Source organism: Mycobacterium sp. NGS64, assembly GCF_059812245.1.
Genome location: NZ_JCALCI010000001.1, coordinates 1,622,936 through 1,678,207, shown reverse-complemented (window position 1 = coordinate 1,678,207; position 55,272 = coordinate 1,622,936). Strand labels below are relative to the sequence as shown.

Below are 55,272 nucleotides of genomic sequence, written 5' to 3'. Positions count from 1 at the left end.
GGTCGATGAGTCACGCCAAATCCGCTGCAGTGGATTGACATCCGCGAATGATCCCGCGCCATGCGCCGACAACAAAATCTCGATCGCACGCGTGATCGACTCCGCGACATAGCCGGTGTCGGATCGCACCCGGGCGCGAGTCAGGAAGTCCGGGTATTCGCCCCGGGCGGCCGCCTCGTCGATATCGCTGGCAGCGCGATACGCATGCAGCTGGGCAGTGTCGATCAGCCTCGCCGCTTCGGCGATCTGCAACTGGAAGGCGACTGAATCCTGTTGGGTTTCATAAAAGGTGTAGGAAATGGGCTTCTTGGCTGCCTTGCTGATCACATATTGCAGCGCGGCCCTGCCCATGCCCAACTGGGGACCCACGAGCACCAACGCGACAACGGGGACGAAGGCCGACCGGTATAAGGGCTCCGTGCCGGTGTGCTCCGACGGATACTCGCCGCGAATCGCATTGGGCACCCGCAGGATGCGGTGCTCGGGCACGAATACATTCTCAGCGCTGACGGCGTTGCTACCGGTGGACTTCATGCCTGCGACGAACCACACGTCCTCCAGCTGCAGCTCCGAGCGAGGGATCAGCGCGAGCCCCTGGTCAACGACCTCGCCGGCCTCGTCGGTGATCGGGATGCCCAGCACCGACCAGTCCGAATGCCACGATCCCGAGTTGTAATACCACTTTCCGCTGACCCTCCATCCCCCGTCGGTCTTTTGAGATTCCGACGTCGGCGCCAGCACTCCAGAGACCTTCGCATTGGGATTGGCGCCGAAGACTTCGTCCTGCGCCTGGGCACTGAACAGGCTGGTCATCCAGTTACAGACATTGATCAAAGTGACGATCCACGCGGTTCCGCCATCGGCTTCGGCGACGGCGGCGCAAACGTCGAGCATGGTACGCATCGAGGTCTCATATCCGCCGTAGCGCTTCGGTATGGTCAGCCGGAACAACCCCGCCTGGGCCAGGGCCTCGATGCTTTCTTCTGTGACCCGTCGGTCCTGTTCGCCGGCCACCGCGTTCTTCGACAGCAGCGGCTGAAGTTCCTTGACGCGCGCCACTAGCTCGGCGGCGTGGGGCGTCGCGGTACCGCCATCAAGCGAAGGCTGAACGGTTGTCATCGCGTTTACTCCTCGGTGTAGGGATGCCCTATTCAGCGGGCACAAGCGGCGATGTGATCGGTGATCGGCGTGCGGGGCCGCTGTTGGAACTGCGAATGTGTGCCAAATGTGCGGTGGCCGTAGATCAAAGGCGGTTCGGGGGACGATGAGGCGTGGTGCACCATTCCGATGAGCAGCACGTGATCGCCGGCCTCCACCGATTGATGGAGATCGCAAGCCGCCCAACCGACTGCGCCGTCCAAACGCGGCAACCCATCTGCCATCGACCAGCGCACTTGGTTGAATCGGTCCACTCCCCTTTTGGCGAAGACGACGGCGAGCTCGTCCTGGGCGCGCCCGAGTACGTTAACCCCGAACCGATGGCTTCCGAGGATGCGCGCCAACAACGCGGAGCCGCAATCCAGTGCAATCGATACCAGCGGTGGCCGGAGCGACACCGATGCCAGCGAACTCACGGTTGCGCCGTGCGCCCCGTCGTGATCGGCGGTCGTCACGATCGCTACGGGGGCACAGACCCCCGCCATCAAGTCGCGAAAGTGCCGATCGGGTACCACTGCGGCCTTCCCACAAAATTCACCATGCTGAATTGCTTCCTTGCAGTCTGCGAGCCCGCCCATGCGCCTGTCAATAGATTCGTGGTTATTCATCATGCTGATTTTGCGGAAGGTCCTGCTAGCGGGATCACAGGCACCGCATGACAACGGCCCTCCATCGCGGAACGCACCCGATAAAGCAACGGGGCGAGGGGTGCGGCGAAGATGGGCATCGGACATGATCAACCGTTGAGGTAGGTGCCGTTCGGGGTGACGAGAAAGCGGAACATGCCGCGGTAGCAGTAGGTGCTGGTGTCCGCCATTGTGGCGCAGGTCGTCTCATTCCAGTTGAGATAGCTGCGGGGCGGCAGGACCTGCTGCGCTTGCGCACGGGGAAACCCGATCGCGATCGCCGGATCATGATGAACCCTGGTATCCCCGTTGAACCAGCCGATGTGGTCAGTTCCAGGCGGAGTGTCGGGAAGAGGACCGGCGCAGCCAAAGCTTCCGCGGAGCCAGATCCCACAGTTGAGCCCGGTAGGGGTCAGGAAATACACCCCGTAAAGGCCGGGCAGGAAATACTGGGCGGGGTCAAGGCGAGTGTAGGCCGCCAGGACGAGGCTGTCCTTCGGATAGGGATTGGGCGCGATCGTCGCGTCAACCGGATCGGCATGTGATCGGGGCGCGCTCAGCAGCGCCAGCGCGATGGTCGACAGGGTGGCCAACCACCGAGACGAAACTTCCTTACGCACAATCACTCCCCACCGGTTTGCGGGAAATTTCGGTGTGGCGTGCTGCCGTAGCAGGTCGCATCGCCGACATCGAGGGTGCTTTCGCATAGCAGCTTGTCTCCGAGGTAGATGCGCACCGTGACGTACTTGTACGGCCAGCGATAGGGCCGCCAGTCGGCGCGAATTTCAGCGCCATCTTTCGTCGGACTGACCGCGTCTCGCACCGCGGCGGTGAGCCGCCAGGGCAGTGAAACGTGCTGTAATGCTTTGCGTTCGGACCGGTCGTTGTATTCGACGTTTGCGGCAGGCACGTCGTCCTGGTCCGAGACAATCTCATAGATAACGGTGTCCTCCGCGTGAGCGACCGGGGCAGACAGCAGGGCGACGATTGCGGTGGTCAGCGCCACCGCCACAACCCAACTCCGGTTCAGGTATCGCGACGACCGCATCTAGGGCCCCACCAAGACGACTGCGGACAGGAACCAACTGCCGACGTTGGTGTTCGGTAACGTGCTCGTCCCATATGCCGTGTAGGAGCAGTCCGGGAGTTCTTTGTAGCCGGTGATCAAGATGGCCTTGATCGCGTCGGCCTCGGTTTGGCCGGCACCCTGCAACAACTTTGCCTTGCCGGCGTTGAGGCCGAGGTCTTTCAAGATCGGGAGCGGGTCCGAAACCGGAATGACCCGCGCGTTGTGATCGAGATAGGTGTCCGTTGAGCGGGCGGCGATCGCGGCCGTTTGGTCGGCAAGCGCCTCGGGCCGCAACGCTCCACACGGGGAGCCCTGACGTGCCTGCATCACCGCATCCCTGAGACTGCCCGCGAAGTCGGCGGCGGCCAAAGGCAATCCAACTGCGCTGGCAGCCAGCACCGTTGCGGCGATAATCACCGCAGCGGTGCAGCGGTAGCCGCGGCGCATTGCAAGGCGGCCGGAGGGGCGCACGCCGCTTCGGGGTGGGACATTACGCATCGCGGTGATCCTTCAATCGCACACGTGCGAACGGTGGATCTCGCTGGCCAACCTCTTCACCCGTAGGTAGGAAGGTCCGGTGAACCAATCGGGCTGATGGGCCTTGATGCCGTTGCTCACATTAGAGAGCTCCTGCCATAAGCCGTAGAAGGCCTCGCCCTGATAGAGGGGAAAATAGTTGTCACCGGCGAAGTCTTGACGTTGGGTGAGCGCCTGGGCGCGGGGGCCGAGAAAGTTCACCGACTGGTCTATGTTGCCGGTGACGATGTCGACCTGTTGCTGAAGGCTCTTCGCGGTGTAGTCCCAGTCCGTCCCATTGGCGCTGATCCGGTTGAATTGAACCCGCTCGATTTGGTCATTGATGATCTGGTACTGAGCGGTGTACCACTGGCACATTTCGGCTTCCGCCCCGGTGTCTGCCGGAGTGACCTGGTTCCTGGTCTGGTCGTACGGGAAGGGAAACTTCGGCGCCCAGTTCGTCGGGTGCACGACGATCGGGGGCAGCGGGCGGATCAGTTGATCGTTACTTGGTGGGTCCGATGGCTCGGCGCTCGCCTCGGGAGCAACGGCGGCGGTCGCCATGAGGGACGCGATCAGTACGGCCGCCAAACCGACTCCACGCCAACGCGAGTGGCAATGACGCATGGTGCACCTCATTCCCCGGATGTCCCGAGCTATCTTTGGCCGGTCAGCGCGCCGATTCCGCCGACGTCGGTGATCTGCCAGTTCTTATTGCTGTCCAGAGTGAGGCTGTATGTTGCCGTGGACATCAGCGGATCTGGGGCCTGCACCGTCTTGGTTTGAACGCTCACGAAACAGTCGACGACGTAGATACCCGCCGTGTTCGAACGAACCTTGGCGATTAGCGGTCGCGTGTTCGAGGTCCACTGCAACGGGACCAGGATCTGTTGCATGGAGTCGGCTGCCTTGCTTAATTTTTCGTTCAACTCGGGGCTGGTTCCGGCCACCAGTTTGGCTTTCCACCCGTTGAGGTCCTGGAAATTCATCGACGCTGCGTTGACGGCGTAGTCCAGGGCCAGCTTCTCGGCGTGCGCGTAGTTGTCCGCCCTGCGGGCCTGCGCGTCGAGTTCGCGCCGCGCGTCGATGTACAGCCAGACGAACGTGGCGAGCGCGCCCACCAGCGCGGTAATCAGCGCGCCGTATAGCAGGCCGCGCGCGCTGACCGATATCGACAGGCGCCGTTGTGCGCGTTCGCCACGCTGTTTCCGTTTATCGGCGGCCGGCTCATCGGCCGGATCAGCACCGTCTTCATCGTCGGTGGCATCGGTCGTCTCAGCGGCGGGAGCATCGGGTTCTATCTTCTGCGGGTCGCCCTCATGGCCTGGATCCGGTTTCGCCACAGCATGATCCGTTGGCTCGGTCGCGGCCGACTTCAGTTTCACGCCGTTGTTGTTGTTATCGCTCATGGATTGCCCCTTTCTTGTTTGCCCCGCGCATGTCGCGCCCCGTTCCTATCAGCGCGCGCCCGGGCCTGTGAGACTGGGGGGATCGCCCGTCGGAGGTACACCGGCCGGGGGATTTTCGGGTGCGCGGGCATCGGGGATGGTGACATGGAGCGTGACGGCGCCCTCTTCCGGCACCGAGGCCAATGCGTTGCGAAGTATCTGGGCGGTATCCAGATTCATCAACGCCCCCGATATGTCGTTCAGGTAAGGCAGCATCGACTGCATCAGCACCTTGACATCTCCCCCGGAATGATCGAGGAAATGCTCGAGCCGGCCGACCAGGTGCGAGAGGTTGTGCAACGTCTGCGGTGCACCGCGGTCGTGCAGCACCACCGCCGCATCGTTGAGTGCGGCGAAGTCGTGTCCCATCTTGGTGAGCCACGGTGTGTTGAAGGCGATTACGGGCCCGACCCAATGCGCGTTGCGCAATAGCACTTGGAAGTTGTCAAGCAGGTCGCGTCCCTTGCCATGCATGGTTGCCGCGGTGTTTCTGAGCAGCGTGGCCGTGCGCGACAAATTGGGCAGCACCGCGGTGGGACTTGGCAAGGCGGCATCGGTTTCGTCAACGATGCGTTCCAGCGCTGGGGGGTCGAACTGGTTGAGTACCCGGACCACCGTCGTCGCCAGGTCGGAGATCGACGGGGGTTGAGTTATCGCCTCGGTGGCAAGCCGCTGGCCATCCTGCAGCGTCGGCCCGCCTTCGCTGCGCGGGACGAACTCGACATAGGCTTCACCAAGAGCGGATAGGTTTTCCAGGCGAATATCGCTGTCCATCGGAATTTTGTAGTGGCTGTCGATGTAGAAATTGACCGTGGCACCCGCGAGCGAGGTGGTGATGCCCGTGACCGCGCCGATCGGGACGCCCCGCAATTGCACACTCGACCCGACCACCAGGCCGCTGATATCGTGCACCGCCATGGATACGCTCGTACGCTGAGGCGCGGGTGTCAGACTCACGCCCATCGACCTGAAGTAGCCGAGAGCGAACACAACCATGACCGCGAACGCGGCAAACGATAGGGCGCCTTTGACTTTCATGGCATCGCACCAAGGATCCGCAGGACGTCGTGCACGTTGCCGGACAGCTCTCGGCCGTCGGGCCCGACGATGGACGTGATGTTTATGGCCGGGTACTTATCCTGCGGCAGGTAGTAATCCGTGAAGAGCTTTCGCCATTCGTGAACCTCGCTTTCGAACGCCCACTTGGATTTCTGGACCGCTCCGGCGGCGTCGGCCATCGAATTCAGCAGCGGGACGATCCAAAATCCGCCCGAGTAGATGGTGCCCACGCTCGGGTATGCGGTGCCTGTGTATTGGTAGAGGTCATACGCATGCTTCCAACCGCTCATGCCTTGCGCGCTGAACCAGGTCTTCAGCATGGGCGTCCGGTTATGCAGGACTTGGGCCGTCTGCGCCGTTCCGTTCAGCAAGAGGTCGACGTTGTCGATGTTGTTCGATAGGCCGGAGATGTCGGCGGCAAACTGCGAAGCGATCTTGCGGATGTCTGCCGGGGGTGGGGTTACCCGGTTGATGCCGATGATCGTGTTCTGGATGCGTTGCAGGGATCCGCTGCCCGCGAAATCGGCCAGATGAGCGATGGTGTCTTCGAGCTGTGGTGGAGATGCGGTGTGTGTCAAGGGGATCCGTGAGCCCGGCGCTAAGGCGGGCGCCGCGGGGCCTCCCTCGGGCGGGCGTCCCAGCGCCACGTAGATATCGCCCAGGACGGTAGCCTGCTGCAAGCTGGCGCGGATATTGGACGGCACCGACACGGCGGAGTCGATTCGCGTCGTGACGTCCACGTGGTTGGCTGCCACAGCGACGCCGGTGACGATGCCCACGGTGATGCCGTCCAGCGTCACCTTCGCGCGGGCCGGCAGGTTGAGGACGTTGTCGAACTCCATCACCAGGACGTAGCCGTCCTGGAATGAATTGCCCGGCGCCGGAAGGGCATTCACGTCGATCGACGCGCACGACGAGACCACGGCAGCGGTGGCGATCGTGATCGCAAGGGATCTGGCGCGGCGTATCATCGCTTGGCCGCCTGAGTCAACACGTACTGCAGCAGCGCCACGTCCACCGCGTACGGCTTTCCGCCCACGTCTGTGCAACTGCCGGGAGTTGCGGCGTTTAGCGTTGCGCACGTGATCAGCCCGTCGACGGGGGTGGCGATGCGATACAGCGGCGGCCGGTACCTGATCGTGAAGAACTGCTTGTCATTGGCATGGCGTTCCAGCCAGTTGAGCAGGACGGGGTACGGCTTCATCAGACTGGCAAACAACGTGGCGTGCGCGCCGATTTTGCGAAGCGCCCATTCGGCGTCGTTGAGCACGGTCTGGATCTCGTCACCGAGTTCGACTTCGATGTCCGACGCCGCACCGACCAGCGGTATCACGCCTTGAAAAACTGGGGTGGCCAACGCCTTTTCGACGTCTTCGGTGGTCTTGTAGGTCGTGAGCATGCTGTACTTCAGCGGCCCGCTGATTTCCCTGAGCGTTGACGTCAGCGTTGCGAGGTTGATGATGATGGACCGGATATCGGCGACCGCACGATCGGGGGCGTCCAGGACTGCCGACGAGGTGGTCAGCAGTTGACTTAGCCCTGGCCCGTTGCCTCGAAGCGCCTTGTCGAGGCCGGTGACAACGTCGCCGATGTTCGTCGAGCCCTCGGGGTTGATGGCGTTCAGGAAGCTGGTCGCTGAACCGATGATGTCGGAGAGGCTTTTGGGCGTCACAGATCTCGACAGCGGAATGCAGTCCTTGCCCGACAATTGGCGACCGGACGTGTAGTTGCCGACGAGTTCCAACGCCCGGTCCGCCAGCAGCGAGGGGGATCGGGTTACCGCTCTGACATCGGCCGGCAGCGGACGGCTTTTGTCGACTTTGAAATCGACACGGACGTCACGCAGGGCTGGGGTGATGGCGCTGACTTCCCCGATCTTGTAACCCATTTGGGTGACGGGATTGCCGACATAGAGGCCGATGCTGTCGGGCATGATGGCGCAGTAGCCGACGTATTGCTCCTGCCGAAACGGCGTCCATGAGCCGCACACCAGGGCCACCGCGGCGGCGCAGATCAATACCGCGCCCGTTCGGAGCACGCGATGCGCGCGTGACGTCCTCGCTAACATGACGCCCCCGGCATCGGTATGCACAGGTCGGTGGCCAACAGTTCCGGCCGGTCCTGCTGCACGTCGAGGATCCGCTCGAAGTGGTGCTGCAGATCCCGCAGGCCCCGCACGATCACGCCGTTGTGGTCGATCCAGATCCGGCCCTTGGCCAAGAAGTTGCGGACCTTCTCGAGGAACTGCGCTCGGTGCTTGTCATAAAAGAGCCCGATCGGTTTGAGCGCGTCGATCGCGACGCCGATCCCCCACAGGGCGCCACCGAATCCCTTGCTGTAGAGCTCCAAGATGGACTGAATGATGGCCACCTTCTCGACCAGCGTTTTGAATTCTTGGCGGAACTCGCTCAGCCGCTGGATGTATTCGTCGCTGAGGTTCAGGATGGAAGTGATCTGACCGCGCTGCCGGTCGATCGTCGACATGATGGAATTACCGGCGTCAATTATTGCGGTCAGCGCATCCAAGTTGTCGCCACGCAGGCCCGTTTGTAATTCATTGAGGGATTCGTTGAGGGGCTTGGCGCTCAGGTTGTCGGTCACCTTCGTCACGTCGTTGAGCGTGCGAATCAGGCTGTAAGGCATGGTCACCCGTTCCAGCGGAATGGCGTCGGCGCCCAGCGGACGATCACCCAGGGAAATGAGGTTGACGTAGTAGCCACCGACGACGGTGAGCATACGGACCTCGATCGCGGACTTGTTCCCGACAAACGCGCTGTCATCGACGCGTGCCCGCACCCGCACGCGGTCGGCCTCCAGCAAGACATCTTTGACCTTGCCCACGGAGATGCCCGCGATCCGGACCTGGTCTCCCGGCACGACCGAAGCCGCGTCGTCGGTGTAGAAGGTAATGGTCTTCTGACCGGGCGGGCTGACATAGAGCAAGCCGGCCACGACCGCCACCACCGTCACCAGCGCCAGCGCGCCGGCGCCCCAAACCATCGGGTTGCGTAGCAGTTTCACCGGTTGCATAAGACCACCCGTTGCCCGTTGAGCAGGACATCCATCGTCATGGGCAGCTGCGCGCGACCCCGAGCGCAAGGCTGCGGCTCCCCCGCTTCGGCCGGCGGGGGGATGTTTTCCCACATCACCGGAATCAGTTTGAACGCGTCGAGGGTTCTGTCGACGTTGTTGAATGCCGTGTCCAGCGCCCTGTCGATGTCGTCGTCCGGCTTGAATCCGAGATTGGTCAGCAAGCGCAGCAGCGGCTCGACGAAATCAGGTCCGTAGAGCTGGGATTTACGGAATTCGTCCAACACCGTCAGCGCGCTGTCGATGGGGGTGTTCAGTCCGTTGATTATCTTGGTGAAGTCCTCCGCGTGCCCCGACATGACCTCGGAAACCTCGGAGAGGTTGCGCATTAATGTGGCCACGACCTGCTGGCGGTCGGCGAGAAACTGGGTGAGCTTGTGGATACTGTCCAGCACCGGGGCGAAGCCGCTTCCATCGCCGGACAAGAAGTTGGCGGCGTTCGCGGCGAATGCGTTGAGTTGCTCTGGATTCAGCGTGGCGAGCACGGGTTGCAGGCCGTTGAAGAGTCGCGTGACGTCAAACGACGGCTGCGTCATCGCGGTCGGCACGGACGTCACCAGGCTGGCCGGTAGGTAGTCCTCGGAGGGGTTGAGCACATCGAGGTAGCGCGAGCCGGTGAGCGTCTGGTACTTGACCGCGATCCGGGTGTTGGACACGACACCGTATTTCTTGTCGAGCGTGAAGTCTACGGACGCAACGCTTTGTCCTTGCTGTCGTTGCAGCGCCGTGGCAAGCACCCGCCCTGCGAGGACGCCGCGAACACGCACGTCAGCTCCCTCGTGCAGGCCGGATATGTCGGTGAATTTCGCGTTGTACGACCGGGTTTGCATCTTGAGGGGTTGCGAGATGCCACTTAGCAGTAGGACGAGGAGAACGGCTGCGGCGGCGGCGCTGATTGTCAGTCGTAGCAATGCCGCCCTGGAGCTCATTGCGGGCCTCCCATCGCGGCGAGTGGAGCGGCCACACCGGGCAGGTTATCGAGGACAATCTTGACCTGGAGGGCGCGCTGGTCACCGTTACCGGCGAACAGCTTCTGCAGCCGGGTACGCAGTTGCACAAGCGTGTTAGCGAAGTCGTCCGGTCTGACCAGGGCGGGCACCGGGTCGGTGAGGGCTTTGACGCCGTCGATCGCCGGCAGCAGGTCGTCGACGTAGTTGGACTCGAGCCGCCCGAAGCCACCGAAGAGTTCGGTGGATCCGACACGGTATGCCTCCTGCACGCCGTTGCGCCACTGTTCATCGTTGTAGCGACGCGGTACGGCGGTGAACTCCTCGCCGGAACCGAGGAGCGCATCGGTGAACGTGGGAAATGCGACGCTGACCCCGGTCGTGGTTGCCAGCAGGCGTTCGGTGGAGACGGTCTGGATGTCGGCGACGGCATGCGTGGCGATGAGCACCGTTTCGAGGAGCGGGGTTAGCCCATCGGTGTATTGAACGATGCGATCGATGACAGATATCAGCCTGGGGGTCAGGGCGCTCACGGACACCTGGCCGAGTCGGGACAAAACCGCCTGCAGCGTCGAGTTCTGGGGCACCGTAGTGATCTGCATGCCGTTGCGCAGTTGTTGTCCACCCGAACCGGCGGCGAGGGTAATGCCCGTCACACCAAAGTAATTGATGGGCCGAAACTCGATTTTCATGGTGTCGGTCAGTCCGGCCACCGGGTCCTTCTGCAGGTCGCTCAGCAGCCGAACACCACCGCCGGGCAAGCTCGATATGGTCTTGACGACGCCCACCTGGACGCCATGCATCACTATCGCGGTGCCGTCACGCACGCCTTGGCCGACATAGGGAGTATCGATAGCGACCGAGATTCTTGCGGGCGTTTCGGACGCGGATGGATGCCAGACGACGACGAAACCGACTGCGATGGCGGATAATACGACTACGACACCAGCGATCGTCAACTTCCGATCCTGCGACTCCTGCGAGCCTCTGAGCAACATGAGCGCACCTAGCCCCGGAAGACGAACTGTGGTTGAAGGCCCCAGAGGGCCACGGTGAGCGTGAAATCCAGCACCATGATCGTGACCAGGCTTGCGCGTACGGCGCGGCCCGACGCCTTGCCGACACCGACCGGCCCGCCCGAGGTGAAATATCCGTAATAGCAATGGATCAAGGTCACCGCGATGCAGAAGACAGCGGCCTTAATCACCGAATACGCAAGATCCGTCGGTGTCAGGAACATCGCCAGATAGTGGCTATACGTGCCGGCGGGTTGGTTATAGAGCGCCGTGATGAACACGTTCTGCACGAGGAACGCGGCGACCAGGGTCAGCAGGTACCCCGGGATCACCACCAACAGGCCGCCGATGAGGCGGGTCCCGACCACGAATGGGATCGGCCGCAGGCCAAGCGCTTCCACGGCGTCGATCTCTTCGGAAATTCGCATTGCGCCGATTTCGGCGGTCATCCGACAGCCGGCCTGCGAGGTGAAGGCGATACCGGCGACGAGCGGACCGATCTCGCGGACGGTGCCGACGCCGCCGATGATGCCCGCCAACGCGCCGAATCCGATGAGGTCCAGAATTGCGAAGCCCTCGATCGCCACCGAGGCGCCGACGGCGATGCCGAGCAGGATCAACACGCTGATGGTGCCGCCGTCGACGATGATGGAGCCGCGGCCCCAGGCGAGACTGTTCATCGCCTGCAAGGTTTGGCGGTGGTATCGGCGAACCGTCAGCGGCAGGTACCACATCGTCAGGCAGATGAAAAGCAACCACTGCCCGGCTTCCATGAGGGGGCGCTGGATGGGCCGCATGGACGACAATCGCGCCGGGAGCAACGCTGATGGGGTGGCCATCAGGCGACCACCGTCGGGAAGAACATCACTTCGAGCTGGGTGATGGCGAGGTTCGCGATAACGATGCAGATGACGTTGAGCACGACCGAGGAGCTCACCGCGTCGGCGACACCGCGCGGTCCACGCGTCGCCTCCATGCCACGGAGCGACGAAACTATGGCGACGATCGCGGCGAACACGACGGTCTTGGCCATGGCAAACCAGACATCCGTCTTTTGCGCGAATAGGCCAAACGACTGCCAAAAGCTTCCGGGTGTCACATCGCTGAGGGTGACCGCAAGGATGTAGGAGGCCGTTGTGCCCGATACCAGGATGACCACGATCAGGATCGGCGCGATTGCCACCAAGGCCAAGAAACGCGGGACCACCAGTCGGCGGACGGGATTGATTCCCATCACCCGGAGCGCGTCGAGCTCCTCGCGAATCGCGCGCGCACCGAAGTCGGAGGCGATGGCAGAAGCCGCCGCGCCGCCCATTAACAATCCGGCGGTGATCGGTGCGCCCTGGCGAACAACGCCGGCGCCGCTTGCTGCGCCAAGAAGTGAGCTTGCGCCGACCTGATTGACCAGCCCCGAGGAGACGACCGACACCATCGCGCCGAACGGGATGGCCATGAGGACTGCCGGTATCGCGGTGACGGTGAGCAGCAACCATGCCTGCACCAAGAATTCGCCGGCAGGCAGCCTCAGGGTGATGGTGTCGAGGACCGAGTAGCGCAGCACGGCCACGCCCAGTGCCGCACCGCGTCCAATCGTGGCGAGCGACCGCGCGGGAATCGAGCGGACCCGGGATGTCGCTTTGCCGACCGACGCAAAGCGCGCGGCCGTCGATCTTTGCGCCCTGCCTGCTGTCACTGCGTCCAAGACGTCGGCAGCCGACTGTTCGCGCGCCGGCCTGTCGCTGATGTCGGTCGCCATCACCGGTCCCCGACTCCGAAACATTCCCAGCGCCCCTCCGGCCCTGCTGACCACCCGTCGGAAAGACCGAAAACACTTGCCGCAAGACATGTTTCATCTTGCCTTCCGGCAGGTGTGGTGGCCGCATTGCCATCCCGGGTGAACATTTGCATGATCTAGGCGACCGCGCCGGCAAGACAAGCGAGCGCGGCCAACGCCACAGCCGTGCGCGCCAAATGAAAGCGGCGCCAGGTGACCCGCAACTGGTCAACCCCATCGGGTGCTTCACCCTCGGAAAGGCGGCGAAATTTCGAATTGATCGGCTCTGCGATAAGGATGGAGGCCATCATGATGACGCCGATGAGCCCCGTGCCGACCCAGGCGAGCGCCGCCGCACGTCCACTACTGTTGAGTGCGAAAACCACCGCGCTCACCCCTGCGAGAGCGCCGAGGATCGGCATCAAGGGATCGAGCCGATACAACGATCGGCGAAAGTCGACGACGTATTGATCCACGGGCATCCGCCGCCATAGGTTGAGTCGCTCGACGGCGACGATCAGGATCCCGCCGCCGAACAGCCCGGCGAACAAGGCCATCAGCCACGCGCTGGCATGCATGATCGTCATGACCTTGCGCTCCCGTCACCATCGGCAGGCGTCATCGCCCGCAGCTTGGTTTCATATGGCGAAAGCGCCGCAACGTGTTTGCCATCTGCCGTGAACGTAACGATCTTGCGCCACAGCAACCGCACGCGATTGTCGTTCCACAGCGCCTCGACCGGGTCGATCCGAATGAAGGTCTGGTGGTGGGCCGTGCCCTTGTCGAAGGTGTCGTAAAGCGACAAGTCCTTCATCCATTCGAATTGCTCGCGGCTGACCTCGACCGCGCGTTGGATCTCCGCGGGATCGGTTACGAAGGTGGCGCGCCCCTCGACCTGAATGGCGCGCAGCTGCCCTCGGCCGTAAAAGCCGTCCGGCGGAATCGCCGCGATCGTGTAACTGACCCGGGCGTCCCGAGCGATCGCCTCGTGTTTGCGTGAATAGGTGAAGGTGTGCAAGTACACGATGAGGCCGTCGGACGCGAAGTGCATCATCGACACCGCGGGCCCGCCGTTCGGGCCAACGACCGCGAGCGAGCCGAGTTCTTCGGTCCGCAGCAGCTCGGCTATGTCGTTTTCGACCTGCTCCAGGTCAGGTTCAGCGATCGGCATCGGGGCCGGCCTCCTTATCGTGTGCTTTGAGCATGGGAATCAAGGTGTTGTCGACGAAGTCGATTTGTCGCGCCTCGTCGAAGCCGTCGGATTGGAGCAAGAAGCGCACCATCATCTGCCCGATCGCGGTCTCGTAGAGGGCGGTGGCCAGCCGCGGATCATGTAATTCGCCCCGGCCGATGGCGCGCTGAATGACATCGCGGCAGTCACGACGACGGGGTTCGACCGCCGTAGCGCGGACCGCGGTCGCGATCGCCGGGTCTTTTTGCGCGGCAGCGAGCAGGCTGGCGAAGGCGCCGGGGTCCTCGATGCTCGCAACCTTCGCGAACAGCGCAGTAAGTGCCAACAGATCCTCGCGCAGGCTGGTGGCGCCCGCGGGCAGTTCCGGATGCCGCACGGAAGCTGAGACCAGGGCTGCGCACACCAGCGCGGACTTGTCTGGCCAGCGCCGGTAGATCGTCGTCTTACTCGATCGGGCCAGCGCGGCGACCGCATCGATGGTCAGTTGGTCGTATCCAACGTCCCCGAGCAACCGCAGCGTGGCGTCCAATATCGCCGCCGCTCGGCTGGCGCCTCGACTGTTTGCCGTCCGGTCGGAACCTGTGTCCTGGGTCATAGCGTACGGTATCGTATCGATGTGTGGTCATAAGCACAACCAGTTTTCGAGTAGTTATAACCAGAAAGAGTACGGATCCGTATTGCATCTAGGGTTCGAAGAACATCCTCAATCGAGGGTGGCATTGTGCTGAGCAAGTGCTCTCAACGCGCCCTGTGGATCTTGAACGGCGATGGCGTCGATCAGGCGGACATGCAGCCGGTAACGCTCGTGGAGCGACTCGGGCAACGGCTGTTCGGCGGCCGGCACGACCGCCAACGTATGGGCCTCGATGATGTCGAGCAGGCCGACGTAGATCGAGCTCAGCATCGCGTTGGGACTCAAGGCGGCGATACGCGCATGCAGCGCGCAATTCGCGTGCAGAAAAGCGATGCCGTCCCCACTCTGCGCGGCGGCGGCCATGTCAGCGAGTCGTTCGTGAAGCACCGCGATATCCGCGGCATCGGCGTGCCATACCGCGTCCTCGATCAGCAGGGCATCGAGCGCGTTGCGGATACGCACGGCGTCGGCGACCGATGCGTCATGCGAGTCCAACGCCAACATGACATTGCCCAGCCGCACCATGGGCGCCGGCTCGCACGCGAACAGTCCTCCCCCGGGTCCAGGGCGAATGGCGACCAGACCTCGGGCTTGCAGCAGCCGGATCGCTTCATTGAGGGTCCCGACCGACACGCCGCATTGGACACGCAGCTCCTCTTTGGTACCGAGGCGCCCGCCGGGCCCGACGGTTTTGATGCTCGCCGCGATTTTCTGGGCGGCGAGTTCCGAGCGGCTGGTGACCCGTTTCTTGCCGGTCACACCGCGCCACTCGCTGCGTCGAAGCGCGGGCGCCTCCGCTTGGCCTTGCTCGCGCTCGCCAGCGCTCATGACCACCTCCGGAATTCAGCATGACGATTATGCCGAATTGTCTTGACATCGGGTGTGACCGTCCGCACACTAATTCATCATGATGAATACGGATTCTGCGCTGCGCGAGGTCGGCGTGCGGGGTGCCACCCGATCGCAGGCACGGTCCGAAGGCGGTCCGCCTCGATGGATCGATGAAGACGACGTCGTCGGACTGGTGTCGTTGCGCGAGGTCATCGCGGCAATCAAGGGTGCGTACCTGCGCGCCGCGGCCGGCGAAGTCGTGCCGATGCCCAAAACGTTTGCCTCCTGGACCGGCGGGAGCATGCACGCCATCGGGGCGATCGCGGTAGAAAGCGGGCTGGCGGTTTCGAAGACCTGGGCACACACCCCGGGTGGGGCTACTCCCCTGCTGGCCGCGTGGGACGCGGGTACCGGCGAGTTGCTCGCGGTGATCCAGGCGTTCGCGCTGGGTCAATTGCGCACCAGCGCGATCACCGGAACGGCCACGTCGATCTTGGCCGCCGACCGCTGCGAGCGGCTCGCGGTAATCGGCTCGGGCAAGCAGGCAGAGGGGCAGATCGCGGCCGTTGCCGCGGTCCGCGAAATCCAGGACATCGCCGTCTACAGCCCGACGGCCGAACACCGAACCTCTTTCGCGGCCAGGATCGCCGAGCGCTCCGGCATCGCCGCGCGCGCGGCGACATCGGTCGCGGAAGCGGTGGATCAGGCCGATGTCATCGTGACGGTGACGCGCGCGACGGAGCCATTCATCAGCCCGTCGATGCTCGCCGAGCGCGTCCACATCAATGCCGTCGGCGCCATCACGCCGGAACGCGCCGAGCTGGAGGCGGCGGTTGTGGCGCGGGCTCGACGGATCGTCGCCGACGACGTGGCGGCCGCGCGCCAACTCTCGCCACGCGAGCTATCGGCAACGAACGCGGCCCATGTGGTGTCGCTCGGATCGGCGCTCGCCGCGGACGAGCGGCTCGATGGCGACGGCGTGACGATCTTCAAAGCTCTTGGCACCGGCATTTCCGACCTCGCGGTGGCCGAGATGGTGCTCGAGCGAGCGCTCGCGGCCGGTGTCGGGCGGCCACTGACTGTTTCATCCCGGACCAAGCCCAAGTTGTGGAGTAATTAATGTCATTGTTCGTCGATGTAACCGATCGTGCCGCTCCGGCCTCGCTGGACTTCTGGGACCCCGTGCTCATCACGAGGGCTGAGATCGACGCGGAGGTTGACCGGCTCAGCCAGGCCCCGCGGCCGAAGAACGGGCGACGCGAGTCGCTGATCGTTCACCCGAAGGCGACCGCGCCGGGCAACGGTCTCGCGCCCGGAATCCGGGTGACGTTGTCGGTGCTGCTGCCCGGGGAAAGCACGGAGCCGATCCGGCACAACGCGACGCAGGTCTCGTTCTGCATCGCCGGCGGCGGAACCGCCATCGTGGGCGACAAGAAGTTCAGCTTCGGGCAATTCGACGTGTGGAATCACCCGTCGTGGACCACGTATCGCCACATCAATGACACCGACGCCGCCCAGGTGCGGTTGAGCTACTCCAACGCGGCACTGCTGGACCAACTCGGCGTGTATCTGGTGGAGGAGGATCCGTCGGATGAGCCCGCCGCCGCGGCACAGGAAGCAGAGGAGTCCGGCGAGGGCAAAGAGAACCCGTTCGGCGTTTTCCAGCTGACGGACGAAGGCGCGTGGCTGATGCCCTACGAAAAGCTGATCGACCCGCCCAACGTCGAAAGCCCCGCGCTGTACTGGCCATGGCAACGCGTCAAGGACAATCTCGACAAGCTGACCGCACTGGGACCCGAGTATCGAGGCCGCCGACTCTACTTGCTGTACAACCCCGCAACCGGGCGCACCAACGGCACCACACCGAACTTTTTCGCGACGATCACCGTTAGACCCCCGAAGATCGTCGACCGTCCGCACCGCCACGTGTCGGCCGCCATCAACTATTACTTCCACGGCCGCGGCCACAGCCTTGTTGCCGGCAAGCGCTATGACTGGGAAGCCGGTGACCTGATGTTGTCGGCGCCCGGCTGGGCTGTGCATCATCACGCCAGCGGTCCCGACGAACATGTGCACGAGCTCACGATCCAGGACCAGCCCTTCCATATCGCGCTCGAATCGCTTTTGTGGCAAGAGGATCTGAAGCGTCCCGCCCGAGTGCTGGGAGTCGAGTCGGGTTTCGTGACGAATCGGTCTGCGAAATGATCGCGCTGGCGCCCGACGAGTTGCGCGGTTCTTATCCGCCGCTTGTCACCCCGTTCGCCGATGGTCGCGTGGATCTCAAGACCTACGAGCAGTTGGTGGACTTCCAGATTCAGTCAGGAAGTCATGGGATCGTCGTGGCCGGCACCAGCGGTGAACCGGCGTTGCTGACGGTGGCCGAGCGAAAGCAACTGGCGGTCACGGCGATCGGCGCCGCGGCCGGGCGGTTGCCGGTGATGGTTGCCACCGGGGCCCCGTCGTTGGCGGAGACCGTCGAGCTGACCCGACACGCCGAGGACATCGACGCCGCCGCGGTGTTGGTGGTGACGCCGGCATTCACGCGTCCCCCGCAACGGGGTCTGATCGACTTCTATGAGGTCGTCTGCCGCAACACCAGCAAGCCCGTGCTGCTGTATCACATACCCGTGCGCTCGGCCGTGTCCGTGACCGTCGACACCGTCGAGGCGATTGCTGAGAGGTGCGACAACTTCGTCGGCGCAAAACACGCATCCACCGATCTGGCTTGGGTCACCGACGTTTTGCTGCGCGTAGGCCCGCAGTTCCGCATCTTTGTCGGGCTCGAGGAGGTCAGCCTCCCAATGCTCGCCGTCGGCGCCGCCGGCATGGTGAACGCGGTCGCCAACGTCTTCCCGGCGCCGATCGCCGCCCTCTATCAAGCCGTCCAAGACGAGAAGCTCGCCGAGGCACAGCGATTGCATCAAGCGCTGTGGCAGCTCAACCAATCGGTGTTCTTTGACACCAACCCGATTCCGGTGAAGTACATGATGCGCCAGCGCGGACTGATTCCCAGCAACGAAGAGCGTCTGCCCATGGCGCCCGCCACGCCCGAAGTCGAACGGCGCTGCGATGCGGTCCTGGCCGCTGCGGCCAACCTCTAGCACGGAACCGCCCAACGAAGGGAGATCGACATGACGCAGACCGTGACAGGAGCGGCATCCGCACCCGAAAGGGCGCGGCGAATTCCCCCGCCGTCGGGCAGACGGGAACCCTTGAAGGTAAACATCTTTGACTTCATGACCGGGGCGGCATCCCAACTGCTGCCGCTGTTCCCATACCATGACGCCGGCGCGATAGTGCCTACCGGCTCAATCATGAGAGGCGATCCGAACGATAGCGCGTTCGGCCACTTCTTCCACTACAACACCGTCGAGGAAGTTGCGATCACGTTCGGATCCAACCAGGCCATGCTGCAGACCGGTCAGATCTTCGTCACCCAGCAACTGCATGGCGTGAACTCGTTCCTGCGCAATTCGGCCGACCCTGAAGCTTTTATCTTGATCACCGTTACCCAGCACCAAGCTGAAGAGGGAGATCAAGCCGAGGCAATCCTGTTCCGCTGCCAGAAATGTTCCGAGCAACTGGTGCGGTTCGACTACAACGCAAGCCCCAAAGGGGTCGAGGGTCATGACCCCACCCAGTGGGACGGCAGCCCGGACGACGAGGTGCAGATGTTCCCCACCATCTGGGGCAGCAATCGCGCGGCCCTCGCCTACGAGCCGGAACAGGCGCGCACCTGCCGCAAATGTGGGCATGTCAGTCCGCCCCATCCACACCACAAGTGGGGCTGGAATCGCTACGTTGCGCAGGTCCGCACGGCCGACTCGGCCAAGCGGGCCTTGCGAACAGCCGCTGCGTCCGCGCGTGAAACCGAGGCGGTGTGATCATGGATCGACGACGAATGCTGCACACGTTCAAAGCGGCTCAAGAAATCGGCAACTACGAAGAAGTGCCGGTGCTGCCGGCGAAGGTGGACCCGCAGCTGTTCATGTCCCGCAACACCGTCCCCCAGCCGTTCTATCTCATCTGTGAGAAAGACACCGTTGTGGTGCAGATGGCGGGCACCGCCGAGATGTATCTCAAGGACTCCTCGGTCAACCGATTCGCGATGGACGTCGGAGACCACGTTTACGTGCCGGCCGGCACCCCGCACCGCATCGTGCCGTCGGAAGAGAGCGTCCAGCTGCGCTACAAAGCGCGCACCGCTGGGCTTGAAGGCATCGCATGGTACTGCCCGGGCTGCGACCGTGAACTACACCGCTGCGAGTGGGACACCGCCGAAACGATCTCGCAGGACGTCTATTTCGACGGCTGCCTCGCGTTCAACAACGACGAGACACTCCGCCGCTGCAGCGGTTGCGGTGCCCAGCATCCACGCATCGACATGGAACCCTTCGCAGCCTGGAAGCCGCTCGCGGAGCAGTTGCGCGCCGAACTGCAGACCCAATAACTCGACGGTCGTAAACCATCTAGCGAAAGGCCGACTTATGCCCACTTACCTGACCACTCACCTGGCCCCCGGCCTGTCTGCTGACGAAATCGCGGGCAACGCACCAGATGTCGCCGAGTCGAAGTACGCCACATTTCAAAATCTGTACGTCGACATGTACAGCGGCTTCCTTGTGACGATCTACCAAGCCGACAGCCGGGAAGACCTCGAACGGGAATTCGAGCGAGTGGGTTTCCCGTTCGACGAGATCCGGGAGATCCAGTTCGCCCTCGACGCAGCAGGCCTGCAGGCAATGGTCGAAGGCCTTCCGACTTCATGACACCTGCTCGGCCATCTAACCACCGCTCAAACGAACCCGCGCTCGACCGCCGAATCACCTTGACGCTGCAGGGTGATTGGGGCCAAGCCAACCTGCACCGCATCTGCGGGTGGCTGGCCCAGGAAGTCGGCGACCGCTGCGAGCGGGGTTCAGAATTTTTCATCCGTTCCGGACGTGGCGGCGCCGACGCGATTCACGCCGTCCTGTCCGGCCAAGTCGACGTGGCGCTCATGACCCCGACGGCCGCGATGGGGATGGTCGGCTCCGACGCCGGACCGCTGGCCGTCGAACGCGCCGAGCGGCTGCGAGCGCTGGGCACCTTGCCCCAGCGAGACCGCCTCGTCACCTGCGTGGACGCCGAGCTCGGCGTGTCGTCGATGGAAGAGCTCGCCGCACGCATGCCGCAGTTGCGCATCGCGACCAGCCCCGACGATGGCGTCAACCTGGTCGGTCTGGCAGCGCACCACCAACTGCGTGCGGTCGGGATCGAACCTGCAGCGCTGGACGCCGCCGGCGGTTCGTTCGTGTATGACGAGAGGCCGTTTCCAGCGATCGCCGCGTTTCGCGATGGCGATGCCAATGTGCTTGTCCACGAAGCGATCATGATGCCCGCCTGGCAGCGTGTCACCGACCGCAGATCGGTGGTCTACCTCGACGCGGCCCCGCCGGTCATCCAGGCCTTCGATGCCTGGCGCTGGCCGACGGCGATCGTCCCACAAGGCTACCTGCCGGGCCTCGAGCGCGACCTGACCGCACTGGAGTTCTCCGACTTTCTGCTGCTGTGCACGGATGCACTGCCCGACGACATCGCGGCATTGATCGCCTGGTGCATGGTCGCAACCCGCGACGCGCTCGAGGTGCAATATCGCCACATTCCACCGGAACGCAGCCCGCTGACCTACCCGCTGGAGCCGCAGGCGATCGCCGCCGCGCCGATCGCGCTCCATCCGGCGGCCGCCAACGCGTATGCGGCCTTTACCGAAGATCAACGCCCGAACCGGGCGCTGATCTGGGACTAGACCCACCAATACCGTTGGAGAAAGGAACGTTCGCCCCATGACTGCCGCCGCCGGAGAATTGACCGCCGATTGGTTGACGGTGAGCACCGCCGACGGCCCTATGCGGCTTTACCGCGTGGGGCCCTGTCCCGATGAAGCCGTGGAACCGGCCGCGGCGGTCGTCGTGCTGCAGGAGGCCTTCGGCGTCAACGATCACATCCAGGACGTCACCCGTCGGCTCGCGGCGCAGGGATACGTGGCTGTGGCGCCCGACCTGTTCCACCGTTCGGGAATCGACTCCGTGGAATACGCCGACCGCGACACGGCGATGCGACTGATCGGCGAGCTCGGAGCCGAACCGATCGTCACCGACGTCGGCGCCGTCCTTACGAACTTAGCGGAACACGAAGGGATCCCAGCCGATAGGACGGCGATCGTCGGCTTCTGCTTCGGGGGCCGGGCCGCGTTCACCGCGGCCACGGCGCTCCCGGTGGCAGCGACGGTTGTCTTCTATGGACCGGGCATCGCCGGTGGGCCGCACGCCACTCTAGAGAAGGCGGCCAACATCAAGGGGCCGGTGTTGATGTTCGCCGGTGACGCCGATCCGACGATACCGGCGGAGGACCTGTCGACCATCCAAGCCGCAGCTCAGCGCCACGATTTGGACCTTCGGCTGGTCGTTTTCACCGGGGCGGGGCACGCCTTTCATTGCGACGCGCGACCGGCCCAGTATGTGGCCGACGCGGCCCACAAGGCCTGGGTCAACACCACTGAATTCCTGGCCGAGACCCTCAGAGCGCAGCCGTGAGGAGCTCGGCCCCTGCCGCCGTCGATGCCGACGTGCTGATCATTGGCGCCGGTCCCAGCGGCCTGTTCGCCGCGTACTACGCAGGGCTGCGCGGGCTCAGCGTGGTGTTGCTGGATTCGCTGGAACAGCCCGGCGGACAGCTCATGGCGCTCTACCCGGACAAACCCATCTATGACGTCGCCGGCCTTCCCGAGGTGATGGGGTCCGCGTTGGCAGCGTCGCTGACGACGCAGGCCGAGTTTGCGAAGCCCACCTGGCTCCTGGGTGAACAATCGGTGGAACTCGTTGCGGCGCCGCAGGATTGCGGCGAGTCTGATGCCGCCGCGCGCCAATTCACGGTTGTCACCGACAAGGGGCGTCGGATCAGCGTCGGCGGTATCATCATCGCCGCCGGCATCGGCAGCTTCCAAACCCGCCGGCTGAACTGCGTCGACGACTACCTGGACCGCGGTGTGCAGTACGCCCTGCGCAACGTCGCCTCCTATGTCGATGTCGACGTCGTGATCGTCGGCGGGGGTGACAGCGCGGTCGACTGGGCCAACATGCTGTGCCCTGTCGCCAGGTCCGTGACGTTGATCCATCGCCGACGCACCCTGACCGCACATCCCAGGTCGGTCAACCAACTTCAGGAAAGCGGCGCCAGGGTGATCTTGGACAGCGAGGTAGTTGCCGCCCATGGCGAACACTGGATCGAAGCCATCACCATTCGTACGGGCGACGGTAGGGAAACGATTAAGACCCAAGCGGTGATTGCGGCATTGGGCCACATCGCCAACCTGGGACCAATGCTCAAATGGGGCCTCAGGATCGAAAGCCGCCAGATTGTCGTCGATTCCACCATGGCCACGAACATCCCAGGGGTCTTCGCGGTTGGCGACGTCACCGCCTACCCGGGCAAGGTCCGCATCATGGCCGTGGGATTCGGCGAAGCTGCGACCGCGGTGAACAACCTTGCGGCTCAGCTTGATCCGGGGCAACCGATCTTCCCTGGCCATTCGACCGAGTTGATGGCTCCCGCCACGGCGAGGGAGAGGTGATCCCATGACATATGTGATCGGTCCCACCTGTATCGAAGAGCTCAACGGCTCGTGCGTTGACGCATGCCCGGTGGACTGTATCTATGAAGGTGAACGGCGCCGGTACATCCAACCCGAGGAGTGCATCGAGTGCGGGGCGTGCCTACCTGTCTGCCCGGTTGATGCGATCACGAGCGGCCCGAACTCGGCGCCGGAGTGGATGGAAGACAATGCGCGATTCTTCGATACAGCTCTTCCCGGCCGCTCCGAGCCGCTGGGTTCGCCGGGCGGCTCGTCTTCGGTCGGCAAGATCGGCGTCGACACCGAGCTGACCTCAAACACATCGGCACCAGCTAGCCCCGCCTAAGGAGGAAATTGCATGACAGACATTGATTCTGGAACAAAAGCGTCGGACACAGACGGAAACGAACGGCGACTTGCCGGAGTCCCCTTGATCGGATTCGAAAAGTTGGATCCCGCCGTGAGACAACGGCTTCAACCCAAGTTCGATCGCCTCGGCTATCTCGGCGACTTTTTCCAGGTGACCGCCCACCAACCGGAATCGCTGGCCGCGTTCATCGATTACACCGACGCCACCAAGCGCGCCCTGCCCGACGATCTCGCCGAGCTCGTCGCGCTGACGGTCGCCACCGCGACTGGAAACGAATACGAACGCCACCAACACGAGCGGCTGTCGGTAAAGCTTGGCCTCGGTAAGGAGTGGGTCGCCGCCGTGGAGCTGCTCGATCCTGACCACGCCGATCTCGCGCCGGCGCAACGGGATACGCAACGATGGGTGCTGGCGGTGCTCAAGGACCATGGGCGGGGCAGCCGCACCGAGTTGGACGCGCTCGTACGAGGACTGGGCCCCAAGGACGCCGTAGCGGTCGCATTGATGTGCGGTCGCTACGTTGCACACGCAACCATCGCGAACAGCTTTGGCATTCAGCCACCGGTTCGCTCGATTTTCGCTACCGGCGATAGCTGACGCGAAAGCGGCAATCGATGCTGAGCGGTGGTGAGCAGGATATCCGTCCGCTGGCGCGGTCCGGACATAACCGACGCGACATCACCGCTGTGGCCATAGTGTCCAGCAGCAGCGGCGTCGCCGGCCACGGGCCGGAGTTGCTGTTGCAGTCCGACGGGAATTCGCCGGCCCTGGATGCACGGATGGTGGCGAGGTTCATGGCATGGCTTTACGGTTGAGACGAAGCGGTCTTAGCCATCGTTGTGGACAACTCTTGGGTCACGAGAAGAGCCCGCTGCAGTGGGGCGAGTCTCGCGACAGTGGCATGAACGACTCCCTTGAGCAGTCCGGAGCGATACGTCCCATCACCGTCAAAAACCCGACGCCCTTGGCGACCGCTTCATCGACGCGGCGCCCGGGCCGGAGGCACGGTACGAGCAAGCCGAAGCAATCTCCCTAGCTTTCATCGCCGTCCTTCAGGCGCGGCCGCCCCGCCAGATCGGCGTGCTCATCCTGCTCGACGGGCGGGCGCCCACCTCGTGGCCCGCTTCTGCGCGAGACTGCTCCGCGCGGGTCGCAGGATCGACTTGTGCCGACGCGCGCCAATGGTCAGCCGGCGTTCGGCGTATCTGCGCAGCGGCGCCGGCGTGCGCCACGGGGCCGGCCTCTATGTCCTCGACTTCACCGGCGACCGGATCGGCGCCATGACCGCTTTGAGAGCAGCGTGCTCCCATTGTTTGCGCTGCCGCGTTCACTGCCGGGGCCGTAAGGCGTGACAACTACACGCTGGGACGGCCGGTAGCCAGCACCGCCTCGGCGATCGCGTCGGCCAGCGGCTCGATCTCGCGCGCGCCCAAATCGGCGACGGTGACCCGGATCCCGGGTGGGGTGCGAATCCGGAACCGCGCCCCCGGCGCCGCGGCCCAACCCGCCCCGAGCAGCCGGGTGATCGCTACCGTCTCGTCGGGCACCGGGACCCACACGTTGAGCCCGGAGCGGCCGTGGGCGACGACGCCGCGCTCGGCCAGCGCGGTGCGAAGACGCGTCCGGTTGTCGGCGTACCGCTTCTCGGCCTCGCCGACGAGGCGCGCCGCCGCGTCGTCGGACCACAGGCCGACGGCGAGATCCTGCAACAGGTGGCTCACCCAGCCCGGGCCGAGGCGCAGGCGGCCGTGCACGCGCTCGACGGTGCGGCGATCCCCGGCCAGGACCGCGACGCGCAGGTCCGGACCATAGGCCTTGGACGCCGATCGCACGAACGCCCAGTGGCCGGTCGCTCCGGCCAGCGTGTGCAGGGGCGCCCCGGCGATGCCCGCGCAGTGGTCGTCCTCGATGAGCAGCACCTCGTCGGCGCGCGCGGCCAGCAGTTCGCGCAGCGCGTCCGCGCGGTCCGCGGACAGCGCCGCACCGGTCGGGTTGTGCGCGCGGGTGGTGACGACCACCGCCCGCGCCCCGCGCCCGAGCGCCCGGGCCAGGTCGGCGACCAGCGGGCCGTCGTCGTCGACCCGCACCGGCTCCGCGGAAAGACCAAGGGCGGCAAGCAGATCCAACAGATTGGCCCATCCGGGGTCCTCCACGGCCACCCGGTCACCCGGGCGCAGGTGGGCGGTGAGCGCGCGCTCGATGCCGTCCAGCGCGCCGCTCGTCACCGCCAGGTGATCGGCCGGGACGCCGTCCGCGGCGAACGCCACGCGGGCGTGATCGACCAACGCGGGCGACATCGCCGGCTCGCCGTAGACCAGGGGCCTGGGTTGCGGGACCCGCGCGGAGGCGATCGGCAGCAGCGCCGGGTCGGGGTTCCCGCTCGACAGGTCGCGCACGCCGGCGGGCACGTCGAGCCCCAGCAGCGAACGTGGCGTCGTCGCGGGGCGGTGCCGCACCCGAGTGCCGCGGCGCCCCGCGGTCTCGATGGCACCGCGATCTCGCAGCAGGCGGTAGGCCGCGGCCACGGTGTTGGCGTTCACGCCGAGCCGGCCCGCCAGGTCGCGGATCGGCGGCAGCGCGTCCCCGGGCGCCAGCGCGCCGTGGGAGATGGCCTCCTCGACGTTGGCGGCTATGGATTCCGCGCCCGTCCCCGTATATTGTACTGGCACGAGAGTAATTATGTACTAGTACGAAATCAAAGGCAATCCATTGAAGACCGCATACCGCCCGACGGCCCGAACCACGCCCACCCGCTACCGCGAACGCGCGTGCTACGACCGGCCCACCGTCCACGCGATCCTCGACGAGGCCTTGATCTGTCACCTCGGCTACCAGGGCGCCGGTGGGCCGGTGGTGTTGCCGACGACGCACGCCCGCCTCGGCGAGACCCTCTACCTGCACGGTTCCACCGGCGGCGGCCCGCTGCTGGCCGCCAAGGCGGCACCAGATGGCCTGCCGGTCTGCGTCACCGTCACGCTCGTCGACGGGCTGGTGCTGGCCCGCTCGGCCATGCACCATTCGGTGAACTTCCGCTCGGTGGTCGTGCTGGGCGCCGCTCGGGTGGTCGATGATCCCGCGGAGAAGCTGCGCGCGCTGCGCTGCCTGCTCGACCACATCCGGCCCGGCCGCGCGGATGACTGCCGTAATCCCAACGCGCGCGAACTCGCCGCGACCGGGGTGCTCGCGCTGGACCTGGCCGAGGTCTCGGCCAAGGTGCGCGCCGGCGGCCCGGTCGACGATCCGGAGGACAGTGTGTTGCCGCACTGGGCCGGCGTGGTGCCGCTGAGCCTGACGGCCGGAGCGCCGGTGCCGGCCGACGACCTGGAACCCGGCACGCCGACGCCGTCGTACCTCGCCGCATCCCGCGAGGGCGCGTGTCCGTACGGCGACACGCCGTAAACCGTGTACAAATGCGCACCCTCGCGGCGCGAAAGCAAAGCGGCTACAGGAGGTAGCGGTAGGCCGGCGAACCGGGTTCGAGGGCCTCGACGTGGATTTCCGTTGCCCGCATCCGCGCCATCAGCCCGTCCAGGCCGGCGGCCGAGCCCAGCTCGATCCCGACCAGCGCCTCACCGGTCTCCCGGTTGTTGCGCTTCACGTACTCGAACAGGGTGATGTCGTCGTTGGGCCCGAGCACCTCGTCGAGGAACCGGCGTAGGGCGCCCGGCTCCTGCGGGAAGTCCACCAAAAAGTAGTGCTTGAGGCCGAGATGCACCAGCGAGCGCTCCAGCACCTCGCCGTAGCGCGACACGTCGTTGTTGCCGCCCGAGATGAGGCACACCACCGTGGATCCCGGCTCGACGTTGGCCTCCAGCAGCCCCGCGACCGCCAGCGCGCCCGCCGGTTCGGCGATGATGCCCTCGTTCTGATACAGGTCCAGCATCGCGGTGCACACCGCCCCCTCGTCGACCGTGGTGATCGACACCATGTCGCCGGCGGCGGCCAGCGCCGCGTAGGTCAGCGTCCCCGCCCGCTTCACCGCAGCGCCGTCGACGAACTGGTCGACGTGGTCGAGCGTCACCGGCTCACCGGCGGCCAGCGCCGCCATCATGGCCGCGGCACCGGCGGGCTCGACGCCGAGCACCGCGGTGTTCGTCGTCCGTTCGGCCAGGTAGGTGGTGATGCCGGAGATGCAACCCCCGCCGCCCACCGGGACGACAACCAAGTCCGGCTCCGCCTCGAGTTGGTCGAGCAGCTCCAGCGCGATCGTGCCCTGCCCGGCCATGGTGCGCGGGTCGTCGTAGGGCGGCACCAGCGTGGCGCCGGTGCGTTGGACGTCGTCGAGCGCCGCCTCCGCGGCGAGGTCGTAGGTCGACCCGCCCACGATCAGCTCGATGAAGTCCCCGCCGTGGTAGCGGATCCGGTCGCGCTTTTGTTTGGGCGTCTTGGCCGGCACATAGACGCGGCCGTGCACGCCGAGCGCGCGGCAGGCGTAGGCGAATCCCTGCGCGTGGTTGCCCGCCGACGAGCACACCACGCCCGCGGCCAACTCCTCCTCGGAGAGCTGCACCAGCAGGTTGTACGCGCCGCGCAGCTTGTAGGAGCGCACCACCTGCAGGTCTTCGCGCTTGAGGAAGACCTGCGCGCCGGTGATCGCCGACAGCCGATCGCTCAGCTGCAGCGGGGTGGGCGTCACCACGGGGGCGATCCGCTGGGCCGCCGCTTCAATGTCGGCCGCGCACAGCGGCGAATCACGCGGGGTCTGGCTCAGTTCAGCGGACACCGATCAATGGTCCCATGCCGCGCTCAGCCGACTGGGCTCAGCACGAACACCGGGATCTGCCGGTCGGTCTTCTTCTGGTACTCGGCGTAGTCCGGCCACGCCTGCACGGCACGCTCCCACCAGGTGGCCTTCTCGTCGCCGAACACCTCGCGGGCGTCGTAATCGCGGGTGACGGTGCCGTCCTGCAGCTCGACGCGCGGGTTCTTCTTGATGTTGTAGTACCAGACGGGGTGCTTCGGGGCCCCGCCGAGCGACGCGACGACGGCGTATTCGCCGTTGTGCTCGACGCGCATCAGCGGGGTCTTGCGGATCTTGCCGGTCTTGGCCCCGACGGTCGTCAGCAGGATGACGGGCTTGCCCTTGAGCTCGGTGCCTTCGGTCCCGCCGGATTCGGCGTATTTGTCGGCTTGCTCGCGGGACCAATCGAGCGGGCTGGGTGCGTATTCACCTGAAAGTGGCATGCCGCCAACTCTAGGCTCAGCGCCTGACCGGCTACCGCGACCCGGCCAGCTCCGCGATCGCGTTGACGCGCCGCACGGCGGTGGCGATCTCGTCGGCGAATTCGCGTCGCCGCTGGGCGATCCGGGGATCCTCGAAGCCGTCCACCAGCTCGCGGTGCCGGGCCAACCGCAGCGCGGTCTTGAACAGCTCCATCGACCTCGATTCGGCGCTGGCCATCCTGCGCTGCAGCTCCCACTGCTTGCCCACCTCGAGGCATTCGGTGAGAAACGTGTCCTCGTCGAACGATTCGTCGTCGTAGGCGGCCAGCCGGTCGGCGACGATGTGGTAGGCGTCCAGGAACGGGCGCAGCACCAGGTGCGCCAGCAGCAGGTCCGCCTTCTCCAGCAACCCCCGCACGTCCGCGGCGCGGGCGGCCTTGCTGGTGTCCTCCACCCGCCCGATCAGGCGGACCTCGTCGGCGAGCTCCTTCTCGAACTGCGCGCGCGCGGAGAACAGGAACTCGAACTTCAGCAGCTCGCGCAGGGCCAGCGCCTCGTCGCGCACGGTCGTCGGTAACACCAGGCCGTCCACGGAATTCTCGGCGGCTTCGACGCCCGCGAGCAGCGCCGTCTCGGCGATGGCGCGGTCGACCAGGATGTGGATGGCGGTGTTGCGGTAGAACGCCGCGACCAGATGCTGGTCGGCGCCGATGCCCCAGACGGGTTCGGTGCCGGCGTCGTAGACGCTCACCACGCCCGAGGCGACGAGCTGGTGCAGCGTCCAGCGGATCGTCGAGCGGTTCGTCAGGTCGGCGGCGCCGGCCACCGTCCAGTTCCGCGCGGCAATGTAGCTGGCGAGCGGACGCACGGTGGCCAGGACCTCGCTGATGGACAACGACCGGTCCGCGCCCAGCAGCGCGAGGCTGACCACCGCGGTGGGCGTGACCGGGGTCGCGCGGTTGATCCGGTGCTCGACGTCCAGTGCGATGCGCTCGATTTCGGTCCCGGTCCCGGATTCCTCTGCGCGCAACTCCTCCAGCCGCTTGCGCAGCGGCAGCGGTTCGCCGAAGTCCAGGTAGGCCCGACCGAGCCGCTCGCCCTGCTGGCGCGCCAGCCGGACCAGGAACCGGAAGTCCTCCGGCCGCTTCGCCGCGCCGTAGGCTTCGGCGGTCATGGCCTCCACCTCGTGCAGCTGGTCGTAGACGATCGAGGTCGGCACCAAATAGACCTCGGGGCCGTCGATTTCGTCGACCGCGTCGCTGATGTAGCGCAGGATGCCGTACACGGGTGGGCGCAGCTTGCCGGTCCGGGTGCGGCCCCCTTCGATCGACCAGGTGAGGTTGGCGTGGTTTTGCACCAACTGGGCGGCGTAGGCGCGCAACACGAACCGGTACACCGGAATGTCCTTGGTTTGACGGCGGATGAAGATCGTCCCCGTCCGCTTGGCCCAGGCCCCCATCGGGAAGAAGTTCAGGTTCGCGCCGCCGAAGGTGAGCGCGGGCGAGAGCCGGTTGGCCTGGATCGATTCCGGCAGCAGCAGCCCGTCCAGGTAGGAGCGATGCGAAAAGGCAAACGCCAGAGTCGCTTTGCGGTCCAGCTTGCGCAGCTGGGCGATCTGATCCTCGTCGACCAGGATGTCGTAGGCCCGCATCAGCCAGCAACTGAAGCTGCGCCAGGCCCTGACCGCCCGCTCGTCGAGCGACGGCGCCATCTCGCGCAGGTAGCCCGCCGCCTCGGCGCGCACGTCGTCGCGGTCGCGCCCGAGCTCTTCCGCCAGCTTGGCCAGCCGCTCGTTATACCACGGGGCCGCCAGCAGCTCGACCACCTCGTCAGGATCGGTCGGCAACGGCGTCGTCGACTCGTCGACAATCCCGGTGCGCTGCAGCAGCTTTCGCACCCCCGCGCGCCCGATTTCGCGCGCCGACACCACCGGTCCCCCGCTCACGCCGGCTGCACCGTCGCGGCTTCGGCAGGCTCGTGGACGTCGGGATGAAGGTCGGGGGAATACAGTTCCTCGATCTCGGCCGCGTACTTCGCCATGATCGGCTTGCGCTTGAGCTTCATAGTGAGCGTGATCTCGTCCCCGCCCGGCTCCCACACGGTGGGCAATACCCGGAAGCGCTTGATCTGTTCCACCCGAGACAGTTTGGCGTTGCCCTCGGCCACACCCGCGGCGATCTGCGCGATGACGTCCGGATGGTTCGCCAACGCGGACGGAGACGCATCCGCCAGCCCATGCTGGGCCGCGTAAGGGCCAACCGAGTCGGCGTCGAAGACCATAAGGGCGGCGTTGTACGGGCGGCCGTCGCCGATCGTGATCATCACGCCGACCATCGGGCAGGCGGCCAGGACGGTGTTCTCAATGTTGGCCGGCGACATGTTCTTTCCGGCCGCGTTGATGATCAGCTCCTTCTTGCGATCCACCACCCGCAGGTAGCCCTCGGCGTCGGCCTCGAAGATGTCGCCGGTATGCAGCCAGCCGTCCTCGTCGATCGCCTCGGCGGTCTTGGCGGGTTCCTTGCGGTAGCCCTTCATCACCAGCGGGCCGCGGACCAGCAACTCGCCGTCGTCGGCGATCTTGCCCTCCAGACCGGGCAGCAACTTGCCGACGGTGCCGAGGCGGGCGTCGCGCGGATTGCTCACGGTCGCCACGCAACTCAGCTCCGACATGCCCCAGACCTCGGCGATCGGGATGCCGATGCTGAGGAAGAAGGCGAGCGTCTCGATGGGAATCGGCGCCGCACCGGAGACCGCCCAGCGCAGTTCGCCGAAGCCGAGCCGTTCCCGCAACTTCGACAACACCAGTTCGTCGGCCTTGGCCCACTCGGCGGCCAGCGCCTCCGACATCTCCTCGCCGGCCACCAGGGCCGCGGCCCGCCGGGCGGCCACCGACATCGCCCACTGCAGCGCCTGCCGCTTGACCTCGTCCGTCTCGTGGCTCACGGCGAATTCGATTGCGGCCTTCAGCTTTTCCCACACCCGGGGCACCGCGCCCCACACGTTGGGCCGTACGTCGGGCAGCGCGGCGGCGATGGCGCGCGCGTCCGAGACGGTGGTCACCTGGGAGCCGAACACCTCCAGGCTGTAGAGACCCTGCACCCGGTCGGCGATGTGCGCCGTCGGGAGGAACGACGTGACCCGGTCACCGAACTTGGCCGGCAGCACGGAGTCGAGGGCGACCGCCTCGAACAGCAGATTGGCGTGGGTCATCTCCACGCCCTTGGGGTTTCCGGTGGTCCCGGACGTGTAGATGAGCGTGACCACGTCGTCGGGTTTGACCGCCCGCCAGGTGGATTCGAAGTCGAAGTCGTCGGGTGCGGCGGCATAGAGGTCGTCGACCGAGATGGTGGCCGGCGGCGAGCCGTCGATGCAGACGATGTGCTCGATGGCCGCGCCGCTGGCGCGAATGCGGTCGACGTACTGCTCCTCGCAGATCGCGACCTTGGTGCCGGCGTTCTCGAACAGGTAGGTCAGCTGCTCGGCGGGCAGCGTGTTGTAAACCGAAAACGAAACGGCACCAACGTGTTGGGCGCCGATCTCCAACGGGTAGAACTCGATCCGGTTGGCCATCATCAGCGACACCGTGTCGCCCCGCCCCACCCCGAGGCCCGCCAGGCCGGCGGCGACCTTGCGCACCTGCTCCGCGAGCTCGCGCCACATCAGCGTCTGGGTGCCGCCGGGAGTCCGCAGCGCGACGGCGTCCGGCTCGATCGACGCCGTGCGCTGGAACGCTTCGCACAACGTTGCCGGACGTTCGGTTGTCGTCATTTCCGTTCTCCTTGCCGCAGGATCAGCACAGCCCTTCGTGAGCGTACGTCCGTGGGTTGTGGCGCGGAACACATCACCCGGCATCGGGGCGCCACAGCTGCACCGTGGTCGAGGCGCCGCCCGGCAATTCGAGCAGTTCGATGGGTGTGCCATCGGGATCGTAGATGAAGAACATCCGCACGCCACCAATGTCGACGGGCGCCTCGGCCCGCACGCCGGGGTGGTGGCGCCGGACGGTGTCGTAGGTGGCGTCGAGATCGTCGACCCGGAAGGACATGTTGGTGTAGCCGAGGTGTGGGCCGCTCGGGGTCTCCGGCACCGCGCCCAACGACAGCAGCTCGACCATCGCGGCGCCGATCAGGCCGCCGACCATGCGGCCCTGCCGCGCCGCGCCGCCGGTCACCGAGTCCAGTCCGGCCCCTGCCAACTCGACGTCGAACACGACATCCATGCCGAGCACCGCGGTGTAGAACGCCACGGAGGCCTCGATGTCGGACACGCCGATGCAGATGTGGGAGAAGTTCTGCACGGCGATCGGCTGCGGCTGGGTCATTGCTGCTCCTCGAGTCCTAGATCGCGTACGGGACCGCCGGCGCGGTGTGAATCCCACAGGTGCAGGCGTCGATCGACGGGCACGTGCAGCGCATCCCCCATTCGATGACGGCCCGCGCCCGGGCCAGCGACTCCAGCTGCGCGTCGATCTCGGCCAGCTTTGCCTCGGCCAGGGCCCGGCTGGCGGGACGGCCGGGCGCGTCGTCGGCGAACAGCAGCTGGATCTCCTCCAGCGCGAAGCCGGCCGACTTGCACAGGCGGATCACCTCGAGGCGGGCAAGCACCGAATCGTCGTAGCGGCGCTGGCCGCCCAGCCGCGCCGGCGCGGACACCAACCCGATCTGCTCGTAGTAGCGCAGCGTGGTGGCCGCCACCCCCGCCCGGCGCGCCACCTCCCCGATCGTCAGGGTTGGGGCCATGACGCCTCCCGAAAACTCGAGCTTGACTTAGAGCTAACTCTAAGTCGTTGACTGGAAGCATGCACACTCCCACGCTCGACGAGCTGACCCGCGCCCGCTACGCCCGGCTCCGGTCCTTCCGCCGCAACGGCACCCCGGTCGACACCCCGATCTGGTTCGCCCTCGACGGCGACGCGCTGGTGTTCCGAACCAAGGTGGGCCCGAAGACCAGGCGGCTGGCGGCGCGTCGCGATGTCGAACTGGTCGCCTGCGACTACCGGGGGCGGGTGCGCCCGGGCGCCACGACGCTGGCCGGCCGAGCGACGATCCTGTCCGGCGCCGACGCCGAACGGGCCAACCGCCTGCTGCACCGGCGCTATGGCTGGCAGTGGAAAATCGTCCCGCTGATCAAAGTTCCGGGCGTGACCAACGTCCACGGGGATCTGTGCGTCCGCGAAAAGCTGCGGCGCGCCCGCGACCGTCGCGTCTGGGCCGACAGCGCCATCGTGCGGGTGGAGCTCCCATGACCGCCACCAAGGCCGGACTGCCCGACCCCGTCCACTCCCCCACCGTCCTCGAATGCTGCGGCGCGGCAACCGGACTCATTCGCGGTCTGGTGTGGCCCCGGCGGCTGGACGCGCGGCTCATCCGCAGCATCGCCGACGCGGGACTGCCCGATCCCCGCGGCACCGTCACGGTGACCGCGCTGCCGCAGGTGCCCCGCTCGGTGCCGACGGCCGCCATCGTCGAGGGCACGTTCCGCCCTGCGCGCGTGGAGAACTCGCTGACGTCGTTCATCGTCACGCACCCGGAGGCCACGTTCATCGTCGACCCCGCCGTGTGCACCGACGTCGATCAGCGGGCGATCGCCCAACTGCCCGCGGTGCTGCGTGGCGTGGTCCGGCCCCCCGCGAACACCCTCCCCACCGTCGCGGCGTTGGCGCGGCTGCCGGAATCGCCGCGGTTGGATTTTGCCCTGCCCACCCACGCGCATTGGGATCACGTGTCGGGGCTGCTGGACCTGCCCGAGCTGCCAGTGCTCTTGCACCGCAAGGAAAACGAGTGGATCGGCGCCGGCCCGGTGGCGCCCGTGGGCGGTGTCCGTGATTCCCTGCGCGATCGGCCCCTCACCGAATACGACCTGGACGGTCCGGCGGTGCTGACCTTCACGGCGAGCCACGACCTCTTCGGCGACGGCTCCGTGATGCTGGTGGACCTGGCCGGGCACACCCCGGGCAGCGTCGGGGTGCTCGCCCACACCGCCCGCGGTTGGATCCTGATCGCCGGCGACGCCGCCTGGCACCGACTGCAGATCGAGAAGGTGCGCCAAAAGTCCAGCTACCCTGGGGCTTTGGTCGACGTGGACCGCGATCAGACCTTCCGGACGCTGCACCGGCTGCACTTGGCGCGGCACGCGGTGACGATCATCCCGACCCACGACCACCAGGCGGCGCAGCAGCTGCCGGCCTAGCACCTCGCGCGGGCGCGTCTTTGCAACTACGCGTTTCGCTCCAGTAGGACCTGCGCCGCCGCGATGTGTCCTTCGAAGCCAAACGATGTTGACATCGCGTGATAGCGCTCGGCGAAGTCGTGATGTGCGGCGTCTTCACCGCGAGCCCGCGCCAGCAATGCCCGCAACCGCAGCAGCGCAACGTCGAACAATACAAATCCGGGTTCGGTCGGCAGGGCGGCCAGCCGCTCGACCGCTCCGGCAGCCTCATCCAGATCCTCTGGCCGGCCGCGTTGCAGCAGGGTTTCCACGAAAGCGGCAGTGGCGCCCGCGTGGAACGTCGGCGGGTCGGTTGCGGAGTGCGCCTCCACAACCGCCCGCAGCTGCGCGATCGCGTTGTCGAGGTCACCAGCACGTGCTTGCTCCTTGGCGCGCTCGACCTTGAGCTGCTGCAGAGCCGCCTGGTTGAGCCGGTCCTGTGAGCCGGTCACCTGGGATTGGGCAAGCAGGTCGAAACCCTGGGCGCGGTGCGCGCCCTCGAGTTGCACCAGGATGAGGCCGCGCAGAAACCTGGCCCACGCCAACGCGAATTGGTCTCCACGCTCCTCGGCAGCGCGAAGGGCTTGTTCCGATACGCTCAGCATCGCCGCGTCGGGAACCAGGAGCCCGTTTACTACCCCGATGCCGTAGATGTGCAGGAGCATTATCGAACGCGTACCGGGTTCGATCTCGTCACTCAGAGCGACCGCATGGTCGACATCCTGCCGCCAATGCGGGGCGCCCCAGCACATCCGGGCGGCCGCGCGCATCATTGTGGCGATTCCCAAGGACGACCCGACGATAGTGTCCGCGTTTTGCGGATCCGCGCGGGCCTCGTCGATGATCCTGTCGGCCAAGCGCACCACCTCGGCGAGGTCGCCGGCCCCGAACTTCGCGGTGAGGGCGCCTGGCCGCAGGGTGACGGAGAGAACCGGGTCGCCCAGCGAATCAAGAAGATTCACAAATTCCGTCACCATTGCCGCGGCTTGGCGGTAGTGGCCGTAGGTGTTGAGTGCCATGATCTGTCCGGCCATACCCATGGCGAGCGAGGCTTTGTCATCGGCGGCGGTCGCCAGCTCATGCAGGTCGTCGAAGATGGTGTCGTCCACACGGCCGCCGAACCGCCAAGCGCTGAGGCAAAGCAGTGCGCGCGGCGCGATTTGCATTGCGGCGCGTCCCGGCTGGTCGCCTGGCAGCCGGTCGGCAACGTGACACGCGCGTTGCCAGCTCATGCGCGCGGCACGGATGTCGCGGCGCGTCAACCACGTCCCGGCCCGCATGTGCCACCCGAACGCTGCCGCCAGGTCACCGGCCGCCTCCAGATGTTCAGCGATCAGCGCCGCGTTCTCGTCCGCCGATCCGGGGTCGCGCTCCGCAAGCGCCGCCGCCAGCCGCGTATGCAGCGCTGCGCGACCAGCCTTGAGCTGTGATCGATAGGCCACCGTCTGGATCAGCGGCTGGCGGAATGCGTACTCCGCGATCGGCGTGAAACTCACCTGCTCGACCAGCTGGGCGTGCACCAGGTGGTCCAGCGTCGAGCAATCCGCCAGCGCAGCCAGCAGGTCGGCGCGGAAGCGGACACCGATCACCGCCGCCGCGTTCAATGTCGCTTTAGTCGCGCCGTCGAGCCGGTCGATGCGCGCGGCAATGGCTGCCTGAAGCGTGGCCGGGACGGCGACATCGGTTGATCCACTTGCGTTCAGGTACGCGCCGGGGGCCCCTTGGAGCACATTTCGATCGGTCAAGTCGCGCACGATTTCCTCGACGAAAAACGGGTTACCGGCCGCGCGCTCGGCGATCCGCTCGACCAGCCCGGCAACCGACGGGTCGGTACCCAGCAGCTGGGCGACCAGCGCTTTGGTGTCCGAAAAACTAAGCGGCGCAAGGGAAATCTTCTGTGCGCCAGCCAGCTGACTCAGCGCGCCGGTGTACTCGGGACGATAGGTGATCAGCACCAATGAATGGGTCCGAGGGACGACGCTGATGAAGTCGGCCAACAGTGATTCGCTGGACGGATCGATCCAGTGAGCGTCTTCGATGACATAGACGGTGGGAGCCGTGCTGGCGAGGGCCGCATCGCAGACCAGCGCCGTCAGACGCCGCCGCCGGGCGTCGGGGGCGATATCGGGCAGTTCGTCGTCGGGGTCGCGGATTCCCAGGGTGTCCTCGAGAAGCACCTGATCGGCGTGATCGGCGGCGGGCACTCTCTCGCGCAGCAGCGCCCTGGCCTGGTGGTCACTCATGTCTTCCACCCCGAACGCCGCCCGCATCAGCCGCTCCACCACCAAGAAGGGGACTTCGCCGGTGTGGGATTCGCAGTACGTCGAGAAAACCCGAATCAAACGCGGTATCGCTACGGCCACAATCTCGTCGACAACGCGGCTCTTGCCGATCCCGACGGGACCGACCACGCCCACCACACAGCCACGGCCCGCCACCGACCGATCAAGCAACGCCGTCAACGTGGCGAGCTCCCAACTGCGCCCAACCAGCTTCGACACCCGCCGGCTGTAATGAAAGCGCCCCGTCCGCATGGACAGCAACGGCCACGCGACCACCGGGTCCTCCACGCCCTTGAGGAGAACATTTTCGGGGGTGCCAAGCGCGGCGACGTCGTCGACGAGGCGCGCGGTCGACTCGCTGAGCATGACTCCGCAGGGCGGCGCCACCGATTCCATCCGCTGCGCCATGCCGACCTGAAGACCGACGGCGGTGTAGTTCCATGGGTTCGAGCCGACGTCGCCGGCAATAACCTCGCCCGAGTTCAGCCCCACCCGCAATTGAAGGTGGATGCCGTCTCTGCTCTGCACCTGCCCGGCCAGCTCTTGCACCGCGTCCTGAATGTCCAGCGCTGCCAGGCAGGAGCACAATGCGTGGTCCTCCAGTGCGATCGGCGCCCCGAAAACGGCCATGATGCCGTCGCCGGTGAATTTGTCCACCGTTCCGGCGTAACGGTCAACTATCGCAGCGCAGCGGTCGAACAGGTCCGCCATGATCTCGCGCAAGCGCTCGGCGCCGACGGCCTCCGCGATGTCCATCGAACCCACGACGTCGGCGAATAACACCGTCACCTGCTTGTACTCCGCGGATTGCTGCGGGGTTATCGGCGAACCGCAGCTGTCGCAGAAACGGGCCCCCTCGCGAAGTTCGATTTCGCACGTCGCACACGTGGATGCTGCCGCCGCCATTCGGGCCCCTAGTTCTCGAGTACACCAGTACACCCACCCGATTCGCTAACAATAGGGCTTCGCGGCACGAATGGCCCTAGTCGAAATGGTCCACCGCGGCGACCCGCTAAACGCCCAGGCAGCCCGGACCCAGCAGCTCCTTGAGGTCGCCCATCAGGGCCGGCGACGGCGTCACCCGCAAAGAGGCGTCCAGCTCGAGCGTGGTGATCCGGTCCCCGCTGATCAGCCGCAGGTGCACCTGCGACGTCCCGGGGTGACGGGCCAGCACCTGCTTGAGCGCGCTGACCTTGTCGAGGGTGCACTGGCGCGTCGGCATGCTGACCGCCAACGGCCGGTCCGGCTGGGCGTTGGAAAAGTCCGGCACCACAAGCTCGTTGGCGATCAGCGCGATCCGGTCGTCGCGGATCGCGACCTTGGCGTTGATCAACACCACCGCGTCGTCGACGATCTCGGCGCCGAACGTGGAGTACGCGTGCGGAAAGAACATCACCTCGATGCCACCGGTGAGGTCCTCCAATTGCGCCGAGGCCCAGGGCATTCCGTTCTTGTTGACCCGCCGGTTCACCGAAGCCAGGATGCCGCCCACCCGCACCTGGGTGTCGTTGGGGACGTCGCCGTCGAGGATCGCCGGGATCGCGGTGTCGACCTGCGCGGCCAGCAGGTGCGCGACCCGGTTGAGCGGATGCCCGGACACGTACAGCCCCAGCATCTCCCGCTCGAGGGCGAGCTTGTGCTTGTCCTCCCACTCGTCGTCGGGGACCTTGATGGTGAACACCGAGTCGGTGGTGCCGGCCTCGCCGCCGCCGAACAGGTCGAACTGGCCCATCGCCTCGGCCTTCTTGGTGCCCAGCACGGAGTCGACGGCGTCGGTGTGGACCAGGAACAGGCCCTTGCGGGCGTGGCCGAGCGAATCGAACGCGCCGGCCTTGATCAGCGACTCGGTGACCTTCTTGTTGCACGCCGAGACGTCGATCTTGTTGAGGTAGTCCGAGAAGTCGGTGAACTTGCCCTTCTCGCCGCGGGTGCTGATCAGCGAGCTCACCACGTTGGCGCCGACGTTGCGCACCGCGCCCAGCCCGTAGCGGATGTCGGCGCCCACCGACGCGAAGTTCAGCCCGGACTCGTTGACGTCCGGCGGCAGCACCGTGATGCCCAGCTTGCGGCAGTCGGCGAGGTAGACGGCCGCCTTGTCCTTGTCGTCGCCGACCGACGTCAGCAGCCCGGCCATGTACTCGGCGGGATAGTTGGCCTTGAGGTAGGCCGTCCAGTAGGAGACCATGCCGTAGCCCGCGGCGTGCGACTTGTTGAACGCATAGTCGGCGAACGGAAGGATGGTGTCCCACAACGCCTTGATGGCGCCCGCGGAGAAGCCGTTGGCCTTCATGCCGTCGGAGAAACCCTCGAACTCCTTCTCCAGGACCTCGCGCTTCTTCTTGCCCATCGCCTTGCGCAGGATGTCCGCTCGGGCGAGCGAGTAGCTGGCCACCTTCTGCGCGATGCGCATGATCTGCTCCTGATACACGATCAGGCCGTAGGTCTCGGCGAGGATCTCGCGCAGCGGTTCCTCGAGCTCGGGATGGATGGGTTTGATCGCCTGGCGCCCGTTCTTGCGGTCGGCGTAGTCGTTGTGGGCGTTCATGCCCATCGGGCCCGGCCGGTACAGCGCGATGACGGCGACGACGTCTTCGAAGCCGGTCGGTTGCATGCGGCGCAGCAGGTCGCGCATGGGCCCGCCGTCGAGCTGGAACACCCCGAGCGTGTCGCCGCGGCCCAGCAGCTCGTAGGTGGCCTTGTCGTCGAGCGGCACCGACTCCAGGTCGAGGTCAATTCCCTTGTTGGCCTTGATGTTCTCGATCGCGTCGCCGATGATCGTCAGGTTGCGCAGCCCGAGGAAGTCCATCTTCAGCAGGCCGATGGCCTCGCAGGACGGGTAGTCCCAGCCGGTGATGATGGCGCCGTCCTGCGGCCGCTTCCACAGCGGGATCGCCTCCGTCAGCGGCTCGCTGCTCATGATCACCGCGCAGGCGTGCACGCCCGCGTTGCGGATCAGGCCCTCCAGGCCGCGCGCGGTCTGGTAGATGGTGCGGACGTCGGGGTCGGTTTCGATCAGCCCGCGGACCTCGGCGGCCTCCTTGTAGCGCTCGTGGTTCGGGTCGGTGATGCCCGACAGCGGGATGTCCTTGGCCATGATCGCCGGCGGCAGCGCCTTGGTGATCCGGTCGGCGATGGCGAAGCCCGGCTGGCCGTAGTGGATCCGCGCCGAATCCTTCAGCGCCGCTTTGGTTTTGATGGTGCCGAAGGTGATGACCTGGGCCACCCGGTCCGAGCCCCATTTGTCGGCGGCGTAGCGCACCATCTCGCCGCGGCGACGGTCGTCGAAGTCGATGTCGATGTCGGGCATCGACGTGCGCTCGGGGTTGAGGAACCGCTCGAACAGCAGCCCGTGCGGGATCGGGTCGATGTCGGTGATGCCCAGCGCGTAGGCCACCAGGGATCCGGCGGCCGAACCGCGGCCGGGCCCGACCCGGATGCCCACCGACCGCGCGTAGTTGATCAGGTCGGCGACGATCAGGAAGTAGGACGGGAAGCCCTTGTCGCAGATGACTCCGATCTCGTAGGCCGCCCGCTGCTCATAGCCCTCGGGCGGGCCCGCGGGAAACCGCCGGGCCAGCCCGGCGTCCACCTCGTGGCGCAGCCAGGACGCCTGGTCGTGCCCGTCGGGCACCGGGAAGACCGGCATCCGGTCGCGCGGCGCCCACACCTCGGCGTAGGACTGCACGCGCTCGGCGATCAACAGCGTCGAGTCGCAGGCGCCGGGCACCTCGTCGTCCCAGATCTGGCGCATCTCGGCGGCCGACTTGAGGTAGTAGCCGTCTCCGTCGAACTTGAACCGGTTGGGATCCGACAGCGTCTTGCCGGTCTGCACGCACAGCAGCGCCTCGTGGTTGTGCGCGGCGTCGCGGGTGACGTAGTGGCAGTCGTTGGTGGCCAGCGGGCGAATGTTGAGCGCGCGGCCGATCTCGAGCAGGCCCTCGCGGACCCTTCGCTCGATGGTCAGCCCGTGGTCCATCAGCTCGAGGAAGTAGTTGTCCGGCCCGACGATCTCGCGCCACTTGGCGGCCGACTCCAGCGCCTCGCGGTCGTGTCCCAGGCGTAGCCGCGTCTGCACCTCCCCGGACGGGCAGCCGGTGGTGATGATGATGCCCTCGGCGTGTTCGGCGATGAGCTCGGCGTCCATGCGCGACCATTTGCTCAACTGACCCTCGAAGGAGGCCAGCGAGGACAGCTTGAACAGGTTGCGCAGGCCGGCGGCGTTCTCGGCCAGCATGGTCAGGTGCGTGTAGGAGCCGCTGCCGGAGACGTCGTCGGCCTTCTGGCTGGGATCGCCCCAGGTGACGCGGCGGGTGTCGAAGCGTGAACCGGGCGCAATGTACGCCTCGACGCCGATGATGGGCTTGATCCCGGCCCTGGTCGCCTCGTTGTAGAACTCGCTGGCGCCAAACATGTTGCCGTGGTCGGTCATCCCGACCGCGGGCATCTGCAGGCGCTCGACCTCGGCGAGCATCGGCGCGATCTTCGCGGCACCGTCCAGCATCGAGTACTCGGTGTGGTTATGCAGGTGCACGAAGGACCCGGAAAATGAACCGCTCATAGGGACGCCAGTGTATGACCGACCACCGACGCATCCCCGGCGTGTCGCGTCGTGTGTCTCTCAACTCCGCCGTTCGGGCGGGGCGGATTTAAGGTGGCGCTATGACCCAGATTGCAGACCCGTACGTGGTGTCGTCACCGTGGTCGCCGCGAGAGGCCGAACTGCTGGCCGTGACGTTGCGGCTGCTGGCCGAGCACGGTTACGACGGGTTGACGGTGGACGCCGTGGCCAGCGAGGCCCGGGCCAGCAAGGCCACGGTGTACCGGCGCTGGCCCTCGAAGGCCGAATTGGTGTTGGCCGCCTTCATCGAGGGCATCTGCCAGATCGCGGTGCCGCCGGAAACCGGCTCGTTGCGCGGCGATTTGCTGCATATCGGGGACAAGATCTGTCAGCAGGGCCCCCAGCTCGCCAGCACCATCCGCGCGGTGCTCGTGGAGGCGTCGCGCCATCCCGCCCTGGGCGACGCCCTGCAGCACCAGTTCCTCGCTCAGCGCAAGGCGCTGCTGCAGCACGTGCTGCGCCAGGCGATCGAACGCGGCGAGATACCCGAGAACGCGGTCGCCGACGAGCTCTGGGACCTGCTGCCCGGGTACCTCATATTCCGCTCGATCATCCCCGGCCAGGCGCCCGACCGTCGCACGGTGCGAGCCCTGGTCGACGGGTTCATCCTGCCGGGTCTCACCCGATCCGGGGCATATCAGGAAAATTGATACAAAGTGTACGGTCACGTCTCTTGTGCAGTACTGGTCAGTACCGTAGGGTCATATCCGATGGCCACGCTCGCAGGAGCCGCGTGACCGTCGCGCCCGCGCATCGAATATCCAATGGGTGAAGGGGATTTCGATCATGTCCCTCGTCAGACGGGGATGGATTCCGCTGGTCGCGGTGCTCGTCGTCGCGCTGACGGGGTTCGCCATCTACCGCCTGCACGGAATCTTCGGCTCCCACTCCAACGTCTCGGCCAACAGCGGCCTGGCCCAAGAAATCGTCCCGTTCAACCCTAAGAAGGTGGTGCTCGAGGTCTTCGGCGCGCCGGGCGCCGTGGCGACCATCAACTACCTGGACGTCAACGCTCAACCGCAGCAAGTCAAGAACGCGCCACTCCCCTGGTCGTACACCATCACCTCGACCGAGCCCGCAGTGGTCGGCAACGTCGTGGCGCAGGGCAGCGGGGACACCCTCGGCTGCCGGATCACCGTCAACGGTGAGGTCAAGGACGAACGCACAGTGAACCAAGTCGACGCCTACACCTTCTGCCTGGATAAGTCGGGATGAGTAACCACGAAGAGACACGGCCCCGTGCGCCGCACATCATCCGCCGGCTCGCGCTGCCGATCCTGCTGTTCTGGATCGCGCTCGCCGCGATCACCAACATCGCGGTGCCGCAGCTGGAAGAGGTGGGAAAGACCCACAATGTGGCGCTGAACTCCCCCGATGCGCCGTCGCTGAAGGCGATCAAGCGCATCGGCCAGAAGTTTCAGGAATTCGACACCGACAGCCAGGCGATGATCGTCCTGGAAGGTGACAAGCCGCTCGGCGCGGATGCGCACAAGTTCTACGACGCCATGCTCCGCAAGCTCGAGCAGGACAAGAAGCACGTCGAGCACATTCAGGACTTCTGGGGCGACACCCTGACCGCGGCGGGGTCGCAGAGCAACGACGGCAAGGCGGCCTACGTCCAGCTGTTCCTCGCGGGCAACCAGGGCTCGGCGCTGGCCAACGAGGGCGTCGGCGCCGTCCGCGACATCGTCGAGCACATGCAGCCCCCGCCCGGCGTCAAGGTCTACGTGACCGGCGCGGCGCCGCTGATCTCCGATCAGTTCGACGTCGGTAGCAAGGGCACCGCGAAGGTCACGGCGATCACCGTCGGGGTGATCGCGGTGATGTTGCTGTTCGTCTACCGTTCGCTCTTCACGATGCTGCTCGTGCTTTTCACCGTCCTCATCGAAATGTCCGCGGCCCGGGGAATCGTCGCCTTCCTGGGCAACGCCGGCATCATCGGGTTGTCCACGTACGCGACGAACATCCTCACGTTGCTGGTGATCGCCGCCGGCACGGACTACGCGATATTTTTCGTCGGCCGCTATCAGGAGGCGCGCGGGACCGGCGAGGACAAAGAAACCGCCTACCACACCATGTACCGCGGAACGGCCCATATCGTCCTGGGCTCGGGGCTGACCGTGGCCGGCGCGGTCTTCTGTCTGAGCTTCACCCGGTTGCCCTACTTCCAAAGCCTGGGCATCCCAGCCGCTCTCGGCATCGTCGTCGCGCTCATCGCCTCGCTCACCCTGGGGCCGGCGGTGCTCACCCTGGGTGGCGCCCTGGGCGTGTTCGAGCCGAAACGCGCGATGCGGACACGCGGTTGGCGACGGATCGGCACCGCGATCGTGCGCTGGCCGGCCCCCGTGCTCACCGCCGCATGCGCCCTCGCCCTGGTGGGCCTGCTCGCGCTGCCCGGATACAAGACGAGCTATGACACCCGGCCGTATATGCCCGCCAGCGCCCCGGCCAACATCGGTTACACCGCGGCCGAGCGGCACTTCTCCCGCGCCCGGCTGGAGCCCGAATTGCTCATGGTCGAAACGGATCACGACATGCGCAACCCGGCCGACATGCTCATCCTGGACCGGGTGGCCAAGGCGGTGTTCCACGTCCCCGGCATCGCGCAGGTGCAGACCATCACCAGGCCGTTGGGAACCCCGCTCATCCACAGCTCGCTCGCGTTCGTGATCAGCAATCAGAGCGCCGCGCAGCAGGAAAACCTGACGTACCAACGGGATCGAGCGGACGACCTGCTCAAGCAGGCCGGCGAGCTGGCGAAGACGATCAACATCCTCAAGCAGCAGTACGCCCTGCAGCAGCAGCTGGCCGACGCCACCCACAGCGAGACGCAGAGCTTTCACGACACGGTCGACACGATCCGGGACCTGCGGGACAAGATCGCGAACTTCGACGACTTCTTCCGGCCGATCCGCAGCTATTTCTATTGGGAGAGGCATTGCTTCGACATCCCCGCCTGCTGGGCCATCCGCTCGGTCCTGGACGCGCTCGACGGCGTCGACCAGCTCACGGAGAAGTTTGAGAACCTCACGGCCACCCTGGACAAGCTGGACGCGCTGCAGCCGAAACTGGTGGCGCTGATACCGCCCCAGATCGACAGCCAGGAGACCAACCGCGAGCTGGCGCTGGCGAGCCACGCCACCCAGGCCGGCATCAACGCGCAGACGCAGGCCGCGATCGACAACGCGACAGCGCTGGGGCAGGCCTTCGACACCGCGAAGAACGACGACAGCTTCTACCTGCCGCCCGAGGTGTTCAACAACCCCGACTTCAAGCGGGGGCTGAAACTGTTCCTCTCCCCCGACGGCGAGGCGGCCCGGATGATCGTCACCCATGACGGTGATCCCGCGACGCCGCAAGGCATCTCACACATCGACCCGATCGTCAACGCCGCGCACGAGGCCCTGAAGGGCACCCCGATGGCCGACGCCAAGATCTATGTCGGCGGCACGGCGGCGACGTATAAGGACATCAAAGAGGGCGCGAACTACGACCTGCTGATCGTGGGATTCGCCGCGCTGGCCCTGATCCTGCTGATCATGCTGATCATCACGCGCAGCCTGGTCGCCGCGCTCGTCATCGTTGGGACGGTGGCCCTTTCGCTCGGGGCCTCGTTCGGGCTGTCCGTGCTGGTGTGGCAGTACCTGTTCGGCATCAAGCTGTATTGGGTCGTGCTGGCGCTGGCGGTGATCCTGCTCTTGGCGGTCGGATCCGACTACAACCTGCTGCTGATCTCCCGGTTCAAGGAGGAGATCCACGCCGGTCTCAAGACCGGCATCATTCGCTCGATGGCCGGTTCCGGTTCGGTGGTCACCTCGGCCGGGCTCGTCTTCGCGGTCACCATGTGCGCGTTCGTGTTCAGCGGTTTTCAGGTGCTCGGCCAGATCGGGACGACCATCGGCCTTGGTTTGTTGTTCGACACGCTTATCGTGCGTTCCTTCATGACGCCCTCCGTCGCAACACTTCTCGGGCGCTGGTTCTGGTGGCCCCAACGGGTGCGCCCGCGCCCGGCCAGCACGATGCTGCAGCCCTACGGATCGCGCGCCTCGGTGCGTCAGCTACTGCTGTGGGACGACGACGACACCGCGGTGATGCCTACCCGTACAGATCGACAAACTGCTTCAGCGACTTCTGCACGTCTCCCTTGACCGCGCGGGCCGCGGCCGACCCCACCGGGCCGAACAACGCGCGCCCACCCAGCTCGAGACGCAGACCCAGCGTGGAACCGCCGTCGGCGGGCCGCACGGAGAGCGTCACGGCGTATTTCGCCCCGCCCTTGCCCGATCCCGACATCGCCACCTCGTGCGGCGGATCCCACTTGGTCACCGTCCAGGTCACCCGGTTGCGCAGTCCCTTGGAACGCGCGACGCCGACGATCTGGGTGCCCTCGGCGATCTCGTCGGGCAGCTCGCTGCGCCAGCCCTCGTGAAGCACCAGCCATTCCCCCAGCTCCGACAGGTCCGAGACGTGGTCCCACATCTCCTGCGGGGCCATCGGCATGTCGGCGGTCATCTCAACGGCGGCCACTAATCAAACGTAGCTGCCCGACCAGTGTGAGCCCACGGCTTTCTGTGTGAGCCCCTGGCGCGGATCTCGCGACTTTGTCGCCCTGCACTCACACACAGCGCCCAAGATTCACACTCGCCATCGCGGCCCCACCGCCAAGTACTAGTGGCTGGGGCCGCCGCGGAATCGGTTGCCGATCCGCAGCCCGGGCAGCAGCAATGTCCGCGGCACGAACCGGCCGCCGGTGCTGACGACCTTGGGCACGATGCCCGGCACCACGCTGCGCTTGCCGGCCAGCATCCCGCCGATGGCCGCCTCGGCGACGTCGTGCGGCGAGACCTGCGCCACCGGGATGCTGAACCGCTCGGCGTTGGCGATCTCGGCCCACTCCGTGGGCACCGGGCCCGGACACAGGACGGTCACCGACACCCCGGTCCCGTGCAGCTCCTCGTGAATGGCTTCGGAAAACGTCTGCACGAACGCCTTGGTGGCCGAGTACACCGCCATGTACGGCAACGGCTGGAACCCGGCGATCGAGGCGATGTTCATCACGGCGCCGGCGCCGCGCTCCACCATGCCCGGCAGCGCGGCGTGGGTGAGCTCCATCAGGGCGAGCGCGTTGAGGGTCACCTCTTCGCTTTCGCGCTCGAGCGGCAATTCGTGGAAGATCCCGCTGGTGCCGAAACCGGCGCTGTTGCACAGGCCGGCGATCGGCTCGGTGCGGAGCCGGTCCGCCAGTTTCGCGCGACCCTTGGCGTCGCTGAGGTCCAGCGGCAGGACCTCGACGGCCACGGAGTACTCCTGGCCCACCTCGTTGGCGAGGTCGTCGAGGCGGTCGCGGCGCCGCGCGACCAGCAACAGCGGGAAGCCGCGGCGGGCCAGGCCGCGGGCCAGTTCGGCGCCGATGCCGGAGGAGGCACCGGTGATGACGACGGTGGTGTCGGTATCGGGTTTCGGAAGGCTCATCGTATTACCAATCTTTCCCGTGTCACCAATGTATCCCTCGGGTCGCGCGGACAAACGTCTCGCTCCGCTTGTCGAAAGGCTCTGCGTCGCTGGATGATTCGCCGCCCTTGGCCGCGTCGGAGTCTTTGAACATGGCGAACGCGCGGTTGCGGACGCGGTCCATCACCGCGGGGTTGACGGCGTCGGCGACGGCGGCGAACTGCCCGAACGGCGAGCTCGCGCGGCGGGGGCGGTGCACGATCGCGTCCGTGATCACGCCGGCGGCCTGGTCGGGCGTCAGCGCCGGGAACTTGTCGTACATCGTGGTCGGGCTGATCATCGGCGTGCGCACCAGCGCCATGTGCACGGTGGTGAACTTGACGTCGTCGTTGACGACTTCGGCCTGCAGCGCGTCGCACAGGCTGTCGAGGGCGGCCTTGCTCGCGATGTAGGCGCCGAAGCGCGGCGCTCGGGTCTGCACGCCGACCGAGGAAACGTTGATGATCTGGCCGAAGCCGCGCTCCCGCATGCCCGGGATGAACTTGAGGATGAGCTGGACCGCGCCGAGGTAGTTCAGTTGCATGGTCCGCTGGTAGTCGTGGATGCGGTCGTACGACAGCTCCAGCGATCGCCGGATCGAGCGCCCCGCGTTGTTGATGAGGATGTCGACGCCGCCGAGGTCGTCGAGCACCTGATCGGCCATCGTGGCGATGGCGTCCATGTCGGTCAGGTCGCACGGGTAGATGTGGGCGGTGCCGCCCTCGCCTTCGATCTCCGAGGCGACCTTCTCGAGGTTCTCCCGGGTTCGGGCCACCAGCACCACCACGCCGCCCGCTTCCGCGATCTTCTTGGCGGCGGCGGCGCCGATCCCCGACGACCCTCCCGTGATGAGGACGGTGCAGCCCTCCACGGCGTCGCGCAGCGTGCGGCCCTGCACCGCGTCCAGCAGGTTCCGTAAGTAGAACGGTCGATATCGCCCCGCCGAGTTGGGGGTGTTGATGATGTTGGAGACCGCCGCAAACGGCTTTTCCACCATGTGGGTCAAGTCGCCAAGCAGATTCATCGGCTGTCGCTCCTGAGGGGCAATGTGACGTGGGTCATAAAACCAACCTAGGGCATCGGCCGGCCGGCAGAGGCGGATTGCCGCCATGTGAAGTCCGGTCCGGCAGCTCACCCGGGCGGCCACACCACGGCCATTCGGGGGCAATCGGCTTGTTACACAGGGTAATCCGGGTGTGACCGCGGACTAACTGACGGGCAACGCCCAAATGTTCCAATCGGCGTTATGAAAATGCTGGCGCACTTCCGCAAACCGGAGCCGCACACGATCTACGACCGGATCGGCGGACACGAGGCCATCGAACTGGTCGTCGAGGACTTCTACGTTCGCGTGCTCGCCGACAGCCAACTGGCGGGCTTTTTCACCGGGACCAACATGAACCGCCTCAAGGGCAAACAGGCCGAGTTCTTCGCGGCCGCGCTCGGCGGGCCCGAGCCGTACACCGGAGCGCCGATGAAACAGGTGCACCAGGGTCGCGGCATCACCATGCATCACTTCAACCTGGTGGCCGGGCACCTGGCCGACGCGCTCGCCGCCGCGGGGGTTCCCGCCGCGACGGTCACCGAAATCCTCAGCGCCATCGCGCCGCTGGCGCCCGAGATCGCGTCGCCGGAAACCACCAAGGTCTAGGCGCGGCGCTCCCCGGCGACCTCGGCGAGCCTTCGACGCAGATACCGAATAACGCCGGCGTCGGCGGTGAGATCGATGGCCCTGCGGTAGGCCTCTGCCGCCGCCGCGGGCCTCCCCGCCTCGGCCAGCAAATGCGCACGCGCCGTCCAGGCCGGCTGGAAGCGCGTCATCGCCGGGTCGGTGATTCCCTCGAGCGCGACCAGCCCCGCCTCCGGCCCGTCGAGCCGGCCGTCGACGACCGCCAGGGAAACCGCCGCACCCAAAGACGGCGCGACGTGCAGCAGCGCCCGATGCAGTTTGCGCAGCGCCGCCCAATCCGTTCGCCCGCCGTGCGCCCGCGCGCAGTGCGTCGACTGGATGGCCGCCTCGTACTGGTACCGCCCGGGCCGGCCGAGGGCGTGGGCCCGACCCAGCAGTGCCTCGCCGCGCGCGATCATCGCCGAATCCCACAGCCGGGTGTCCTGGTCGTCCAGCGGCACGAACTCGCCGCGCTTGGTGCGCCGCGCCCGCCGGCGCGATTCGGACAGGCAGATCAGCGCCGCCAGCCCGAGCGCCTCGGGCTCCTCGGGCAACAGGTCGGCCAGCATCAGCGCCAGATGCTGGGCCTCGGCGGCTAACGACTCGATCGGCGGACCCTGCGGCTCGAGCTGCCAATCGATCGCCCACGCACCGTAGACGGCCTCAAGCACGGCCGGCAGCCGCTCGTCGAAGTCCGCCGGGACCGCGAACGGGATGCGCGCGTCGCGAATCCTGCGTTTGGCGCGGACCAGCCGCTGGGCCAGGGTCGCGGGTGGCAGCGAGAACGCCCGCGCGATCGCCGCCGAGTCGACGCCCAGCACCGTCTGCAGCATCAACGCGGTGCGGCAATTGGCGGCGATCGCGGGATGCGCACAGACCAACATCAGCTCCAGGCGACGTTCGGGGATCGCCTCCGGTGTCGGGAAATCGCCACTGATATCCCATGTTTCGGGCAGAGGGCCGGTCTTCCGGTGGGCGTGCGACTTCCACCGGTCGCGCTGCCGATTGCGGGCGACAGTAAGGACCCAGGCTTCGGGGTTGTCCGGTATCCCGTCCTCCGGCCAACGGGCGAGCGCGCGCTCCAGCGCGTCGCCAATGGCATCTTCGGCCGTGGCGATGTCGGCACTCGGCGCGGCCAGCACCGCAAGCAATCGGCCGTAGGATCTGCGGACCAGCTCGGCCACCCGGGCCTGCGCCTCATTCAGGGCTGTACCATCCCTTGCCGCTCGCGTAAGTGACTGCGACAGGCCGGATTTCGACCGACCCCCACCCAGCGGCCGGGCACCGCCTGGCCCACGACAGGGCGGCGTCCAGGTCCGGGACATCGATGGTGAAGATCCCGCCCAGGCGTTCCTTGGTGTCGGCGAACGGCCCGTCCTGGATCCTTGGTTCGCCGTCGCGCGCCGTGAACGTGGTCGACGCGACGGCCGATTGCAGGACCTGGGTGCCGATCAGCACGCCGGCCGCGTCGAGGTCGTCGGCGTACTTGGCGAACGCCGCCCGCGCGGGCGCCATGTCTTCCTCGGTCAGCCCGAGTTCGCCGCCCTCCTGGTAGTGCATGAGCAGGCAGTACTGCATGATGATGCCCCTTTCTTCTCGATGGTTTCACCGCAATGACGATTGAGGCCACGTCCGATCGACACCACAATGCAATGCATGCCCCGCACATTCGAAGATTTGGTGGCCGAAGCCGACTCGGTCAACGTTGACGGCTGGGACTTCTCCTGGCTCGACGGCCGTGCGACCGAGGAACGACCGTCCTGGGGCTTCCAGCGGCTATTGAGCGGCCGCTTGGCGACGGTGTCGGCCGCTCTGGACATCCACACCGGAGGGGGCGAGGTGTTAGCCGGGGCGGGGCCGTTCCCGCCGACCATGGCGGCGATCGAGACCTGGCCGCCCAACGCGGCGCTGGCGACCAAGCGCCTGCATCCGCTCGGCGTGGTGCTCGTGGCGATGCGCGACGAGCCTCCGTTGCCGTTCGCCGACGAGGCGTTCGACCTGGTGACCACGCGCCACCCGATCTCGGTGTGGTGGAAGGAAATCCTTCGGGTGCTCCGGCCGGGGGGCACCTACTTCGCGCAGCACATCGGTCCCGCCACCATGGGCGAGCTGGTCGAGTACTTCATCGGACCGCAGCCCGAGAAATGGGCCGAATTTCACCCGGACGCCGTGCGGGCGCAGGTGCAGGCCGCGGGGCTGGAGGTCGTCGACGTGCGCATGGAGCGGCTGCGCGCCGAGTTCTTCGACATCGGCGCCGTCGTCTACTTCCTGCGCAAGGTGGTGTGGACGGTGCCGGACTTCACCGTCGAGCGCTATCGGGACCGGCTGCGGGAACTGCACGAGCGGATCGAGGCCGACGGGCGGTTCATCGCGCACCCGACGCGGGTGCTCGTCGAGGCGCGCAAGCCCGGCTGATCAGCCCTCGTCGCGCAGCACGTCCAGCGCGTGCTGCAGATCCGGCGGGTAGGGGCTGACGATTTCGATTCGCCGGCCGTCGGCCGGGTGGGCGAACGCCAGCGAACGCGCGTGCAGCCATTGCCGTTCCAGCCCAAGCCTTTTCGCGAGTTTCGGGTCGGCGCCATAGACGAGGTCACCGCAGCAGGGGTGGTGCAGCGCGGAGAAGTGCACCCGGATCTGATGCGTGCGTCCGGTTTCCAGGTGCACGTCGAGCAGGCTGGCGGCGACGTGGGCTTCCAGCGTGTCGTAGTGGGTGAGGCTGTGCCGGCCGTCTTTGGTGACCGCGAATTTCCATTCGCCGCCGCGGTGCCGCCCGATCGGCGCGTCGATCGTCCCGCTGGACGGGTCCGGGTGGCCCTGCACCAGCGCGTGATAGCGCTTGTCGACGGTGCGCTGCTTGAACGCCCGCTTGAGCACCGTGTAGGCGCGCTCGGAGAGCGCCACCACCATCACCCCGGAGGTCCCGACGTCGAGACGATGCACGATGCCCTGGCGCTCCGGCACGCCGGATGTGGTGATCCGGTAACCGGCGGCGGCCAGGCCGCCGAGCACCGTGGGTCCGGTCCAGCCGACCGACGCGTGCGCGGCCACCGCCGCGGGTTTGTCGACCGCGACGATGTCGTCGTCGGAATACAGGATGGTCATGCCCTCGATGTCGACGGGCGTGTTTTGCAGCGGCGCCGGCGCGTCGGGCATCCGCACGTGTAGCCAGGCGCCGCTCGTCAGGCGGTCGGACTTGCCGGCCTGCACACCGTCCAATTCGACGCCGCCGTCCTCGGCCAGCGCCGCCGCCGCGGTCCGCGACAGCCCCAACAGCCGCGACAGCCCGGCGTCAACACGCATGCCCGCCAATCCCTCCGGGACGGGCATCGAACGTTCGGTCATCAGTGCTGATCGGCCTTGCGGCGGGCCACGGCATCCCCGTTGGGTTTTCGGCGGCCCACGGCATCGAAGTCGTAGCCGAAGACCGACAGCACCACCAACAGGATGGCCCCGCCGACCACGGAGGGGTCGGCGACGTTGAACACCGGCCACCAGCCGACCGACAGGAAATCCACGACATGGCCGCGCAGCGGCCCGGGCGACCGGAAGAACCGATCGACCAGGTTGCCCATCGCGCCGCCGAGGATCATGCCGAGCCCGACCGCCCACCACGGCGACACCAGCCGCCGCCCCATCCAGAAGATGCCGACCACCACACCCGTCGCGATCAGCGTCAGCACCCAGGTGTATCCGGTCGCCATCGAGAACGCGGCGCCCGAATTGCGCACCAACGTCCACGTCACGGTGTCGCCGATGATCGACACCGGCTGGCCGGGCGGCAGCAGTTTGACGGCCAGCACCTTGGTCACGATGTCCAGGGCCAGCACCACCGCCGCGACCGACATCAGCAGGCGCAGCCGCCTCGGCGGCCTGGCGGGTGTGGGTTCGGGTTCGGCCACCTCCGGGGCCGGTCCTGCTGGTTCGTCGGACACGTCACCCATCATCCCCTAACCCGCACATGCGCGATGATGCCACCGTGACTTCCTCGAAGGCCCGGCTCACCGTCATCGCCACCGGCGGCACGATATCGACCGGCAAAGGGGCCGACGGGGTGCGCCGACCGGCGTACAGCGGGGCGGACCTGACTGCTCCCGTTAGTAAAGGTCTCGACGTGGACGTCGTCGACCTGCTGGCCCTCGACAGCTCCGAGCTGACGCCCGCCGATTGGGACCGCGTCCGCGGCGCCGTGCGGGCCGCGATCGACGGCGGCGCCGACGGTGTGGTGGTCACCCACGGCACCGACACCATGGAAGAGAGCGCGCTCTGGCTGGACCTCACCCACGCGGGGAACGTCCCGGTGGTGCTCACCGGCGCCATGCGCAGCGCCGACGCCCCCGACGCCGACGGCCCCGCCAATCTGCGCGACGCGCTGGCGGTCGCGGCCAGCCCGGCCGCCCGCGACCTGGGGGTGCTGGTGTGTTTCGCCGGGCGGGTGCTACAACCGCTGGGCATGCACAAGGTGGCCACCGAGGACCTGAGCGGGTTCGCCGGCGAACTGGTCGGCAGGGTGGACAGCGGCGGCGTGACCCTGACCGGCCCCAAGACCCGCCCGTACCTGGGCGATCTCGACGCCGCCGGCGCTCCCCGGGTCGACATCGTGGCGGCGTACCTCGGGAGCGACTCGGTGGCACTGGACGCCTGCGTAGCCGCCGGCGCGCGGGGCGTGGTGCTGGAGGCGGTGGGTTCAGGCAACGCCGGAGCCGCGGTCGTCGACGGGGTGCGCCGGCACTGCCGCGACGGGGTGAACATCGCAGTGTCCACCCGGGTCCCGGGCGGGCGGGTCGGCGCGAGTTACGGTCCCGGCCACGACATGGCCACCGCGGGCGCGGTGATGGTGCCGCGGCTGCGGCCGCCGCAGGCGCGGGTGCTGATGATGGCCGCGTTGGCCGCGGGGCTACCCGTCGCCGACGTCATCGACCGTTGGGGCTAGCAGCGCGTCGGCCTGCAGCGCGCCGAGATAATCCGGCCAGTCCAGAGAGTCGACCGGGTTGGCGCCGGTCAGGTCGGCGGTGTCGGCGGGAAAGGTGCGCGCCTGCCCCGGGCCCGAACCGCGGGTCTCGAAGCGCACCGTCACCACGCCATGGCCGGCGCCCTGCACCCAGCCGTGCCCGAATTCCCGGTGCGCTATGTCATCTCCCACCCGCCACGGCGATGTCTCCTCGGTCGCCGGCGCGAACATGGCCTCGGCCGCGGTCTCGATGTGCTGCTGGTCGGAAGTCTCCCCCGACGATTCGAGGTCTGGGAACAGCGATTCCTGGCGGACGTCGCTCAATCCCGAAAAACCCACGCCGAGAAGGCGAATCGGCCCGATTTCGCGCGGGTCGAGCAGCAGCCGGCGGGCCAGCGCGGTAAGGGCGCCGGCCTCGGTGGTCGCGTAGGGCAACGTCGCCGAGCGGGTCAGCGTGCTCATGTCGGACTTCTTCAGCTTCACCGTGACGGTGCGCGCGCCGCGGCCGTCGCGCAACAGGCGCTGGTGGGCGTGCTCGGCGATCGGGTCGATCGCGTCGCGCAGCTGCTCGAGGCTGGTTAGGTCCGCGGCGAAGGTCGACTCGGCGCTGATCTGCTTGGCCACCGCGCGCTCGGCGACGGGGCGGTCGTCGATGCCCCGGGCCAGGCGGTGCAGCGCCGGCCCGACCGTCGCGCCCAGGATGTTGGCCACCTCGGCGTCGGTCAGCGCCGCCAGCTGCCCGATGGTCTCGATGCCCAGCCGATTCAACTTCTCCTCGGCGACCGGGCCGATGCCCCACAGCCGCCGCACCGGCAACCCGCCCAGCAGCGCCTGCTCCTCTTCGCGCCGGACCACCCGCACACCATCGGGTTTGGCCAGTCCGGACGCGATCTTGGCGATCTGCTTGCCCGAGCCCGCACCGACCGACGCGACCAGGCCGGTCTCGTCGCGAATGCGCCGCCGCAACTCCTCGCAGAACGCCTCGACGTCCTCGGCCGCCGCCCCGGCGAGCTGCGGCGGCTCCCCGAAACCTTCGTCGACGGATAGCTGCTCGACGACGGGCACCATCAGGCGGATGGTGTCGAAGACCCGGCGGCTGGCCACCCCGTACACCACGCCGCGCGGCGGCAGCACGACGGCGGTCACGCCGATCAGCCGGCGGGCCTGGTGCATCGGCATGGCCGACCGCGCGCCGAACACGCGGGCCTCGTAGCTGGCCCCGGCCACGACGCCCCGCCCGCCCAGGCCGCCGACCAGCACCGGCCGCCCCCGCAGGGTCGGTCGGGTGAGTTGTTCGACGGAGGCGAAAAACGCGTCCATGTCCAGGTGCAGCACCCACCGGGACTCCACAACTGCAAATGCTATTGGGATAACGTCTTTGGGTATGGCAATGAACCTCGCGCACCGACGGATTTGCAGCTCGGATCGCTGGGCGAAGCAGGTGGAAGACGACCTGCTGCCGTGGGCGCTGGCCGGTGTGGAGCTGGGCGACAACACGCTCGAGATCGGACCCGGTTACGGCGCGATCCTGCGGGTGCTGGTCGACAAGACGC

General features: G+C 66.5%; 58 protein-coding genes (2 of these 58 only partly in view). 22 read left to right on the top strand and 36 right to left on the bottom strand.

What is annotated here, in order from left to right; all coding sequences use genetic code 11:
- The 19 genes from AC5Y4S_RS08305 to AC5Y4S_RS08215 form a co-directional block, all read right to left on the bottom strand.
- A protein-coding gene (locus AC5Y4S_RS08305; protein ID WP_500031921.1) for an acyl-CoA dehydrogenase family protein crosses the window boundary here: on the bottom strand, positions 1–1,119 show its 5' portion. The gene continues 96 nt to the left of window position 1, outside the view; the window shows 1,119 of its 1,215 coding nt (coding positions 1–1,119); its start codon is at positions 1,117–1,119; its stop codon lies beyond the left edge, outside the window.
- 32 nt (positions 1,120–1,151) lie between these two features.
- Complete coding sequence (locus tag AC5Y4S_RS08300; protein ID WP_500031918.1) at positions 1,152–1,766, bottom strand: flavin reductase family protein; 615 nt, start codon at positions 1,764–1,766, stop codon at positions 1,152–1,154.
- Between the two features lie 128 nt (positions 1,767–1,894).
- Complete coding sequence (locus AC5Y4S_RS08295) at positions 1,895–2,377, bottom strand: hypothetical protein (RefSeq protein ID WP_500031915.1); 483 nt, start codon at positions 2,375–2,377, stop codon at positions 1,895–1,897.
- Positions 2,378–2,406: 29 nt separating this feature from the next.
- Positions 2,407–2,790: a hypothetical protein gene (locus AC5Y4S_RS08290; protein ID WP_500031912.1), complete on the bottom strand. Its 384-nt coding sequence runs from the start codon at positions 2,788–2,790 to the stop codon at positions 2,407–2,409.
- Between the two features lie 42 nt (positions 2,791–2,832).
- Positions 2,833–3,300, bottom strand: coding sequence for a hypothetical protein (locus tag AC5Y4S_RS08285; RefSeq protein WP_500031910.1), 468 nt, complete (start codon positions 3,298–3,300; stop codon positions 2,833–2,835).
- 63 nt (positions 3,301–3,363) lie between these two features.
- Positions 3,364–3,996: a hypothetical protein gene (locus AC5Y4S_RS08280; RefSeq protein WP_500031908.1), complete on the bottom strand. Its 633-nt coding sequence runs from the start codon at positions 3,994–3,996 to the stop codon at positions 3,364–3,366.
- Positions 3,997–4,025: 29 nt separating this feature from the next.
- On the bottom strand, positions 4,026–4,778 hold the full coding sequence (locus tag AC5Y4S_RS08275; protein WP_500031906.1) for a hypothetical protein: 753 nt from the start codon (positions 4,776–4,778) through the stop codon (positions 4,026–4,028).
- A 48-nt stretch (positions 4,779–4,826) separates the two neighbouring features.
- A complete protein-coding gene (locus AC5Y4S_RS08270) occupies positions 4,827–5,855 on the bottom strand; it encodes an MlaD family protein (RefSeq protein WP_500031904.1) in 1,029 nt (342 codons plus the stop codon).
- The gene (locus AC5Y4S_RS08265; RefSeq protein WP_500032202.1) at positions 5,852–6,844 is read right to left on the bottom strand and encodes an MlaD family protein; all 993 of its coding nucleotides are present in this window, start codon (positions 6,842–6,844) and stop codon (positions 5,852–5,854) included. Before AC5Y4S_RS08265 ends, AC5Y4S_RS08270 begins: the two co-directional genes overlap by 4 nt.
- Positions 6,844–7,893: an MlaD family protein gene (locus AC5Y4S_RS08260; RefSeq protein WP_500031901.1), complete on the bottom strand. Its 1,050-nt coding sequence runs from the start codon at positions 7,891–7,893 to the stop codon at positions 6,844–6,846. The genes AC5Y4S_RS08265 and AC5Y4S_RS08260 overlap by 1 nt, the downstream gene beginning before the upstream one ends.
- A gap of 44 nt (positions 7,894–7,937) precedes the next feature.
- Positions 7,938–8,906, bottom strand: coding sequence for an MlaD family protein (locus AC5Y4S_RS08255; RefSeq protein ID WP_500031897.1), 969 nt, complete (start codon positions 8,904–8,906; stop codon positions 7,938–7,940).
- Positions 8,894–9,895, bottom strand: coding sequence for an MlaD family protein (locus tag AC5Y4S_RS08250; protein WP_500031894.1), 1,002 nt, complete (start codon positions 9,893–9,895; stop codon positions 8,894–8,896). Before AC5Y4S_RS08250 ends, AC5Y4S_RS08255 begins: the two co-directional genes overlap by 13 nt.
- Positions 9,892–10,872: an MlaD family protein gene (locus AC5Y4S_RS08245; protein ID WP_500031892.1), complete on the bottom strand. Its 981-nt coding sequence runs from the start codon at positions 10,870–10,872 to the stop codon at positions 9,892–9,894. Before AC5Y4S_RS08245 ends, AC5Y4S_RS08250 begins: the two co-directional genes overlap by 4 nt.
- A 47-nt stretch (positions 10,873–10,919) precedes the next feature.
- Positions 10,920–11,768, bottom strand: coding sequence for an ABC transporter permease (locus tag AC5Y4S_RS08240; RefSeq protein ID WP_500031890.1), 849 nt, complete (start codon positions 11,766–11,768; stop codon positions 10,920–10,922).
- The gene (locus AC5Y4S_RS08235) at positions 11,768–12,685 is read right to left on the bottom strand and encodes an ABC transporter permease (RefSeq protein ID WP_499963790.1); all 918 of its coding nucleotides are present in this window, start codon (positions 12,683–12,685) and stop codon (positions 11,768–11,770) included. The genes AC5Y4S_RS08240 and AC5Y4S_RS08235 overlap by 1 nt, the downstream gene beginning before the upstream one ends.
- Before the next feature lie 155 nt (positions 12,686–12,840).
- Positions 12,841–13,290, bottom strand: a complete 450-nt coding sequence (locus AC5Y4S_RS08230; protein ID WP_500031888.1) for an anthrone oxygenase family protein — start codon at positions 13,288–13,290, stop codon at positions 12,841–12,843.
- Positions 13,287–13,874, bottom strand: a complete 588-nt coding sequence (locus AC5Y4S_RS08225) for a pyridoxamine 5'-phosphate oxidase family protein (protein ID WP_500031886.1) — start codon at positions 13,872–13,874, stop codon at positions 13,287–13,289. Before AC5Y4S_RS08225 ends, AC5Y4S_RS08230 begins: the two co-directional genes overlap by 4 nt.
- Positions 13,861–14,424, bottom strand: coding sequence for a TetR/AcrR family transcriptional regulator (locus tag AC5Y4S_RS08220; protein ID WP_500031884.1), 564 nt, complete (start codon positions 14,422–14,424; stop codon positions 13,861–13,863). Before AC5Y4S_RS08220 ends, AC5Y4S_RS08225 begins: the two co-directional genes overlap by 14 nt.
- 174 nt (positions 14,425–14,598) lie before the next feature.
- Positions 14,599–15,357, bottom strand: coding sequence for a FadR/GntR family transcriptional regulator (locus tag AC5Y4S_RS08215; protein ID WP_500031882.1), 759 nt, complete (start codon positions 15,355–15,357; stop codon positions 14,599–14,601).
- 79 nt (positions 15,358–15,436) lie between these two features.
- On the opposite strand from AC5Y4S_RS08215, the gene AC5Y4S_RS08210 reads away from it, so the two are divergent.
- The 12 genes from AC5Y4S_RS08210 to AC5Y4S_RS08155 all read left to right on the top strand — a co-directional run bounded on the left by AC5Y4S_RS08210 (position 15,437) and on the right by AC5Y4S_RS08155 (position 24,157).
- Complete coding sequence (locus tag AC5Y4S_RS08210) at positions 15,437–16,480, top strand: ornithine cyclodeaminase family protein (protein WP_500031880.1); 1,044 nt, start codon at positions 15,437–15,439, stop codon at positions 16,478–16,480.
- The gene (locus AC5Y4S_RS08205; protein ID WP_500031878.1) at positions 16,480–17,565 is read left to right on the top strand and encodes a cupin domain-containing protein; all 1,086 of its coding nucleotides are present in this window, start codon (positions 16,480–16,482) and stop codon (positions 17,563–17,565) included. The genes AC5Y4S_RS08210 and AC5Y4S_RS08205 overlap by 1 nt, the downstream gene beginning before the upstream one ends.
- Positions 17,562–18,461, top strand: coding sequence for a 4-hydroxy-tetrahydrodipicolinate synthase (gene dapA / locus AC5Y4S_RS08200; protein ID WP_500031873.1), 900 nt, complete (start codon positions 17,562–17,564; stop codon positions 18,459–18,461). Before AC5Y4S_RS08205 ends, dapA begins: the two co-directional genes overlap by 4 nt.
- Before the next feature lie 30 nt (positions 18,462–18,491).
- Complete coding sequence (locus tag AC5Y4S_RS08195) at positions 18,492–19,244, top strand: hypothetical protein (RefSeq protein WP_500031871.1); 753 nt, start codon at positions 18,492–18,494, stop codon at positions 19,242–19,244.
- 17 nt (positions 19,245–19,261) lie between these two features.
- Positions 19,262–19,810 carry a cupin domain-containing protein gene (locus tag AC5Y4S_RS08190; RefSeq protein ID WP_500031870.1) on the top strand — a complete coding sequence of 183 codons (549 nt, stop codon included), beginning with the start codon at positions 19,262–19,264 and terminating at the stop codon, positions 19,808–19,810.
- A gap of 37 nt (positions 19,811–19,847) precedes the next feature.
- Complete coding sequence (locus tag AC5Y4S_RS08185; RefSeq protein ID WP_500031868.1) at positions 19,848–20,129, top strand: hypothetical protein; 282 nt, start codon at positions 19,848–19,850, stop codon at positions 20,127–20,129.
- Positions 20,130–20,359: 230 nt separating this feature from the next.
- Positions 20,360–21,148 (top strand): TAXI family TRAP transporter solute-binding subunit, encoded by a 789-nt coding sequence (locus AC5Y4S_RS08180; RefSeq protein WP_500031865.1) that lies wholly within the window; start codon positions 20,360–20,362, stop codon positions 21,146–21,148.
- 37 nt (positions 21,149–21,185) lie between these two features.
- Complete coding sequence (locus tag AC5Y4S_RS08175) at positions 21,186–21,935, top strand: dienelactone hydrolase family protein (RefSeq protein WP_500031863.1); 750 nt, start codon at positions 21,186–21,188, stop codon at positions 21,933–21,935.
- Between the two features lie 32 nt (positions 21,936–21,967).
- Positions 21,968–22,972 (top strand): NAD(P)/FAD-dependent oxidoreductase, encoded by a 1,005-nt coding sequence (locus AC5Y4S_RS08170; protein ID WP_500031861.1) that lies wholly within the window; start codon positions 21,968–21,970, stop codon positions 22,970–22,972.
- A gap of 4 nt (positions 22,973–22,976) precedes the next feature.
- A complete protein-coding gene (locus tag AC5Y4S_RS08165; RefSeq protein WP_500031860.1) occupies positions 22,977–23,318 on the top strand; it encodes a ferredoxin family protein in 342 nt (113 codons plus the stop codon).
- Positions 23,319–23,330: 12 nt separating this feature from the next.
- Complete coding sequence (locus tag AC5Y4S_RS08160; RefSeq protein WP_500031855.1) at positions 23,331–23,939, top strand: carboxymuconolactone decarboxylase family protein; 609 nt, start codon at positions 23,331–23,333, stop codon at positions 23,937–23,939.
- A 17-nt stretch (positions 23,940–23,956) separates the two neighbouring features.
- Positions 23,957–24,157 carry a hypothetical protein gene (locus AC5Y4S_RS08155; RefSeq protein WP_500031853.1) on the top strand — a complete coding sequence of 67 codons (201 nt, stop codon included), beginning with the start codon at positions 23,957–23,959 and terminating at the stop codon, positions 24,155–24,157.
- Between the two features lie 540 nt (positions 24,158–24,697).
- Here the strand turns inward: AC5Y4S_RS08155 and AC5Y4S_RS08150 are convergent.
- A complete protein-coding gene (locus AC5Y4S_RS08150; protein WP_500031851.1) occupies positions 24,698–26,011 on the bottom strand; it encodes an aminotransferase class I/II-fold pyridoxal phosphate-dependent enzyme in 1,314 nt (437 codons plus the stop codon).
- A 40-nt stretch (positions 26,012–26,051) separates the two neighbouring features.
- Here AC5Y4S_RS08150 and AC5Y4S_RS08145 point away from each other — a divergent pair, with 40 nt between their 5' ends.
- The gene (locus AC5Y4S_RS08145; RefSeq protein WP_500031849.1) at positions 26,052–26,741 is read left to right on the top strand and encodes a pyridoxamine 5'-phosphate oxidase family protein; all 690 of its coding nucleotides are present in this window, start codon (positions 26,052–26,054) and stop codon (positions 26,739–26,741) included.
- Between the two features lie 43 nt (positions 26,742–26,784).
- On the opposite strand, the gene ilvA is transcribed toward AC5Y4S_RS08145, so the two are convergent.
- The 6 genes from ilvA to AC5Y4S_RS08115 all read right to left on the bottom strand — a co-directional run bounded on the left by ilvA (position 26,785) and on the right by AC5Y4S_RS08115 (position 33,244).
- Entirely contained in the window at positions 26,785–28,065 is a 1,281-nt protein-coding gene (gene ilvA / locus AC5Y4S_RS08140) for a threonine ammonia-lyase (protein ID WP_500031846.1), read from the bottom strand.
- Positions 28,066–28,088: 23 nt separating this feature from the next.
- Positions 28,089–28,526 (bottom strand): nitroreductase family deazaflavin-dependent oxidoreductase, encoded by a 438-nt coding sequence (locus tag AC5Y4S_RS08135; RefSeq protein ID WP_068184422.1) that lies wholly within the window; start codon positions 28,524–28,526, stop codon positions 28,089–28,091.
- Between the two features lie 31 nt (positions 28,527–28,557).
- Entirely contained in the window at positions 28,558–30,432 is a 1,875-nt protein-coding gene (locus tag AC5Y4S_RS08130; protein WP_500032201.1) for a lysophospholipid acyltransferase, read from the bottom strand.
- Between the two features lie 14 nt (positions 30,433–30,446).
- Entirely contained in the window at positions 30,447–32,273 is a 1,827-nt protein-coding gene (gene fadD11, locus AC5Y4S_RS08125) for a fatty acid--CoA ligase FadD11 (protein ID WP_500031844.1), read from the bottom strand.
- Between the two features lie 73 nt (positions 32,274–32,346).
- The gene (locus AC5Y4S_RS08120) at positions 32,347–32,826 is read right to left on the bottom strand and encodes a VOC family protein (RefSeq protein ID WP_500031842.1); all 480 of its coding nucleotides are present in this window, start codon (positions 32,824–32,826) and stop codon (positions 32,347–32,349) included.
- 16 nt (positions 32,827–32,842) lie between these two features.
- Positions 32,843–33,244, bottom strand: coding sequence for a MerR family transcriptional regulator (locus AC5Y4S_RS08115; protein ID WP_085186673.1), 402 nt, complete (start codon positions 33,242–33,244; stop codon positions 32,843–32,845).
- A gap of 59 nt (positions 33,245–33,303) precedes the next feature.
- Here AC5Y4S_RS08115 and AC5Y4S_RS08110 point away from each other — a divergent pair, with 59 nt between their 5' ends.
- On the top strand, positions 33,304–33,750 hold the full coding sequence (locus tag AC5Y4S_RS08110) for a PPOX class F420-dependent oxidoreductase (RefSeq protein ID WP_500031837.1): 447 nt from the start codon (positions 33,304–33,306) through the stop codon (positions 33,748–33,750).
- Positions 33,747–34,694 carry an MBL fold metallo-hydrolase gene (locus AC5Y4S_RS08105; protein ID WP_500031831.1) on the top strand — a complete coding sequence of 316 codons (948 nt, stop codon included), beginning with the start codon at positions 33,747–33,749 and terminating at the stop codon, positions 34,692–34,694. Before AC5Y4S_RS08110 ends, AC5Y4S_RS08105 begins: the two co-directional genes overlap by 4 nt.
- 26 nt (positions 34,695–34,720) lie before the next feature.
- Here AC5Y4S_RS08105 and AC5Y4S_RS08100 read toward each other — a convergent pair whose 3' ends face one another.
- Both AC5Y4S_RS08100 and dnaE read right to left on the bottom strand, forming a co-directional pair.
- Complete coding sequence (locus tag AC5Y4S_RS08100; RefSeq protein WP_500031829.1) at positions 34,721–37,900, bottom strand: ATP-binding protein; 3,180 nt, start codon at positions 37,898–37,900, stop codon at positions 34,721–34,723.
- 106 nt (positions 37,901–38,006) lie between these two features.
- The gene (gene dnaE / locus AC5Y4S_RS08095) at positions 38,007–41,552 is read right to left on the bottom strand and encodes a DNA polymerase III subunit alpha (RefSeq protein WP_500031828.1); all 3,546 of its coding nucleotides are present in this window, start codon (positions 41,550–41,552) and stop codon (positions 38,007–38,009) included.
- A 101-nt stretch (positions 41,553–41,653) separates the two neighbouring features.
- Here dnaE and AC5Y4S_RS08090 point away from each other — a divergent pair, with 101 nt between their 5' ends.
- The 3 genes from AC5Y4S_RS08090 to AC5Y4S_RS08080 all read left to right on the top strand — a co-directional run bounded on the left by AC5Y4S_RS08090 (position 41,654) and on the right by AC5Y4S_RS08080 (position 45,760).
- A complete protein-coding gene (locus AC5Y4S_RS08090) occupies positions 41,654–42,262 on the top strand; it encodes a TetR/AcrR family transcriptional regulator (RefSeq protein ID WP_500031826.1) in 609 nt (202 codons plus the stop codon).
- Positions 42,263–42,398: 136 nt separating this feature from the next.
- Positions 42,399–42,827, top strand: a complete 429-nt coding sequence (locus tag AC5Y4S_RS08085; RefSeq protein WP_500031821.1) for an MmpS family transport accessory protein — start codon at positions 42,399–42,401, stop codon at positions 42,825–42,827.
- Positions 42,824–45,760: an MMPL/RND family transporter gene (locus AC5Y4S_RS08080; protein ID WP_500031817.1), complete on the top strand. Its 2,937-nt coding sequence runs from the start codon at positions 42,824–42,826 to the stop codon at positions 45,758–45,760. Before AC5Y4S_RS08085 ends, AC5Y4S_RS08080 begins: the two co-directional genes overlap by 4 nt.
- On the opposite strand, the gene AC5Y4S_RS08075 is transcribed toward AC5Y4S_RS08080, so the two are convergent.
- The 3 genes from AC5Y4S_RS08075 to AC5Y4S_RS08065 all read right to left on the bottom strand — a co-directional run bounded on the left by AC5Y4S_RS08075 (position 45,708) and on the right by AC5Y4S_RS08065 (position 48,126).
- Complete coding sequence (locus tag AC5Y4S_RS08075) at positions 45,708–46,139, bottom strand: type II toxin-antitoxin system Rv0910 family toxin (protein WP_500031815.1); 432 nt, start codon at positions 46,137–46,139, stop codon at positions 45,708–45,710. The two genes, AC5Y4S_RS08080 and AC5Y4S_RS08075, sit on opposite strands and share 53 nt — an antisense overlap.
- A gap of 141 nt (positions 46,140–46,280) precedes the next feature.
- The gene (locus AC5Y4S_RS08070; RefSeq protein ID WP_500031813.1) at positions 46,281–47,084 is read right to left on the bottom strand and encodes an SDR family NAD(P)-dependent oxidoreductase; all 804 of its coding nucleotides are present in this window, start codon (positions 47,082–47,084) and stop codon (positions 46,281–46,283) included.
- A 22-nt stretch (positions 47,085–47,106) separates the two neighbouring features.
- Positions 47,107–48,126, bottom strand: a complete 1,020-nt coding sequence (locus AC5Y4S_RS08065; protein WP_500031811.1) for an SDR family NAD(P)-dependent oxidoreductase — start codon at positions 48,124–48,126, stop codon at positions 47,107–47,109.
- Positions 48,127–48,348: 222 nt separating this feature from the next.
- Between AC5Y4S_RS08065 and AC5Y4S_RS08060 the strand changes: the two genes are divergently transcribed.
- Complete coding sequence (locus AC5Y4S_RS08060; RefSeq protein WP_500031808.1) at positions 48,349–48,753, top strand: group I truncated hemoglobin; 405 nt, start codon at positions 48,349–48,351, stop codon at positions 48,751–48,753.
- On the opposite strand, the gene AC5Y4S_RS08055 is transcribed toward AC5Y4S_RS08060, so the two are convergent.
- Positions 48,750–49,955 (bottom strand): RNA polymerase sigma factor, encoded by a 1,206-nt coding sequence (locus tag AC5Y4S_RS08055; protein ID WP_500031806.1) that lies wholly within the window; start codon positions 49,953–49,955, stop codon positions 48,750–48,752. The genes AC5Y4S_RS08060 and AC5Y4S_RS08055 overlap by 4 nt on opposite strands.
- 13 nt (positions 49,956–49,968) lie before the next feature.
- Positions 49,969–50,349 carry a YciI family protein gene (locus tag AC5Y4S_RS08050; protein ID WP_500031804.1) on the bottom strand — a complete coding sequence of 127 codons (381 nt, stop codon included), beginning with the start codon at positions 50,347–50,349 and terminating at the stop codon, positions 49,969–49,971.
- A gap of 78 nt (positions 50,350–50,427) precedes the next feature.
- On the opposite strand from AC5Y4S_RS08050, the gene AC5Y4S_RS08045 reads away from it, so the two are divergent.
- A complete protein-coding gene (locus AC5Y4S_RS08045) occupies positions 50,428–51,186 on the top strand; it encodes a class I SAM-dependent methyltransferase (protein WP_500031802.1) in 759 nt (252 codons plus the stop codon).
- Here the strand turns inward: AC5Y4S_RS08045 and AC5Y4S_RS08040 are convergent, their stop codons facing one another.
- Entirely contained in the window at positions 51,187–52,113 is a 927-nt protein-coding gene (locus AC5Y4S_RS08040) for an RluA family pseudouridine synthase (protein WP_500031800.1), read from the bottom strand. It lies immediately after the preceding gene.
- Positions 52,113–52,703 carry a signal peptidase II gene (gene lspA, locus AC5Y4S_RS08035; RefSeq protein ID WP_500031798.1) on the bottom strand — a complete coding sequence of 197 codons (591 nt, stop codon included), beginning with the start codon at positions 52,701–52,703 and terminating at the stop codon, positions 52,113–52,115. Before lspA ends, AC5Y4S_RS08040 begins: the two co-directional genes overlap by 1 nt.
- 26 nt (positions 52,704–52,729) lie before the next feature.
- Here lspA and AC5Y4S_RS08030 point away from each other — a divergent pair, with 26 nt between their 5' ends.
- Complete coding sequence (locus tag AC5Y4S_RS08030) at positions 52,730–53,701, top strand: asparaginase (protein ID WP_500031796.1); 972 nt, start codon at positions 52,730–52,732, stop codon at positions 53,699–53,701.
- Here the strand turns inward: AC5Y4S_RS08030 and AC5Y4S_RS08025 are convergent.
- Positions 53,666–55,069: a DNA polymerase IV gene (locus tag AC5Y4S_RS08025; RefSeq protein ID WP_500031794.1), complete on the bottom strand. Its 1,404-nt coding sequence runs from the start codon at positions 55,067–55,069 to the stop codon at positions 53,666–53,668. The genes AC5Y4S_RS08030 and AC5Y4S_RS08025 overlap by 36 nt on opposite strands.
- Before the next feature lie 34 nt (positions 55,070–55,103).
- Between AC5Y4S_RS08025 and AC5Y4S_RS08020 the strand changes: the two genes are divergently transcribed.
- Positions 55,104–55,272, top strand: the 5' portion of a protein-coding gene (locus AC5Y4S_RS08020; protein ID WP_500031792.1) for a class I SAM-dependent methyltransferase. Its footprint extends 401 nt past the window's final position; only the first 169 of its 570 coding nucleotides appear in the window; its start codon is at positions 55,104–55,106; the stop codon falls past the right edge of the window.

What these genes read in the sequence shown, in the direction of transcription:
- AC5Y4S_RS08120 (WP_500031842.1), bottom strand. Translation starts at nt 32,826, where the DNA reads ATGACCCAGCCGCAGCCGATCGCCGTGCAGAACTTCTCCCACATCTGC.
- AC5Y4S_RS08195 (WP_500031871.1), top strand. Translation starts at nt 18,492, where the DNA reads ATGACGCAGACCGTGACAGGAGCGGCATCCGCACCCGAAAGGGCGCGG.
- AC5Y4S_RS08160 (WP_500031855.1), top strand. Translation starts at nt 23,331, where the DNA reads ATGACAGACATTGATTCTGGAACAAAAGCGTCGGACACAGACGGAAAC.
- AC5Y4S_RS08090 (WP_500031826.1), top strand. Translation starts at nt 41,654, where the DNA reads ATGACCCAGATTGCAGACCCGTACGTGGTGTCGTCACCGTGGTCGCCG.
- AC5Y4S_RS08230 (WP_500031888.1), bottom strand. Translation starts at nt 13,290, where the DNA reads ATGACGATCATGCATGCCAGCGCGTGGCTGATGGCCTTGTTCGCCGGG.
- AC5Y4S_RS08065 (WP_500031811.1), bottom strand. Translation starts at nt 48,126, where the DNA reads ATGAATCTGCTTGGCGACTTGACCCACATGGTGGAAAAGCCGTTTGCG.
- AC5Y4S_RS08050 (WP_500031804.1), bottom strand. Translation starts at nt 50,349, where the DNA reads ATGCAGTACTGCCTGCTCATGCACTACCAGGAGGGCGGCGAACTCGGG.
- AC5Y4S_RS08280 (WP_500031908.1), bottom strand. Translation starts at nt 3,996, where the DNA reads ATGCGTCATTGCCACTCGCGTTGGCGTGGAGTCGGTTTGGCGGCCGTA.
- AC5Y4S_RS08045 (WP_500031802.1), top strand. Translation starts at nt 50,428, where the DNA reads ATGCCCCGCACATTCGAAGATTTGGTGGCCGAAGCCGACTCGGTCAAC.
- AC5Y4S_RS08185 (WP_500031868.1), top strand. Translation starts at nt 19,848, where the DNA reads ATGCCCACTTACCTGACCACTCACCTGGCCCCCGGCCTGTCTGCTGAC.
- AC5Y4S_RS08070 (WP_500031813.1), bottom strand. Translation starts at nt 47,084, where the DNA reads ATGAGCCTTCCGAAACCCGATACCGACACCACCGTCGTCATCACCGGT.
- AC5Y4S_RS08180 (WP_500031865.1), top strand. Translation starts at nt 20,360, where the DNA reads ATGACCCCGACGGCCGCGATGGGGATGGTCGGCTCCGACGCCGGACCG.
- AC5Y4S_RS08175 (WP_500031863.1), top strand. Translation starts at nt 21,186, where the DNA reads ATGACTGCCGCCGCCGGAGAATTGACCGCCGATTGGTTGACGGTGAGC.
- AC5Y4S_RS08165 (WP_500031860.1), top strand. Translation starts at nt 22,977, where the DNA reads ATGACATATGTGATCGGTCCCACCTGTATCGAAGAGCTCAACGGCTCG.
- AC5Y4S_RS08060 (WP_500031808.1), top strand. Translation starts at nt 48,349, where the DNA reads ATGAAAATGCTGGCGCACTTCCGCAAACCGGAGCCGCACACGATCTAC.
- AC5Y4S_RS08240 (WP_500031890.1), bottom strand. Translation starts at nt 11,768, where the DNA reads ATGGCCACCCCATCAGCGTTGCTCCCGGCGCGATTGTCGTCCATGCGG.
- AC5Y4S_RS08155 (WP_500031853.1), top strand. Translation starts at nt 23,957, where the DNA reads ATGCTGAGCGGTGGTGAGCAGGATATCCGTCCGCTGGCGCGGTCCGGA.
- AC5Y4S_RS08275 (WP_500031906.1), bottom strand. Translation starts at nt 4,778, where the DNA reads ATGAGCGATAACAACAACAACGGCGTGAAACTGAAGTCGGCCGCGACC.
- dnaE (WP_500031828.1), bottom strand. Translation starts at nt 41,552, where the DNA reads ATGAGCGGTTCATTTTCCGGGTCCTTCGTGCACCTGCATAACCACACC.
- AC5Y4S_RS08255 (WP_500031897.1), bottom strand. Translation starts at nt 8,906, where the DNA reads ATGCAACCGGTGAAACTGCTACGCAACCCGATGGTTTGGGGCGCCGGC.
- AC5Y4S_RS08100 (WP_500031829.1), bottom strand. Translation starts at nt 37,900, where the DNA reads ATGGCGGCGGCAGCATCCACGTGTGCGACGTGCGAAATCGAACTTCGC.
- AC5Y4S_RS08135 (WP_068184422.1), bottom strand. Translation starts at nt 28,526, where the DNA reads ATGCCACTTTCAGGTGAATACGCACCCAGCCCGCTCGATTGGTCCCGC.
- AC5Y4S_RS08300 (WP_500031918.1), bottom strand. Translation starts at nt 1,766, where the DNA reads ATGAATAACCACGAATCTATTGACAGGCGCATGGGCGGGCTCGCAGAC.
- fadD11 (WP_500031844.1), bottom strand. Translation starts at nt 32,273, where the DNA reads ATGACGACAACCGAACGTCCGGCAACGTTGTGCGAAGCGTTCCAGCGC.
- AC5Y4S_RS08215 (WP_500031882.1), bottom strand. Translation starts at nt 15,357, where the DNA reads ATGAGCGCTGGCGAGCGCGAGCAAGGCCAAGCGGAGGCGCCCGCGCTT.
- AC5Y4S_RS08190 (WP_500031870.1), top strand. Translation starts at nt 19,262, where the DNA reads ATGCTGCACACGTTCAAAGCGGCTCAAGAAATCGGCAACTACGAAGAA.
- AC5Y4S_RS08040 (WP_500031800.1), bottom strand. Translation starts at nt 52,113, where the DNA reads ATGACCGAACGTTCGATGCCCGTCCCGGAGGGATTGGCGGGCATGCGT.
- AC5Y4S_RS08225 (WP_500031886.1), bottom strand. Translation starts at nt 13,874, where the DNA reads ATGCCGATCGCTGAACCTGACCTGGAGCAGGTCGAAAACGACATAGCC.
- AC5Y4S_RS08270 (WP_500031904.1), bottom strand. Translation starts at nt 5,855, where the DNA reads ATGAAAGTCAAAGGCGCCCTATCGTTTGCCGCGTTCGCGGTCATGGTT.
- AC5Y4S_RS08285 (WP_500031910.1), bottom strand. Translation starts at nt 3,300, where the DNA reads ATGCGCCGCGGCTACCGCTGCACCGCTGCGGTGATTATCGCCGCAACG.
- AC5Y4S_RS08205 (WP_500031878.1), top strand. Translation starts at nt 16,480, where the DNA reads ATGTCATTGTTCGTCGATGTAACCGATCGTGCCGCTCCGGCCTCGCTG.
- AC5Y4S_RS08250 (WP_500031894.1), bottom strand. Translation starts at nt 9,895, where the DNA reads ATGAGCTCCAGGGCGGCATTGCTACGACTGACAATCAGCGCCGCCGCC.
- AC5Y4S_RS08105 (WP_500031831.1), top strand. Translation starts at nt 33,747, where the DNA reads ATGACCGCCACCAAGGCCGGACTGCCCGACCCCGTCCACTCCCCCACC.
- AC5Y4S_RS08115 (WP_085186673.1), bottom strand. Translation starts at nt 33,244, where the DNA reads ATGGCCCCAACCCTGACGATCGGGGAGGTGGCGCGCCGGGCGGGGGTG.
- AC5Y4S_RS08110 (WP_500031837.1), top strand. Translation starts at nt 33,304, where the DNA reads ATGCACACTCCCACGCTCGACGAGCTGACCCGCGCCCGCTACGCCCGG.
- AC5Y4S_RS08085 (WP_500031821.1), top strand. Translation starts at nt 42,399, where the DNA reads ATGTCCCTCGTCAGACGGGGATGGATTCCGCTGGTCGCGGTGCTCGTC.
- AC5Y4S_RS08210 (WP_500031880.1), top strand. Translation starts at nt 15,437, where the DNA reads ATGATGAATACGGATTCTGCGCTGCGCGAGGTCGGCGTGCGGGGTGCC.
- AC5Y4S_RS08030 (WP_500031796.1), top strand. Translation starts at nt 52,730, where the DNA reads ATGCGCGATGATGCCACCGTGACTTCCTCGAAGGCCCGGCTCACCGTC.
- AC5Y4S_RS08235 (WP_499963790.1), bottom strand. Translation starts at nt 12,685, where the DNA reads ATGGCGACCGACATCAGCGACAGGCCGGCGCGCGAACAGTCGGCTGCC.
- AC5Y4S_RS08080 (WP_500031817.1), top strand. Translation starts at nt 42,824, where the DNA reads ATGAGTAACCACGAAGAGACACGGCCCCGTGCGCCGCACATCATCCGC.
- dapA (WP_500031873.1), top strand. Translation starts at nt 17,562, where the DNA reads ATGATCGCGCTGGCGCCCGACGAGTTGCGCGGTTCTTATCCGCCGCTT.